The 57,671-nt window shown below is 35.8% G+C and carries 47 protein-coding genes and 2 tRNA genes (2 of these 49 running past the window's edge); 20 read left to right on the top strand and 29 right to left on the bottom strand.

All coding sequences use genetic code 11. From position 1 onward, the window contains the following. The 9 genes from UH1x_RS11840 to UH1x_RS11800 form a co-directional block, all read right to left on the bottom strand. On the bottom strand, window positions 1-389 hold the 5' end (the start) of the coding sequence (locus UH1x_RS11840) for a GIN domain-containing protein (RefSeq protein ID WP_036151892.1). Its footprint begins 439 nt before the window's first position; only the first 389 of its 828 coding nucleotides appear in the window; it begins with the start codon at window positions 387-389; its stop codon lies beyond the left edge, outside the window. A 134-nt stretch (window positions 390-523) separates the two neighbouring features. Next, the gene (locus UH1x_RS11835; RefSeq protein WP_482621862.1) at window positions 524-2,353 is read right to left on the bottom strand and encodes a cytochrome c oxidase subunit I; all 1,830 of its coding nucleotides are present in this window, start codon (window positions 2,351-2,353) and stop codon (window positions 524-526) included. Window positions 2,354-2,413: 60 nt separating this feature from the next. Continuing rightward, window positions 2,414-3,517 carry a cytochrome c oxidase subunit II gene (locus tag UH1x_RS11830; protein ID WP_482621861.1) on the bottom strand — a complete coding sequence of 368 codons (1,104 nt, stop codon included), beginning with the start codon at window positions 3,515-3,517 and terminating at the stop codon, window positions 2,414-2,416. Between the two features lie 32 nt (window positions 3,518-3,549). Then, window positions 3,550-4,884 carry a quinol:cytochrome C oxidoreductase gene (locus tag UH1x_RS11825; protein ID WP_482621860.1) on the bottom strand — a complete coding sequence of 445 codons (1,335 nt, stop codon included), beginning with the start codon at window positions 4,882-4,884 and terminating at the stop codon, window positions 3,550-3,552. A 15-nt stretch (window positions 4,885-4,899) separates the two neighbouring features. Further along, entirely contained in the window at window positions 4,900-5,460 is a 561-nt protein-coding gene (locus UH1x_RS11820) for a c-type cytochrome (protein ID WP_405410615.1), read from the bottom strand. A 2-nt stretch (window positions 5,461-5,462) separates the two neighbouring features. Next, a complete protein-coding gene (locus UH1x_RS11815; RefSeq protein ID WP_076547283.1) occupies window positions 5,463-5,993 on the bottom strand; it encodes a DUF3341 domain-containing protein in 531 nt (176 codons plus the stop codon). Between the two features lie 2 nt (window positions 5,994-5,995). After that, complete coding sequence (gene nrfD, locus UH1x_RS11810) at window positions 5,996-7,741, bottom strand: NrfD/PsrC family molybdoenzyme membrane anchor subunit (RefSeq protein ID WP_276491962.1); 1,746 nt, start codon at window positions 7,739-7,741, stop codon at window positions 5,996-5,998. 32 nt (window positions 7,742-7,773) lie between these two features. Next, the gene (locus tag UH1x_RS11805; RefSeq protein ID WP_482621859.1) at window positions 7,774-10,893 is read right to left on the bottom strand and encodes a TAT-variant-translocated molybdopterin oxidoreductase; all 3,120 of its coding nucleotides are present in this window, start codon (window positions 10,891-10,893) and stop codon (window positions 7,774-7,776) included. A 35-nt stretch (window positions 10,894-10,928) separates the two neighbouring features. After that, a complete protein-coding gene (locus UH1x_RS11800; protein ID WP_482621858.1) occupies window positions 10,929-12,302 on the bottom strand; it encodes a c-type cytochrome in 1,374 nt (457 codons plus the stop codon). 231 nt (window positions 12,303-12,533) lie between these two features. Here UH1x_RS11800 and UH1x_RS11795 point away from each other — a divergent pair, with 231 nt between their 5' ends. Further along, the gene (locus tag UH1x_RS11795) at window positions 12,534-12,905 is read left to right on the top strand and encodes an SPOR domain-containing protein (RefSeq protein WP_405410621.1); all 372 of its coding nucleotides are present in this window, start codon (window positions 12,534-12,536) and stop codon (window positions 12,903-12,905) included. Window positions 12,906-12,960: 55 nt separating this feature from the next. On the opposite strand, the gene infB is transcribed toward UH1x_RS11795, so the two are convergent. From infB to rimP, 3 genes are read right to left on the bottom strand one after another with little or no spacing between them, the layout of a single operon-like run. Then, window positions 12,961-15,801, bottom strand: coding sequence for a translation initiation factor IF-2 (infB, locus tag UH1x_RS11790; RefSeq protein ID WP_482621857.1), 2,841 nt, complete (start codon window positions 15,799-15,801; stop codon window positions 12,961-12,963). A gap of 42 nt (window positions 15,802-15,843) precedes the next feature. Continuing rightward, entirely contained in the window at window positions 15,844-17,076 is a 1,233-nt protein-coding gene (gene nusA, locus UH1x_RS11785; RefSeq protein WP_276491957.1) for a transcription termination factor NusA, read from the bottom strand. 12 nt (window positions 17,077-17,088) lie between these two features. Continuing rightward, on the bottom strand, window positions 17,089-17,550 hold the full coding sequence (rimP, locus tag UH1x_RS11780) for a ribosome assembly cofactor RimP (RefSeq protein ID WP_405410625.1): 462 nt from the start codon (window positions 17,548-17,550) through the stop codon (window positions 17,089-17,091). Between the two features lie 222 nt (window positions 17,551-17,772). On the opposite strand from rimP, the gene UH1x_RS11775 reads away from it, so the two are divergent. Then, complete coding sequence (locus UH1x_RS11775; RefSeq protein ID WP_482621856.1) at window positions 17,773-19,098, top strand: cation:proton antiporter domain-containing protein; 1,326 nt, start codon at window positions 17,773-17,775, stop codon at window positions 19,096-19,098. Window positions 19,099-19,132: 34 nt separating this feature from the next. On the opposite strand, the gene UH1x_RS11770 is transcribed toward UH1x_RS11775, so the two are convergent. Further along, window positions 19,133-19,465: a hypothetical protein gene (locus tag UH1x_RS11770; RefSeq protein ID WP_051941699.1), complete on the bottom strand. Its 333-nt coding sequence runs from the start codon at window positions 19,463-19,465 to the stop codon at window positions 19,133-19,135. A gap of 253 nt (window positions 19,466-19,718) precedes the next feature. After that, window positions 19,719-19,789, bottom strand: a tRNA-Gln gene (locus UH1x_RS11765). Window positions 19,790-19,957: 168 nt separating this feature from the next. Between UH1x_RS11765 and UH1x_RS11760 the strand changes: the two genes are divergently transcribed. After that, entirely contained in the window at window positions 19,958-23,281 is a 3,324-nt protein-coding gene (locus UH1x_RS11760) for a glycosyltransferase family 117 protein (protein WP_482621855.1), read from the top strand. A gap of 80 nt (window positions 23,282-23,361) precedes the next feature. Here the strand turns inward: UH1x_RS11760 and UH1x_RS11755 are convergent, their stop codons facing one another. The 3 genes from UH1x_RS11755 to UH1x_RS11745 all read right to left on the bottom strand — a co-directional run bounded on the left by UH1x_RS11755 (window position 23,362) and on the right by UH1x_RS11745 (window position 25,760). Continuing rightward, entirely contained in the window at window positions 23,362-23,658 is a 297-nt protein-coding gene (locus UH1x_RS11755; RefSeq protein ID WP_036151869.1) for a thioredoxin family protein, read from the bottom strand. A 92-nt stretch (window positions 23,659-23,750) separates the two neighbouring features. Then, window positions 23,751-24,980, bottom strand: a complete 1,230-nt coding sequence (locus UH1x_RS11750) for a metallophosphoesterase (RefSeq protein WP_482621854.1) — start codon at window positions 24,978-24,980, stop codon at window positions 23,751-23,753. Window positions 24,981-25,037: 57 nt separating this feature from the next. Next, window positions 25,038-25,760, bottom strand: a complete 723-nt coding sequence (locus UH1x_RS11745) for a copper homeostasis protein CutC (RefSeq protein ID WP_482621853.1) — start codon at window positions 25,758-25,760, stop codon at window positions 25,038-25,040. Window positions 25,761-25,801: 41 nt separating this feature from the next. Here UH1x_RS11745 and UH1x_RS11740 point away from each other — a divergent pair, with 41 nt between their 5' ends. The 7 genes from UH1x_RS11740 to UH1x_RS11710 all read left to right on the top strand — a co-directional run bounded on the left by UH1x_RS11740 (window position 25,802) and on the right by UH1x_RS11710 (window position 34,727). Further along, window positions 25,802-26,788 (top strand): isoaspartyl peptidase/L-asparaginase family protein, encoded by a 987-nt coding sequence (locus UH1x_RS11740; protein WP_482621852.1) that lies wholly within the window; start codon window positions 25,802-25,804, stop codon window positions 26,786-26,788. A 65-nt stretch (window positions 26,789-26,853) separates the two neighbouring features. Continuing rightward, on the top strand, window positions 26,854-27,711 hold the full coding sequence (locus UH1x_RS11735) for a hypothetical protein (protein ID WP_482621851.1): 858 nt from the start codon (window positions 26,854-26,856) through the stop codon (window positions 27,709-27,711). Then, a complete protein-coding gene (locus UH1x_RS11730) occupies window positions 27,712-28,230 on the top strand; it encodes a hypothetical protein (protein ID WP_482621850.1) in 519 nt (172 codons plus the stop codon). An 88-nt stretch (window positions 28,231-28,318) separates the two neighbouring features. Further along, window positions 28,319-31,153 (top strand): DNA polymerase I, encoded by a 2,835-nt coding sequence (gene polA / locus UH1x_RS11725; RefSeq protein WP_482621849.1) that lies wholly within the window; start codon window positions 28,319-28,321, stop codon window positions 31,151-31,153. Between the two features lie 120 nt (window positions 31,154-31,273). Continuing rightward, window positions 31,274-33,667: a T9SS type A sorting domain-containing protein gene (locus UH1x_RS11720; RefSeq protein ID WP_482621848.1), complete on the top strand. Its 2,394-nt coding sequence runs from the start codon at window positions 31,274-31,276 to the stop codon at window positions 33,665-33,667. Further along, the gene (locus UH1x_RS11715) at window positions 33,664-34,338 is read left to right on the top strand and encodes a hypothetical protein (RefSeq protein ID WP_482621847.1); all 675 of its coding nucleotides are present in this window, start codon (window positions 33,664-33,666) and stop codon (window positions 34,336-34,338) included. The genes UH1x_RS11720 and UH1x_RS11715 overlap by 4 nt, the downstream gene beginning before the upstream one ends. Before the next feature lie 89 nt (window positions 34,339-34,427). Further along, complete coding sequence (locus tag UH1x_RS11710) at window positions 34,428-34,727, top strand: T9SS type A sorting domain-containing protein (RefSeq protein ID WP_482621846.1); 300 nt, start codon at window positions 34,428-34,430, stop codon at window positions 34,725-34,727. A gap of 52 nt (window positions 34,728-34,779) precedes the next feature. Here UH1x_RS11710 and UH1x_RS11705 read toward each other — a convergent pair whose 3' ends face one another. Together UH1x_RS11705 and UH1x_RS11700 are read right to left on the bottom strand one after the other, a co-directional pair. Next, the gene (locus UH1x_RS11705; RefSeq protein ID WP_482621845.1) at window positions 34,780-35,286 is read right to left on the bottom strand and encodes a hypothetical protein; all 507 of its coding nucleotides are present in this window, start codon (window positions 35,284-35,286) and stop codon (window positions 34,780-34,782) included. Window positions 35,287-35,381: 95 nt separating this feature from the next. Beyond that, complete coding sequence (locus UH1x_RS11700; protein ID WP_482621844.1) at window positions 35,382-38,012, bottom strand: DUF5916 domain-containing protein; 2,631 nt, start codon at window positions 38,010-38,012, stop codon at window positions 35,382-35,384. 245 nt (window positions 38,013-38,257) lie between these two features. Between UH1x_RS11700 and rplM the strand changes: the two genes are divergently transcribed. The 4 genes from rplM (at window position 38,258) to tsf (ending at window position 41,497) form a co-directional block, all read left to right on the top strand. Beyond that, a complete protein-coding gene (gene rplM, locus UH1x_RS11695; protein WP_036151839.1) occupies window positions 38,258-38,713 on the top strand; it encodes a 50S ribosomal protein L13 in 456 nt (151 codons plus the stop codon). A 1-nt stretch (window position 38,714) separates the two neighbouring features. After that, on the top strand, window positions 38,715-39,101 hold the full coding sequence (gene rpsI / locus UH1x_RS11690; protein ID WP_036151836.1) for a 30S ribosomal protein S9: 387 nt from the start codon (window positions 38,715-38,717) through the stop codon (window positions 39,099-39,101). Window positions 39,102-39,342: 241 nt separating this feature from the next. Then, on the top strand, window positions 39,343-40,461 hold the full coding sequence (gene rpsB / locus UH1x_RS11685; protein ID WP_482621843.1) for a 30S ribosomal protein S2: 1,119 nt from the start codon (window positions 39,343-39,345) through the stop codon (window positions 40,459-40,461). Window positions 40,462-40,531: 70 nt separating this feature from the next. Further along, window positions 40,532-41,497, top strand: a complete 966-nt coding sequence (tsf, locus tag UH1x_RS11680; RefSeq protein ID WP_036151832.1) for a translation elongation factor Ts — start codon at window positions 40,532-40,534, stop codon at window positions 41,495-41,497. 82 nt (window positions 41,498-41,579) lie between these two features. On the opposite strand, the gene UH1x_RS11675 is transcribed toward tsf, so the two are convergent. Continuing rightward, a complete protein-coding gene (locus tag UH1x_RS11675; RefSeq protein ID WP_482626506.1) occupies window positions 41,580-43,451 on the bottom strand; it encodes a M61 family metallopeptidase in 1,872 nt (623 codons plus the stop codon). Window positions 43,452-43,605: 154 nt separating this feature from the next. Between UH1x_RS11675 and pyrH the strand changes: the two genes are divergently transcribed. The 5 genes from pyrH (at window position 43,606) to rpoN (ending at window position 50,455) form a co-directional block, all read left to right on the top strand. Beyond that, window positions 43,606-44,313 (top strand): UMP kinase, encoded by a 708-nt coding sequence (gene pyrH / locus UH1x_RS11670; protein ID WP_036151830.1) that lies wholly within the window; start codon window positions 43,606-43,608, stop codon window positions 44,311-44,313. Between the two features lie 45 nt (window positions 44,314-44,358). Next, a complete protein-coding gene (gene frr / locus UH1x_RS11665) occupies window positions 44,359-44,913 on the top strand; it encodes a ribosome recycling factor (RefSeq protein ID WP_036151827.1) in 555 nt (184 codons plus the stop codon). A gap of 131 nt (window positions 44,914-45,044) precedes the next feature. Next, window positions 45,045-47,435 carry an efflux RND transporter permease subunit gene (locus UH1x_RS11660; RefSeq protein ID WP_482621842.1) on the top strand — a complete coding sequence of 797 codons (2,391 nt, stop codon included), beginning with the start codon at window positions 45,045-45,047 and terminating at the stop codon, window positions 47,433-47,435. A 90-nt stretch (window positions 47,436-47,525) separates the two neighbouring features. Beyond that, window positions 47,526-48,959, top strand: a complete 1,434-nt coding sequence (gene asnS / locus UH1x_RS11655) for an asparagine--tRNA ligase (protein WP_482621841.1) — start codon at window positions 47,526-47,528, stop codon at window positions 48,957-48,959. 38 nt (window positions 48,960-48,997) lie between these two features. Then, a complete protein-coding gene (gene rpoN / locus UH1x_RS11650; RefSeq protein ID WP_036151821.1) occupies window positions 48,998-50,455 on the top strand; it encodes an RNA polymerase factor sigma-54 in 1,458 nt (485 codons plus the stop codon). Window positions 50,456-51,054: 599 nt separating this feature from the next. Here the strand turns inward: rpoN and UH1x_RS11645 are convergent. The 8 genes from UH1x_RS11645 to UH1x_RS11610 form a co-directional block, all read right to left on the bottom strand. Continuing rightward, window positions 51,055-51,723: a porin family protein gene (locus UH1x_RS11645; protein WP_482621840.1), complete on the bottom strand. Its 669-nt coding sequence runs from the start codon at window positions 51,721-51,723 to the stop codon at window positions 51,055-51,057. A gap of 77 nt (window positions 51,724-51,800) precedes the next feature. Continuing rightward, the gene (locus UH1x_RS11640; protein WP_036151815.1) at window positions 51,801-52,283 is read right to left on the bottom strand and encodes an ExbD/TolR family protein; all 483 of its coding nucleotides are present in this window, start codon (window positions 52,281-52,283) and stop codon (window positions 51,801-51,803) included. Window positions 52,284-52,305: 22 nt separating this feature from the next. After that, window positions 52,306-52,929: an ExbD/TolR family protein gene (locus UH1x_RS11635; protein WP_036151812.1), complete on the bottom strand. Its 624-nt coding sequence runs from the start codon at window positions 52,927-52,929 to the stop codon at window positions 52,306-52,308. Window positions 52,930-52,944: 15 nt separating this feature from the next. Continuing rightward, window positions 52,945-53,376 carry a hypothetical protein gene (locus UH1x_RS11630; protein WP_036151810.1) on the bottom strand — a complete coding sequence of 144 codons (432 nt, stop codon included), beginning with the start codon at window positions 53,374-53,376 and terminating at the stop codon, window positions 52,945-52,947. 25 nt (window positions 53,377-53,401) lie between these two features. Continuing rightward, window positions 53,402-54,151: a MotA/TolQ/ExbB proton channel family protein gene (locus UH1x_RS11625; protein ID WP_036151807.1), complete on the bottom strand. Its 750-nt coding sequence runs from the start codon at window positions 54,149-54,151 to the stop codon at window positions 53,402-53,404. Between the two features lie 77 nt (window positions 54,152-54,228). Further along, window positions 54,229-54,316: transfer RNA gene (locus UH1x_RS11620), tRNA-Ser, on the bottom strand. A 71-nt stretch (window positions 54,317-54,387) separates the two neighbouring features. Continuing rightward, entirely contained in the window at window positions 54,388-55,419 is a 1,032-nt protein-coding gene (locus UH1x_RS11615) for an asparaginase (protein WP_482621839.1), read from the bottom strand. Window positions 55,420-55,440: 21 nt separating this feature from the next. Beyond that, window positions 55,441-56,208 carry a TatD family hydrolase gene (locus UH1x_RS11610; protein ID WP_482621838.1) on the bottom strand — a complete coding sequence of 256 codons (768 nt, stop codon included), beginning with the start codon at window positions 56,206-56,208 and terminating at the stop codon, window positions 55,441-55,443. Window positions 56,209-56,245: 37 nt separating this feature from the next. On the opposite strand from UH1x_RS11610, the gene UH1x_RS11605 reads away from it, so the two are divergent. Next, a complete protein-coding gene (locus tag UH1x_RS11605) occupies window positions 56,246-56,695 on the top strand; it encodes a retropepsin-like aspartic protease (RefSeq protein ID WP_482621837.1) in 450 nt (149 codons plus the stop codon). 44 nt (window positions 56,696-56,739) lie between these two features. On the opposite strand, the gene odhB is transcribed toward UH1x_RS11605, so the two are convergent. Then, window positions 56,740-57,671: the 3' portion of a 2-oxoglutarate dehydrogenase complex dihydrolipoyllysine-residue succinyltransferase gene (gene odhB, locus UH1x_RS11600; RefSeq protein WP_482621836.1), read on the bottom strand. Its footprint extends 289 nt past the window's final position; the window shows 932 of its 1,221 coding nt (coding positions 290-1,221); its start codon lies off the right edge, out of view; the stop codon is at window positions 56,740-56,742.

Genomic DNA, 57,671 nt, shown 5'->3' with positions numbered 1-57,671 from the left:
TCCACCCTTAACCTATCGGTAGAAATAACATCCTTCATGCTAATTTTACCATTCATCATTCTAATACTATTCAGCTCTTGAAAGAAAATGGTAATCTCCAATTTCTTCTTTCCCGTAATATTATAGAACGAAGATATCTTTAGTGTACCATTGTCCACTTTAAATTTTAGTACATCTACCAAATTATCATCTAACTCCAAAGCATAACCTTCTGTAGTTGCTTTTTGAATAACGATGTCTAGATCATCAACCAATTCAATAGCATTAAAAGGCTCTAGATCCTCGCGTACTTCAATAACATTTTTATTCCCTTTTATCTTGGGTTTACGTTGCGAATAACCGTTAGCAGAGATAACCAATAGAATAATCAATAGGGCGAACTTTTTCATAGTGTTTACTTATGTTTAATAATTGAAGATATCCAATTTTAAGTAAAATTAGAACAACTTAGTAATATCTTAGGATTATTACCAAAAAAAAGCCCAACTATTACTAGTTGGGCTCTATATAAAAATAATATTTTCTAATGATTCATTTCCTCTTCATTCTCCTGTAAAGGAATATGTTGAGGCACATAATCTTGACCTGTAATAATATACTCACCATTCTCATAGACTTTACTATAGTCATAAGCCCATCTATGAACTTCAGGAATAGGACCAGCCCAGTTTCCGTGAATATGCTCTTGTTCAGCAGTCCATTCCAAGGTATTTGACTTCCATGGATTCTTAGGTCCAACCTTACCGTAGAATATACTATAGAAGAAGTTAGCAACAAATACTAGCTGTGCCGCAGCCGCTATAATAGCAAAAACAGTCATTAATACTTGAATATCTGTTAACTCATCAAACATTGGGAAAGCTGTATTTTCATAGTATCTTCTTGGAACACCAGCCATACCTACAAAGTGCATTGGAAAGAATACTCCATAAGCACAAATTGCAGTAACCCAAAAGTGAACATAACCTAAGTTCTTATTCATTAATCTACCTCCGTACATTTTAGGGAACCAGTGGTAAACACCTGCGAACAATCCGTACAATGCAGATATACCCATTACCAAGTGGAAGTGAGCAACCACAAAGTAAGTATCATGAACGTTAATATCTAATGTACTATCACCTAAAACTATACCAGTTAAACCACCAGTAATAAATGTTGACACCAAACCAATTGAGAATAGCATAGCCGGATTCAATTGTAGGTTACCTTTCCAAAGTGTAGTTATATAATTAAATGCTTTTACCGCTGATGGTATTGCAATCAATAAGGTTGTAAATGTAAATACAGATCCTAAAAATGGATTCATACCAGAAATAAACATATGGTGACCCCAAACGATTGTCGATAAAAATGCGATTGCTAAAATAGAAGCAATCATTGCACGATATCCAAAAATAGGCTTACGAGCATTTGTAGACATTACTTCAGAAGTAATACCTAATGCAGGTAATAATACAATATATACCTCAGGGTGACCTAAGAACCAGAATAGGTGCTCATATAATACTGGAGAACCACCTTGGTAATGTAAAACTTCACCTTGAATAAAGATATCCGACAAGAAGAAAGAAGTACCAAAACTTCTATCCATTATTAATAATAAAGCTGCAGATAATAATACAGGGAATGAAATAACACCAATTATAGCTGTTACAAAGAAAGCCCAAATCGTCAAAGGCAATCTTGTCATTGACATCCCTTTGGTTCTTAAGTTAATCACAGTTACAATATAGTTTAATGATCCCAAAAGAGACGAAGCAATAAATATTGCCATTGAGCTCAACCATAATGTCATACCCATACCTGAACCAGGCTGAGCCATTGGCAAAGCACTTAATGGTGGATAAATTGTCCAACCTGCTGCTGCTGGTCCTGCTTCAACAAATAATGAAACAATCATTATACCTGAAGCAATAGCAAACAACCAAAAAGAAACCATGTTCAAGAAACCAGATGCCATATCTCTTGCACCTATCTGTAATGGAATCAATAAATTACTAAACGTACCACTTAAACCAGCGGTAAGTACAAAGAATACCATAATGGTACCGTGCATGGTAACCAACGCTAAATAAACATCGGCATCCATAACACCACCTGGTGCCCACTTACCTAAAAGAGCTTCAAAAATTGGAAAAGACTCTCCTGGCCAAGCCAATTGCATTCTAAACAATAATGACATTGCAATACCAATAAAACCCATAACAAATACCCCCAAAATAAGGTATTGTTTACCAATCATTTTATGGTCTTGACTAAAGATATACTTTGTTACAAAAGTTTCTTTATGATGATGTCCATGATCGTCATGTGCGTGATCATCTACATGTGCATGTGCTGTTGCTGACATAATCGTAATCTTATTTATATTAATTTTCTAATTATAGCTATATTAATCTGAGAGTAAAAATTACTCCGCTACTGAAACTGCACTAACCGTATTAAAAGCAGGGTTAGTATCATCTTTCATAACCGTTTCAGCGAAAGTGGATTGACTCTTCATCCATTCATTGTATTCCTCCTCAGTCTCAACAATAATCTTCATTTGCATGTTATAATGAGACTTACCACAAATCTTATTACAAAGAAGAATATAATCAAACTCCCAAGGATCAATAGCCTCACCCGTACTTACAGCTTTCTCTGCTCTAATTTTATTGGTTCTTTTCACCTTATCCATTACATCTGGGTTAGTTCTCATCTCTTCTGTGGTATAAATAGGAGTAAATGAAAACTCAGTGATCATACCAGGTACACAGTTCATCTGTGCTCTAAAGTGTGGCATATAAGCTGAGTGCAATACATCTTGAGAACGCATTTTAAAATTAACTTTTCTACCTACCGGTAAATGCAATTCTTTTACAATAATATCATCATGAGCATAGGTATCAGCTTCATCCAAACCTAATACATTCGCTTTATCGATATCTATCATTCTAACATTAGCACCACCTAATACATTATCTCCACCACCATATCTAGCGGTCCAATTAAATTGTTGTGCATAAAGCTCTACAATTAAAGGATCATCCTCATCATTAACATCCATAATGGTTGTCCATGTGTATAATCCCCATAGAATAAGACCTGCCAATACGATTACAGGAATAATTGTCCAGATAAACTCTAAACGATCATTATCTGCATAAAACAAAGCCTTTTGTCCCTTTTTACCAGCGTATTTATATCCAAAATAATGTAATAAAGCCTGAGTAAGAGTCTGTACTATAAAGATGATAATAAAAGATACCAACATTAAGCTATCATACTCCTCACCGTGAGCAGATCCTGCTTCAGGCAATAAGAACTTACCATATTTCCAAAAACTGAATATGGTAATTCCGTAAATGAATACCAAAAATCCAAATAACATATAACCGTTATTCTTATTATCGCTATCCGTTGCAATCTGGTGCTGTTCAGTTTTAAGCTGAGATAATTCAAATATTTTAGTCAACTGCCAAATGGCAATGGCTACAAGAACAAGTACAGCTAAAGTTAATAATGTCGTCATTGTATATATAAATGTTATACTTTACTTAATTACTAGTAATGAAAGTGTCTACTTTCTTCAATAAAAGGATTTCTTTTTGGTTGAAGAGGCTGAGTTGATAGCGCTCTAAAAATCCAGAATATAAACAAGCCTGCAAAAAACAATACAGAACCAATTTCAGGAATACCTATATACCAATTCTTACCAACAGTAGAAGGCATAATAGCGTTAAAGATATCCATATAGTGACCTCCAAGTATTACAATACCTGTTAAAATTACAAACCAGTTAATTCTCTTATAATCACTATTCATCAACAAAAGAACAGGAAACAAGAAGTTCATAGCTACCATACCAAAGAATGGTAATCTATAGTCTGCAATTCTAGTTACGTAATACGTTACTTCTTCAGGTATGTTAGAATACCAGATAAGCATGAATTGAGAGAACCATAAATAGGTCCAGAAGATACTGATACCGAACATGAATTTTGCTAAATCATGTATATGACTATCGTTAACATCTGGTAAATGACCTTTAGATTTTAAATAAACGGTAACCATAGCGATTACTGTAATACCTGATACGAACATACTAGCAAATATGTACCAACCGAATAGTGTACTAAACCAGTGTGGCTCAACACTCATTATCCAATCCCAAGACATAATAGATTCTGAAATCAAATAAAACACTAAGAAACCAGCCGAAATTCTAAAGTTCAATTTAAAGTTAGAATTATCATCAGACTCATCTTGAGCTATTGATAATTTTCTAGAATATTCTCTGTACCCAATCCAACCAGCTAAGAATATTGCCGCTCTTATCAAAAAGAAAGTAGGGTTTAAATATCCAGACTTACCTTGAAGTAATGCATCGTGAGCAACTACAGTTTCATCCATCCAAATAAATAAATGATTCATGTGGAGTACTGAAAGAAGTAATATTACGAATACAATGATTCCACCAGGAACCAAGTAAGCGGTAATACCTTCCATAACTCTAAACAATAACGGTGACCAACCTGCCTGTGCAGCACGTTGTATAGCGTAGAACGCTAACACACCTAAGGATATCATAAAAAAGAAGAATGCCGCAACATACAATGCCGCCCAAGGTCTATTCTTTAATTGATCTAATAAATGCTGATCATGAGAAGAATCATGTTCTTCACCATGAGATTCGGCAACAGCGTGATCACTTTCTTTAGTTGCATGTTCAGCTTCAGCTGCATGGGCATCACCATGACCTCCGTCATGACTTGCTACCATTTCTTTTGCCTCTGCTATAGTTCCAGGAGCCATAACAAATCCACCAATGATTCCTAATGCACCTACTATCATTAGAACGATGGAAGCTATTTTGAGTCTATTTGAAAACGTATACATAGTATTGTTTACCTATTATTTGGTTAAATCTTGTTTCAGTGTCATAACATATTCAGATACTTGCCACATCTCTTCAGTATTCATTTGAGATGCATAAGATCCCATTGAATTCAATCCGTAATGAATTGTATAATATGTAGATCCTACTGTCAAGTTTCTTACTGGGTCAGCATAACTAGGCACACCTAGTATCTTTTCTCTTTTCACAAGAGTTCCCTTACCATCACCTTTATCTCCATGGCAAATGGCACAATAAATAGTATACAATTGACCACCTTTAGCTAAATTAGTTTCAACATTCATTGAATCCAGTGGACTAGATTGTAATCTTGCAAGCTCTTTACCTTCAGGAGAATTTTCAAACTCATAAGGCAACCAACCTCTATTAATTGTATTTGCAGGTGGCAACATAGCCTCTGATTCATTTGGCAAAAAATCTACCTCTTGGTATGTTTCATAACCTACAGCCTCATACATATTTGGCATGTACTGATAATTAGGAACACTATCATCTTGACAAGATGTTGCCATGATAGCCAAACCGAATATTATTGCTATTTTCTTAAAACTGTTCATATTTAATGACTGTTTTTTTCTGAAATATTAATTTCTACTGCACCAGTATTCATTAATAAATCTCTTAATTCTTGCTCGTTGTCGTGGATTTCAATCTCCATTAAAAAATGATCATCCGTAGTTCTTACATCAGGATTTTCAGCTTCTTTAAAAGGCCATAATCTACTTCTCAAATAGAAAGTGATAACCATTAAGTGAGCCGCAAAGAAAACCGTTAACTCGAACATAATTGGAACGAAAGCCGGTAGGTTCTCTAAATAACTAAAACTTGGCTTACCACCAATATCCTGTGGCCAATCTTCAATCATGATATAGTTCATCATAAGTGTTGCCACTGTAAGACCAACCAAACCATATAGGAAAGCTGTTATAGCCAATCTAGTTGGAGCTAAGCCCATAGCTTTATCTAACCCGTGAACAGGAAAAGGACAATATACCTCTTCTATATGAAGCTTTGCTGCTTTCACCTTTTTAACGGCAAGCATTAGCACATCATCATCATCGTAAAAAGCGTGTATAACTTTAGATGCCATATTTATCTTTTGTTATTTAATAAAATTGCTGCTTGTCCCGCCCAGTCGTCACGTTGTGCTCTACCTGGAAAAGAACCTGTAATAGAATCTAACAAATTATATTCACCCTCTGTCATTCTAGCAACCTGAGCAAATGTGTAAATTCCTATTTCATTTAAAGTAGCTTCCATTTGTGGACCAATACCTTTAACCTTCTTTAGGTCATCAGCCTCTTGTGTAGTGGCATCAAAAGTACCAACAGCACTTAACAGATCAGAAACACCTACTTTATCACCTACCGTAGGAACAACTTCACCCATCAAAACATCATCGGTAATCGGTTCTTTAACCTCTACTTTAGTTTCTTTAATTTCATAAAGTGGCTTTCCAGCATCTCTCAACACTTTATATTTCTCTCCTGAAGCTTTCAATATAGATTTAACCTCTGCCTGCGCAATTACAGGGAACGTTCTAGAATACAACAAGAACAAAACAAAGAAGAAACCAATTGTACCAACAAAGATACCTATATCAACAAATGTTGGTGAAAACATTGTCCAAGATGATGGAAGATAATCTCTATGCAAAGAAGTTACGATAATCACGAATCTTTCAAACCACATACCTATGTTTACCACTATAGAGATGAAGAAAGAGAACATGATACTAGTTCTTAATTTTTTGAACCACATAAACTGTGGAGAGAATACATTACAAGTCATCATTGACCAGTATGCCCACCAGTAAGGACCGGTTGCTCTGTTCAAGAAAGCGTACTGCTCATATTCTACACCTGAATACCATGCCATAAACAACTCTGTAATGTAGGCACAACCTACAATAGAACCTGTTAACATGATTACGATATTCATCAATTCAATATGCTGAATAGTAATGTAATTTTCCAAATGACACACTTTCCTCATTATAATCAATAACGTATTTACCATAGCGAAACCAGAGAAGATTGCCCCAGCAACGAAATATGGTGGAAAGATTGTTGTATGCCAACCCGGTATAACCGATGTAGCAAAGTCAAAAGATACAATGGTGTGTACAGATAATACCAAAGGTGTTGCAAGACCTGCAAGTACCAATGAAACTTCTTCAAATCGTTGCCAATCTTTAGCACGACCACTCCAACCAAAACTTAATAAACTATATATTTTCTTTTGGAAAGGCAATACAGCTCTATCACGAATCATAGCAAAATCAGGAAGTAAACCTGTCCACCAGAATACTAAAGAAACTGATAAGTATGTTGATATTGCAAATACATCCCAAAGAAGTGGAGAGTTAAAGTTAACCCACAATGAACCAAACTGGTTTGGAATTGGTAATACCCAATATGCCAACCATGGACGACCCATGTGAATAATAGGAAACAAACCTGCTTGAACTACAGAGAAAATTGTCATTGCCTCTGCAGAACGGTTAATTGCCATTCTCCATTTTTGACGGAATAACAATAATACTGCCGAGATCAGTGTACCGGCATGACCGATACCTACCCACCAAACGAAGTTGGTAATATCCCAAGCCCAGTTTACAGTTTTGTTAAGACCCCAAGTACCGATACCGGTTGAGACCGTATAAATAATACAACCTACTCCCCAAAGAAATGCTACTAGAGCAATGGAAAATACTATCCACCAGTGCTTATTAGCTCTACCTTCTACTGGAGCGGCAATATCCACAGTTACATCGTGGTAGCCTTTGTCTCCAATTACTAGGGGTTTACGTATAGGTGCTTCGTAATGCGACGCCATAGACTTTTGTTATAATTACTTTCTACTATTGTTTATGCTTCGTTGGTGTTTCTAACCTTAACGTGGTAGAAAACATTTGGTTGAGTACCTACATGCTCCAATAAATGGTACATACGGTCACTCGCTTTTAATTCTGATACCTTACTCTTCTCATCATTAACATCACCAAATACAATGGCACCGTTACTACATGCAGAAGAACAAGCTGTTTGGAACTCGCCATCTTCAATAACACGACCGTCTCTTTTAGCATCAAGAATAGTCTTTTGTGTTTTTTGAATACACATAGAACACTTCTCAATAACACCTCTAGAACGAACGTTTACATCTGGGTTCAATACCATTTTACCCAAATCGTTATTCATATGGAAATCGAACTCGTCATTGTTGTTATACAAGAACCAGTTGAATCTACGCACTTTATATGGACAGTTGTTTGCACAATATCTTGTACCAACACATCTGTTATAAGCCATTTGATTTTGACCTTGTCTACCATGTGAAGTTGCCGCTACTGGACAAACAGTTTCACAAGGCGCATGGTTACAGTGCTGACACATTACAGGCTGAAAGGCAACTTGCGGATTCGCAGAAGGATCTTCTAACTCTCCAAAACCACCTAATGAACCATTATCGCCAGACAATCCTTCAAAACCATCTTTCTTAGCGTTATCACCTTCAAAAGTTTCTTCTGAAGAATAATATCTATCGATACGCAACCAGTGCATATCTCTTGATTTTCTTACTTCGGCTTTACCAACTACTGGTACATTATTCTCAGCATGACAAGCGATAACACAAGAACCACAACCGGTACAAGCATTCAAGTCGATTGACATATTGAAATGATGCCCAATGGTACGATCAAAGCTATCCCATAAATCAACAGAAGTTGCAGGAACTTCTTGGTGATCTAAAGAAACCATAGGAACCTCATTCCACTCAGAATGATTTTTAGTATTGAATATCTCTAAAGTTGTTTCCTTTATGATATCACCTCTACCCATAAGGGTTTTATGCAATTGAATACAAGCAAACTCATGGTTACCTGCTACTTTTTCCACACTTACAGATTGATTGGCATTAAAACCTTCGTACAATTCAAAGGCATTAACCCCTGTCTGCATATCTTCTTTCAAGCCTACTTTCTTACCGTAACCAAAAGAAAGACCTACTGTACCCTTAGCTTGCCCAGGCTGAACAACTACAGGGACTTGCTCCAAACTAACACCATTAACGGTAAGCTTTACATAGCTACCGTCCATACCGCCATTGGCTACATTAACGTTCTCTACACCTAATTCAGCAGCATCTGCTTTAGAAATAGTCACATAGTTATCCCAAGATACTCTAGTAATTGGATCAGGAAACTCTTGCAACCAAGGATTACTTGCTTGCTGACCATCACCCATACCTACTTTAGAATACAAAGTAAGTTCCATTCCATCACTAGTGGTATTTGCCAAAGTACGCACAGCAGAAGCTAAAGAAGTATTGGTTACAACCTCAGTTGCATCTTCTGTTGCCACAATATTTAGTGCAGCACCCTCAGCGTTTACCACCATTGTTTCGGCACTGAAAACACCATCTTGCAATGCTTGATTCCAACTTGCACCATTAAGCACAGATGAAGACCAAGTTTCTTTTATATAATCATAATACGTTTGCTCGCTTCCAAGTAGCTCTAAAACTACAGTCTGAAACTGCTTTGTATCAAACAATTCTTTAATAGTAGGCTGCATTAAACTGTAATGCCCCTTTTTGATCTGAATATCCCCCCAAGACTCTAAGTAGTGATTTGTAGCACCTACATATTGCACAGCCTCAGTAGTTTCATTCCAGTTAGTAGAGAAAGCAACCGAAAGATCAACCTTTTCCAAACCTTCTTTAAAATCTGCAGCATTAGGCAAAGAATAAACAGGATTTACACCGTCCATTAACAAAGCACCAACTCTACCAGCCTTCATATCGGCTATAAGAGCATTCACCGCTTTTACACTACCTTTTCTAATATACTTAGGCGCCGCAGCATCATAAGCTTTACTTGATAGCATTTCATTAATTGCCAAAACAACCGCTTGCGCATTAACATCGTCCAAACCAGTTACAACAACTGCATTAGAACCCGCCTTCTTTATTTCAGTAGCAATGGAATCAACCAATGCATCATACTCTGAAGTGTTACCACCAACAGAAGTACCATTTAATTTTCCGTATAATTTAGCTAAAACCACTTTTTGCGCACTTGGCTTCATAGCCACACGCTTATCTGCGTTAGCACCAGTTAATGACATATTAGCCTCTAACTGCACGTGTCTTGACATTTTACCATTCTTAGGTACACGACCTCTAGAATAACCAGCATCATAACCCCCACCTTGCCAATCAGCAATAAAATCAGCACCGAAAGAAACAATCAGTCCCGCTTTTTCAAAATCATAATCAGCTAAAGCACGCTCACCATATTTATTTTCAAATGCAGTCAAAGCCGCATCCTCAGAAATAGCATCATAAGTAACATGAACAACATTCTCGTTCGCAGCTACTAAATCAGACATTAAACGGTCAGTTGACGGACTTGCATATGTCTGCGTAAGTATAGCTATTTTTTTAGCTGAACCTTTAAGTCCACCCATTTTAGCTTTTACCGTTGCCTTCAAAACATCCCAATCAACAGGCTCACCATTTGCCATTGGTCCCTGTAATCTTGTACTGTCGTACAATGAAAGAACAGAACCCTGCACTCTAGCATTGGCAGAACCACCAATTTTAGCCAAAGTATTATTCTCAACCTTGATAGGACGACCCTCACGGGTCTTAATTAATATGCTAGCAAAATCAAAACCGTTAGCAATTGTTGTCGCATAATAGTTAGCAACACCAGGAACTATATTTTCCGGCAATACAACATAAGGAATAGATTTTACAACCGGTCCTTCACATGCTGCCAAAGAAGCAGCTGCAGTACTAAACCCAACATACTTCAAGAAATCTCTACGATTTGTATTTGTAGAAGACAAAGTTTCCTTGTCACCCAAGAAATCATCCACAGGAATCTGCTCTACAAATTCGTTCTGCTTTAGCGCCTCAACAATGGAATCGTTAGGATTTAACTCCGCCTCGTTCTTCCAATATTTTTTGTTTGATGCCATACGTATTATCTGTAATTAGCTTCTTTAAATTATTATTAATAGTGACATTTACCACATTCCAGTCCACCCAATTGAGCAGCTGTTAAATTATCTACACCGTATTTCTTTGAAAGCTCAGCATGAATTTTCTCGTAATACTCATTACCCTCAACCTTAACATTGGTCTCTCTATGACAATCTATACACCAACCCATTGTTAATGGAGAATACTGATACATAATTTCCATTTCCTCTACCGGACCGTGACAAGTTTGACACTCAACCCCAGCAACAGAAACATGCTGTGAGTGATTGAAATATGCGAAATCTGGCAGGTTATGAATTCTAACCCATTCTACAGGCTGACTCTCACCAGTGTATTTTTGATTTTCTTCATCCCAACCAACTGCTTTGTATAATTTCTTTATCTCACCAGTGTAGAATTCGTTTGTATACCCGTTTTCCAAATCTTCCTGAGAAGGACCTTCTGGATTTCCAGTGTACTCATAAACAGATTTATGACAATTCATACATACATTTAACGAAGGAATACCAGAATGCTTAGAGACTCTAGCAGAAGAATGACAATATTTACACTCTATCTTATTATCACCAGCATGAATTTTGTGCGAATAGTGAATTGGCTGAATAGGCGCATAACCTTGATCAACACCAACTTGCATCATCCATCCGTATGCAAAGTAAGCACTACCCAACAATAAAAATATTGCAGTAACCAAAACCAAAAATTGATTTTGAGCAAACGCTTTCCAAATCGGTGTTCTTTTCTGTGCATTCTCTTTTTCAAGAACAACACCATTTGCCTGAGCTATACGTTGAAGCGTCTTGTTCACCAACAACAACATAACCACCAACAAACCGAACACAAGCACCAAGGCTCCTAATATAATTTCATTAGAAACACCTGAAGAATCACCAGACCCACCAGCAGCAACTTCAGCACCCCCCGCAGCAGCTGCAGGTGCGGCAGCCGGAGCGGCAGCAGTATATGCTAAAATATCATCAATATCAGTATTAGATAATGTTGGGAAAGCAGTCATCGCCGCTTGATTGTACTCAGCGTACAATTTGTTAGCATAAGCATCTCCTGATTTAATAACACCTGGACTATTCTTAATCCAAGCATACAACCATTCTCTGTCTAAGCCTTCTTCTTCACTCAATCTAGCTTCCACATTCTCCAATGCAGGACCGGTCATCTTACGATTCAATGCATGACAAGCAGCACAGTTCTGATTGAACAGTGACTTACCATTTTTAGCATCTCCTGCACCAGCAGCAGCCTCAGTAGCTGTTGCATCTGCAGCAGCTTCATCTTGCGCTGTTAACGGGCTTACAAAAAGCAAAAATACAATTAGGGATAATCCTAAAATTTTAGAAAACTGATTTCGGTTTGGAACCTTTTTCATATATCGAATATTTCTATCGGAATCTTGGCATGATTTTGGTCATAGATGAAACCAATTACAATCCACCAAATGCCTAAATCGAAGACAAAAATACGACATAGACTTTATTTGCAAAATGTTAATGTATCTATAATTTACAATTTAGAAATATTCTAAATAGATCAAGATTTATTTGTTTGACCCTTAATAAATTACTTTTGCCCTGAATGAAAATAAAATTGAAAATAGGTTATGAAAATTCTTAGTACCCTCCTAGTTTTTGCTTGTTTTAGTCACTTTAGCTATGCCCAAAGTGCAAATGTAGACATACAGCAAGACCCAAAGATTGATCAATTGCTAGAGATTTACAAATCATCTTTAAGCAACAACGAATACTACAGAATACAAGTTGGCTTTGGCAACTATGCAAAAGCACAAAAAATAAAAGCAAACGTAGAAGAAGATTTTCCTGAACTTGCTTCTAAAATTGATTTTGATTCTCCAACATATCGTGTAAGAGTTGGAAGATTCACTTCTAGGTTAGACGCCGAAAGAAAGTTTAACGAGGTAAGAATAAAATATCCCGATGCAATGTTATTAAAACCAAAAAAATCGACCAAATAGGTCGATTTTTTTTGCTTTATTTTTAAAGAGATTTAGAAACTCTTTTATGAAAATACTACTTAGATTTTAACTTTTTCTTCACCGCAACCTCTTGGAACGCTTCAACGATATCACCTTCATTGATATCATTATAGTTCTTAATTTGAAGTCCACAGTCATAACCTTTAGCCACCTCTCTAACATCATCTTTAAATCGTTTTAATGAAGATAATGTACCGGTATAAATAACTACGCCATCTCGTATTAATCTAATATTAGAGTTTCTAAAGATTTTACCGCTCGTTACCATACAACCTGCAATAGTACCAATTTTAGAAATCTTGAATGTTTCTCTAATTTCAGCAGTACCAGAAATCTCTTCTTTCATTTCTGGGGACAACATACCTTCCATTGCATCTTTAAGATCGTTGATCGCAGCATATATAATAGAATACATACGGATATCAATTTCTTCTTTCTCAGCAATAGCTTTAGCATTACCCATAGGTCTTACATTAAATCCGATAATTACCGCATCTGATGCAGAAGCCAATAACACATCTGATTCTGTAATAGGACCAACTGCTTTATGAATAATATTTACTTGAATTTCATCTGTAGATAGTTTTTGGAAAGAATCTGTAAGTGCTTCAACAGAACCATCAACATCACCTTTAAGGATAATATTAAGCTCTTTGAAATCACCTAATGCAATTCTACGTCCAATTTCATCAAGAGTTATATGACGCTGTGTTCTTACAGACTGTTCACGTTGTAGCTGAGATCTTCTTGAAGCTATTTGTTTTGCCTCACGCTCATCTTCCAATACATAAAACTTATCACCTGCTTGTGAAGCACCATCAAGTCCTAAAATAGATATTGGAGTAGACGGCCCAACTTCTTTTACATTGTTCCCTCTCTCATCTTGCATTGCCTTGATTTTACCACTAGTGGTTCCAGCCAATACATAATCACCTATCTTAAGTGTACCCGACTGAACTAAAACAGTAGATACATAACCTTTTCCTTTATCTAAGAAAGCTTCTACCACAGTACCGGTAGCATGCTTATCTGGATTAGCTTTCAACTCTAACAATTCAGCTTCAAGTAAAACCTTCTCCAATAATTCTTTAACACCTAAACCAGTTTTGGCAGAGATATCATGAGATTGTATTTTACCACCCCAATCTTCTACTAATAAATTCATCTGTGCTAAACCTTCTTTTATCTTATCAGGGTTAGATGTAGACTTATCAACTTTGTTTATTGCAAAAACGATTGGCACACCTGCAGCTTGTGCATGGCTAATTGCTTCCTTCGTCTGTGGCATAATGTCATCATCTGCCGCAATTACAATAATTGCGATATCGGTAACCTGAGCACCCCTTGCACGCATCGCGGTAAACGCTTCGTGACCCGGTGTATCCAAGAAAGCAATTCGCTCTCCATTCTCAAGTGTTACCCCATATGCACCAATATGCTGTGTAATACCACCACTTTCACCGGCAATTACATTTTCTTTACGGATGTAATCCAATAAAGAAGTTTTACCGTGATCTACGTGACCCATTACGGTTACAATAGGAGCTCTATGTTTTAAATCTTCAGGAGCATCTTCCTCCTCTACGATACTTTCTTCAATATCTGCAGTAACGAAATCAACTTCATAACCAAATTCTTCAGCTACAATAGATAACGTTTCAGCATCTAAACGCTGATTCATAGTTACCATTATACCCAAAGACATACAAGCAGAAATAATCTCAGTTGTAGAAACACCCATCATAGTAGCAACCTCGGTTGCAGTAACGAACTCGGTTACCTTAAGTACCTTGTTCTCTAATTCCTGTTGTTCTAAATCTTTTTCAGTCTGCTCGCGATGCTGATCTCTTTTACTTCTTCTATACTTCGCCCCTTTACCCTTCTTAGATTTACCTTGAAGTTTTTCTAGGGTTTCACGTACTTGCTTTTGAACATCTTCTTCAGTAGGCTCTACTTTTGCAACTGGCGCAAATCTTCCTCTACCTTTATTTCTATCACCTGAGTTACCAGTGTTTCTATTTTGACCTGGACCAGAAGGATTCTTAGTAACAATTCTTCTACGTCTCTTTTTACGGTCTGCACCTGCAGCAGGTTTTTTATCTTCTTTCTTTTTCTTAGGCTTCTCAAATTTGCTAAGATCAATTTTCTCTCCAGCAATTTTAGGACCAGACAATTTCTGATACTGTGTCTCTATAGTCTTAGGAGCTTCAGGTTCCGGAGCGGCATCAGCAGTTGGCTCTACTTTCGCAGATTCCTTTTTTACTTCTGATTTTGGAGTCTCTTCAGCTTTTGGCGCCGCCGCCTTTGGAGCTTCTACTTTAGGCTCCTCTTTCTTAACCTCTGATTTTTTCTCAGGCTGGGAAACTATTTTAGGTCCTTGTAATACAACCTTTCTAGTTTCTTTCACCTCAACCTTAGGCACAGCTTTTTCTTCAACCCTGGGAGCTGCCTTTTCCTCAGCTTTTGGAGTTTCCTTTACAGGCTCCTCTTCAACTTTTTTCTTTGGGTTAAGATCTATCTTACCAACCATTTTAGGTCCGGCAAGCTCAACTTTACCCACTAAAGCATTCTCTTCAGATTCAGCGTTTCTTCGCTCACGGGCCAAGCGACGATCTTCTTGCTCTTTTTCTAATCGAACTCGAATTGCCTCCTTCTCCTTACGCTTTTCCTCACCAACCTCTTTTGAAGCTACCTTTTTGCTTTTATCCGTCTGGAACTCGTCAAGCAAAACTTGATAAACATCATCGGAAATTTTTGTGGTAGGCCTCGCTTCCACATCATGTCCTTTTCCGTTAAGAAAGTCCACTGCCCTATCCAAGGAAATATTAAGTTCACGAAGAACTTTATTAAGCCTTATTTTTGCATTGTCTGCCATAAATACTGATTCCCGTTCTTTTATTTAAGTGCTAATATATAGCTAATCTTCTAATTCTTCTTTTAGGATACGCACAACTTCTAAAATTGTTTCCTCTTCTAAATCTGTACGTTTCACTAAATCGTTAACATCTTGCTCCAAGACGCTACGTGCTGTATCAAAACCGATCTTCTTGAATTCTTCAATAATCCAAGCATCGATTTCATCAGAGAACTCTGTTAATTCAACATCTTCCTCAACCCCTTCACGGAATACATCTATCTCATAACCAGTTAATTGACCAGCTAATCTAATGTTGTGACCACCTCTACCAATTGCCTTAGAAACCTCTTCTGGCTTCAGGTAAACTTGAGCCGTCATCTTCTCATCGTTCAACTTAACAGAAGAAACTCTAGCCGGACTCAATGCTCTTGTCACCAACAATTGTGGGTTGGCTGTCCAATTGATAACATCAATGTTTTCATTACCCAACTCACGAACAATTCCATGAATTCTAGACCCCTTCATACCTACACAGGCACCAACAGGATCAATACGATCATCATAAGAGTCAACAGCCACTTTCGCTTTTTCCCCTGGTATTCTAACCGCTTTTTTCACAGTAATCAATCCGTCGAACACCTCTGGTATTTCTTGGAAAAATAATTGCTCCAAGAATTTAGGTGAACTTCTAGACATTATAATAGTAGGTTTTGCACCTTTTAATTCTACACTTTCAATAACACCTCTTACATTATCGCCCTTGCGGAAGAAATCAGAAGGTATTTGTCTATCTTTTGGCAAAATAATCTCATTACCCTCATCATCTAACAAAATAATTGCTTTATGACGAATGTGATGAACCTCTGCCGTATAGATTTCGCCCTCTAAATCTTTAAAGTGCTTATAAATAGTTGTATTATCATGCTCATGAATTTTAGAAATAAGATTTTGACGTAATGCCAAAATTGCCCTTCTTCCTAAATCTATCAACTTAACTTCTTCAGACACATCTTCACCAACCTCAAAATCTGGCTCAATTTTACGAGCTGCAGACAATGAAATTTCCTCATTTGGTTCTTCAACCTCACCATCGTTAACAACGATACGGTTTCTCCAAATTTCTAAATCACCTTTATCTGGGTTGATAATGATATCAAAGTTATCATCTGAACCAAACTTCTTTTTAAGCGCATTTCTAAAAACATCTTCCAAAATGGCCATCAATGTTACCCTGTCTATGAACTTATCGTCCTTAAACTCTGAGAAAGATTCAATTAACGCAATATTTTCCATTGGTAATTACAATTAAAATTTTAATACAACTTTTGCTTTAATAATATCTGAAAAATTTACTTCTTCTTTTTTCTGAACGGTCACCTTTCCCTTACCTACAGGCTTAGGCTCCCTAGCTTTCCATTCCAGAACAATAGAATCATCGTTCACAGCGGTTAAATTTCCTTCAAACTTATCGTCATTTGTACGAACTTCAAGTTTTCTACCAACATTTTTTACATATTGACGCGGCATAACCAACGGAGCCGCTGCACCAGCAGAGGCAACTTCAAGGGAAAAATCGTGTTCATCACGATCTATATTATTTTCAATAGCCCTGCTTATTTTAATACAATCGCTAACCGTAACCCCATGGTCACCGTCTATTACAACATGAATGCTATTATCAGCACCCATAGTGAAATCGATTAAAAATAGGGAGGGATCTTCTTGAAGACCTTGTTCCAATAATTCTTTTACTTTTTCCTTTAGCATAAATAATAAGTAATAAAAGAGGGGACTAATTGTCCCCTCATGAATACTTTTATATCCTTTCAGCTTTGCAAATATACAATAAATTTAATTTCCTACAATAGACTATTCACACCTAATTCATTCACTATGAAAACAATCTAAATAAATAATTAATACCTCAAAAAATATGATCTTTTAGAAATTATCTTATTTTTAGCGAAACACCAACCAAAATAATACTTAATGGAAATTCTTTCATCTTATAACCTTATCATAGGGGCTTCTTTAATTGTAGTTTTATCATTCTTTTTTAACGGCATTTCTAAAAAAACGAATATACCAGCAGTTCTTATGCTCATTGTTCTGGGGATTCTTATTAAAATAGGATTAGAATTCTTTATACCAGAGATTCCAGACTTTAAAGGTTCTTTAGAAATTTTAGGTACTGTTGGCCTTATAATGATTGTTTTAGAAGCTGCTTTAGAACTAGAATTAAAAAAAGAAAAATTATGGCCCATTCTTAAATCAATGGCCATTGCATTAATTGGTTTGGTAGGCTCCGCATATGTTGCCGCTTTAATTCTATATCAATTTATCCCTAATATGACTATGCAATCTGCATGGTTATATGCCACACCGTTGTCTATTCTTTCTAGCGCTATAATTATACCAAGCGTTGGCGGACTAAGTGAAGCTAAAAAAGAATTCCATATTTATGAGAGTACTTTTTCTGATATCATGGGTATTATGATGTTCTACTTTCTAACAGGAAAACTAAACCCCGCTGAAGACTCGGGAGTTGTTGGTTTCAGTATAAATTTCGCCGTAACAATAGTAATAGCATTGGTTGCTAGCTATGCAATTATATTAGTCTTTCAACGCATAAAAAGCCAAGCAAAACTATTTTTATTGATTTCTGTTCTGTTACTTCTTTATGCCATAGGAAAGAAAATGCACTTATCATCTTTAATTATCATTCTTGTATTTGGTTTAATTGTAAAAAATGTCAATTTATTTTTCCCAGGTAAGACCAAAATCTTTCTTGAAAAGGAAAGAATGCAACAAATTTATCATGAGTTGCACATCGTCACCCTAGAAACTGCATTTGTAGTCAGAACTTTCTTCTTTGTAATATTTGGTATCACCATAGTACTTTCATCATTACTGAGCATTAATGTTGCTATAGTCAGTTTATTGATAATAGCATCTATTTATGCCATACGGTTTTTGATACTTATAGTTTTCGTTGGTAAAGATATGTTACCGCAGTTATTCATTGCTCCAAGGGGGTTAATTACCGTACTTCTTTTCTATGCTATACCTATGGAAGCACAAATTGAAGGTTTTGAATCTGGCATACTTTTATTCGTAATAATAGCTACTAGCTTAGTAATGACATGGGCTATGATACGTGATAAACGAAAAATGGGTACCATGCTAGATGAAATTGACGAAGAAATAACCGAAAGAAATTTAGCCGAAGACGCAATTAAACAATCAGAAGACGAAGAACTTTTAGAGATAGAAGATGACACTCCAGAACAAATTGACCCGGAGACCTCGCACTAAAAAGAAATCTATAAAATTAGGAAGTTTGATTAAACTATTGAGGCATGAAAGATGCATGTACCTCAACTTGATCACTATATGCTTGTGGCTCAGAATCCTCTAAACTATCTACTTCTTTACGAAAACGAAGTATCATTAGTGTATCTAGCTGTTGATCAATACTATCTTTAAGCACTCTCCAGTTAGAAGAGTTCATTTTATTATTGTACTCCATGATTTTGTTGAAGCGATCTAAATTATAACGATTCGCTTTCCAAGCATGGGCAGTACTTTCTTCATGTTTCACATCTTGCAAGTAGAATCCAATTCCAAATCCAAGTAAAACAACAATCAATAAAATCTTTAAAACTTTTGGAGAGAGTTTCATAGGGTTAAGTTCTTTAGGGTACCAAAGTATATAATAACATTGTCGAAATGGTTTCTTTTCCGATGTATTTGTAACGTTATCGGTTTAAATGTACAAAAATACTGACACACAGTTAACCATTTCTTCACATTCAGCAATTAAACATGTATATACAGCGAAGGTCTTACAGTTGAAATTAAAATAAAATGATATAAATCATAAAAACAAAAAATCCTGATATCAATTGATATCAGGATTTACCTTGTTCTCTTAGTTGGCCCACAAGGACTCGAACCTTGAATGACGGTACCAAAAACCGAAGTGTTACCATTACACCATGGGCCAATACCTTTTTAAGAGGCTGCAAATTTAAAACAAAGTTTTGTTTCACCAAACATTTTTTTAAGTAAAAATGAAAAAAATATACTTTACCCATGTTAAAGGTTTATAAAAATAGTTCATTCCTTTCTATATTAATTAGTAAATTCGCCACTTAGGTTTAACCCAAGCTTCATGTTTTCAAAGAACTACCACAAGTGGGACACTATATTAGGATGGTCCGTATTTTTTATAGCCCTTATTACATACTACATTACCGTTGAACCCACCAATAGTTTTTGGGATGCGGGAGAGTATATAGCAACAGCAGCCAAGCTTCAAGTGGGTCACCCACCAGGAGCACCTTTACTACAAATGATAGGCGCATTTTTTGCAATGTTCGCTTTAGAACCAAGTCAAGTTGCTATGATGGTAAACCTGGTTTCCGGCGTATCAAGTGCATTTACCATTTTATTCATGTTCTGGACAATTACCAATATCACCAGAAAATTAATAGATAACGATGGTCCTTTCACCAATAGCAAAGCAATTGCAGTATTTGGTAGTGCCTTAGTAGGTTCATTGGCATTTACATATTCAGATAGTTTTTGGTTCAATGCCGTAGAAACAGAAGTATATTCTATGGCAAGTTTTATCATGGCCTTATTGTTGTGGCTAGGATTAAAATGGACAGATAATCTTGATGACCCTCGTGGAAACAAGTGGCTTGTATTAATATCCTTTGTTGTCGGGTTAACTTTTGGAGTTCAGTTTATGGGCTTCTTGGCAATACCATCAATTGGTTTACTTTATTATTTTAAAACCTACAAAGAGACCACAGTAAAGAACTTTTTATTAGCTAACATTATTGTTATAGCGATCTTAATGTTAGTATATAAATTTTCACTAACCTATGTACTTCAACTTTTTGGTTGGGGAGAGGTATTCTTTATTAACAGTATAGGTCTACCATTTAATTCAGGTTCTATTATTATCGGTCTTTTATTTATAGCTGCTTTTTACTTCGGCTTAAACTATACTCGTAAAAACAATTATAAGACAGGCAATACCATTGTTCTGTGTATGATGTTTTTATTTCTAGGTTTTTCTTCCTGGTTAATGTTGCCTATTAGAGCAAATGCCAAAGTTGTTATCAATGAGAACAACCCAGAAGATGCAAGAGCACTTTTAGCATATTACAATAGAGAGCAATACCCAGGTGTTGATAGTCCCGTTTACGGTACCTATTATTCAGATATGTTTGCACCAGCAGGCGAAGATCAAGATGGTAAACCTAAATATGAGAAAGATTACACATTAGGGAAATACATTATTGTAAATAAATACAAAGATGCCATTCAAGGTCCCAACCCTAAACACCAAGGTTTGTTACCTAGAATGTGGAGTTCGCAAAATGCCGAAAACTACATGCGTTATTTTGGAGCCTTAGATTTTAGGATTACACAACCAAACCAAGAATTAAGACAAGCTGCAGAACAAGTTAAAATTGGTTTTGCAAATGGCGAAATTGGCGCCGACCAGTATATCAGCTTCTTAAAACGTTTTGATGAATATATAGAAGTACAGCCGCCAACATTATGGGATAATATTGAATACATGTTCGAATTTCAATTCAACTACATGTATCTGCGTTATTTTATGTGGAACTTCGTCGGAAAACAGAATGATGTTCAGGGTCGCTATAATGACAACGGAAACTGGTTAAGTGGTATTAATGCTATTGATAGCATGAGATTAGGCAGTCAAGACAACTTACCAAGCGATATCCAAAATAATCCAGGTAGAAACACCTATTTCTTTTTACCATTAATTTTGGGAATCATTGGTATAGTTTTTCAACTCTCAAAAGACAAAAAGCAATTTTGGGTATTATTGATGTTCTTTCTGTTTACCGGACTAGCTATACAGTTTTATACAAACCCAGGTATTTTTCAACCTCGTGAACGAGATTATTCACTTGTAGGTTCATTCTATGTATTTGCTCTTTGGATCGGTTTAGGGGTTTACGGATTATATGATAGTTTTAAAGAATGGATCACTCCTAAAATATTAGCCCCTGCAGTAGTTGTTGTAACATTACTTGCCGTACCAACGGTAATGGCGGTACAAAATTGGGATGACCATGATAGATCTGGCAAATTCACGGCAAATTCGTCTGCAAAAGCATATTTAGATTCTTGCCAGGAAGATGCGGGAGCTATTTTATTCACCATTGGTGATAATGACACCTTCCCAATTTGGTACGCACAAGAGATTGAACATTACAGAACAGACGTTCGTATAGTTTGCACCAGTCTTTTTGAAACAGATTGGTATGTGGATCAAATGAAGGCTGCCGCTTATGAAAGTGCACCTATACCTTCTCAGATTACACATGAAAAATACAGATGGGGATCAAGAGATGTGCTATACCACCAAGGTATTACAGAGAATAGATGGCCAATTAAGGACTTCATCAATTGGATCGACAGTGATAAACCTAGAACAAAGCTTAAGTATTTATTTGAGCAAAATGGTGCAGATTTAAGTCAGTATCCTGAAGAAACTCAAAACATGGTCTACTATCCTACTAATAAGATTAGGGTTCCTGTAAACAAACAAAATGTATTAAACAGCGGCTTGGTCAAAGAAAAAGACGCAGACCTTATTGTTGAGTACATTGATATTGACTTACCAGGTGCTATTACAAAGAAGAGCATGATGATGCTTGATATCTTAGCCAACAATGATTGGAAACGTCCTTTATACTTTTCTGGAGGTAGTTTTGACGATGCTGAGTACTTATGGATGAAAGATTATCTTCAACTAGATGGTTTAGCATATAAGCTCGTACCTATTCGTACAGAAAGACCTAACGCATTTGAATTAGGACGAATTGATACCGAATTAATGTATGATATCGTTACCGGATGGGATTGGGGTAATGCAGGTGGCGACATTTACCACGATACACAAACCCGTATTCAGAGCGTATCTTTTAGAGGTAATTTAGCTCGTTTAACGGAAACTTTGATCAAGGAGAACAAAATGGACAAGGCTAAAGATATCATTGAGATTTCATTGACCAACATGCCTGTAGATAAATTTGGATACTACACTTTAGTGGAACCTTTTGTAGACGGCTATTATAAAGTTGGAGAAAACCAGAAAGCACGTGCTCTCTTTGAAAAGTTGAAAGGCAAATACCAAGAAAGATTAGAGTATTACGCTTCTACAAGTTTAGACGAGCAATACAGCAATATTGATGACATCATTGCAGATATGGAGGCATATAGACGTAATATAGATATGATCATAACTAATGATAGCGAGGATGTTGCTGAAAAAGAAACCTTAATATTCAATGAGTATATAGATAAGTTCCAACACTTCTATAAAGACGAGGACGATATAGACATGCGTGAAGAAATGCAGCAGACCAATCCAGATATGATGGATACCATGCCAGTTTCTGACACCATTTTACCTGACAATACTAAAACAGAAATTGTAGAATAGATATTCTGTCAAAATAGCGCATAAAAAAAAGCTTTGAGTTTACACTCAAAGCTTTTTTTAGTTTTAAACAATATTAAATTTTAAACGTATTCTTTAAGAATACCCATTAACGTAGTAGCATCTTGTTCGCCACTTTGTCGCCATACCATTTCACCTTTCTTATAAATCATAAGCGTAGGTAGACCCTTAACACGTAAAGCCTGAGAAAGCTCTTTGTTCTTATCTACATCTATCTTTATAACCTTACCTCTGCTACCTAAAGCAGCGGCTACATCCCTTAATACAGGATGCATTGCAGTTGACTGCTCATTCCACTCTGCATAAAAATCAAGAAGAACAGGTACCTTTAAATCTATTAATTCACCAAATTTGGACATATAAAATGCTTTTCTTTGTTAGCCAAATGTAATAAAAATTGTTAAAATACTACTCTTAGCATCCTAATAGTAGTACTGTAATAGGGTTAAAATCATGTTAATGCCTTTTTCTTCAAAGTTATCACGGTAATTTCTGGCCATATACCTACCCTACCAGGATAACCTAAAAAGCCAAAACCTCTATTTACATTAATGAATTGCCCCATTTCTTTGTAAATACCCGCCCAATAAGGGTATCTCCATTTTACAGGACTCCACTTGATCCATCCGGGTATTTCAATACCAAATTGCATTCCGTGAGTGTGTCCGCTCAATGTCAAGTGGTAATGGTAAGCATCTTTAATTACTTCCATTTCCCAGTGTGATGGATCGTGACTCATTAATATTTTAAAATCGTCGGCATTTATCTGTGAGGCAGCCTTTTTAAGGTCCCCGGCTTTTTTGAATCCGCCTTTTCCCCAATTCTCTACACCCACCAAAGCAATCTTATCATCCCCTTTTTGTAAATATCTATGCTCGTTAAGCAAAAGATCAAAACCCATTTCTTTTTGCAATGTTTTTAGGTCTTCTAAATTCTGTTGTTTCAGCTCTTCGGTATCCCAAGGAATATAATCACCGTAATCATGATTACCTAAAACTGAAAACTTACCATCTTTTGCATCAAGGGTACTAAAAAGATCTGCCCACGGCTCCATTTCAGAAGTCATATTATTAACCATATCACCCGTAAACAAGAGTACATCGCTTTTCTGCTGATTAATAAGGTTTACAGCGTATTCAATCTTTTTTCTATCATCGAAACTACCACTATGTATATCTGAAATTTGGGTAATCTGGTACCCGTCAAAACTATCGGGAAGATCTTCGAATTCCAAATCGTATTTTAACACCTTAAAATTGTACTTCCCTTTGTACATACCATATAGCAGCGCCCCAAATGGTACGGCAGCTACTCCCAGTGCTAGTAAACTAAGAAAACGTCTACGTGCCGGAAGTCCGAATTGCTTTTCCTCACCATAAATTTTTTGATATGCACCTGCTATAAAACGATATATATCTTCAGAAAACAAGAATAAGATAGTGATGATATTGAACGTTAACATGGTCAACAAAAAACCAAAAGCATAACTTTTAGGTATACTTAAAACACGACCTGTCTCTTCACCTATAGAAAATTGGTAGATAAAATTTAACATGACCGCTAATGATATTGCAATATAAATCCATGACCACCACGGTTGTTTAGTTATGGTTTTTAATGCCTGAAGCACATAAAAACTTAAAGCAACATAAGCTAAGACAAAAACAAACCAACGAATCATGACTAAAATTTTTACAAAGATATCTGTATCACAGCGGTATATAAGCTCATTTGCATTTTATTTAACCTTGTTAACTACCGCTTTAATATTTTCCAATTGCGTAATTGCTATATAATCATCACTTAAAAAGCGCTCTGAATTCATAGTTATAGCGGGTTCCTTAGCCAGTGTTTGAATCATAGCCGTACCCGACAAATGAACCGCATTAAAGCCATTGCTCTTAAAAACATCAATATTACCAGCATTTACACCAGACCCAGGAATAATCTGTATGGTCTTACTTTTCTTTTTTAATTCCGACAATAAGTCGATACCCAATGGTGCCGACTTTTGTTGACCTGATGAAAGTACATAATCAATTTGCATAGCATCAAGTTGTTCTAATGCTTCCAACGGATTTTTCACCCAATCAAATGCCCTATGAAAGGTGAATTTCAAATTACCTGCTGCTGATTTCAATTTTTGAGTTTGTGCGACATCCAACGAAAAATCATTTAAGAGCACTCCCGATACAATTCCGTCAAAACCTAATTCAACACATAATTCAATATCGGTCATCATCATATTCAATTCATTAGCTGAATAGGTAAAATCTCCACTACGTGGACGGATCAGAACATGCACAGGAATAGAAACTTGTTCCTTTACCGCTTTTAACAAACCGTAAGAAGGTGTTAATCCGCCCACCGCTAATTCTGAACACAACTCAATTCGGTCTGCTCCGGCACGTTCGGCAACTAAAGCAGATTCCAATGAATTAGCACAAACTTCTACTATCATATTCCTATATTTAAGGTCACTAAAAGTAAAGAACCCATCCCATGAAAAGAAGAAAGTTTCTAAGAAATTCTACTACTGTGGCTGCAGGAATAGTATCGGCACCCGTATTAGCCACATACAAAGAAATACCTGTAGTTAAAGAGGCAGAAGTAGTACCTGTTCTACCTATTGCAATCTGCACATGGAATTTTGGCAATGCAACAGCCAAAGCATGGGAGGTTTTAGAAAAAGGAGGCAATGCATTAGATGCCGTTCACCAAGGGGTCATGGTAGAAGAAAATGATTTAAGCAATAGTACTGTAGGAAATGGCGGCAGGCCCGATAGAGATGGCAATGTTACATTAGACGCCTGTATTATGGACAAAGATGGCAATTGTGGTGCTGTTTTAGCAATGCAGAATATTACAAACCCCATATCAGTAGCAAGAAAAGTAATGGAAGAGACGCCGCATGTAATGCTAGCCGGCAAAGGAGCCGAACAGTTTGCTTACGAACAAGGTTTTGAGAAAACAGATTTGCTAACCGAAGAATCAAAACAAGCTTGGGAAGAATGGAAAAAAACATCACAATACAAACCTATCATAAATATAGAAAATCATGATACCATTGGTATGTTAGCAATTGATGCCGATGGCGATATTGCCGGTGCATGTACCACAAGTGGCATGGCATATAAAATGGCAGGCAGGGTTGGTGACTCGCCTATTATAGGCGCCGGACTTTTTGTTGACAATGAAGTTGGTGGCGCTACGGCAACTGGTGTTGGTGAAGAAGTTGTAAGAACGGTTGGTAGTTTTCTAATCGTAGAATTAATGCGACAAGGCAAATCGCCACAAGAGGAATGCGAAGAAGGTGTAAAACGCATTATCGCTAAAAACAAGGACAAACAAGATTTTCAAATTGGGTTTATCGCTATTAATAAAAAAGGAGAAACCGGTGGTTACTGTATTCACCCAGGATTCAGTTATAGAACTTATTCCAAAGAAGGTCATGTAAACAATCCTTCAGATAGTTATTTAAAGAAATAAGATTATTTCTGAAAAATCTTACAAATGGCGTAGTTTTTGATTTCTAATTTTCCTCAAAACCAACCATGAGGATAATTCTAATTTTATTGATTTCAGGATATTTACATCCACAAAGAAACGATTCACAAGCAGCTTTCTACAATGTAGGATCCAAAGCTATCATAGGCGGCGTTGGAGCATTGATTAATAAGAAACCTAATGAAAAGGGTTCCAAGGTTTTTCTCAAAGGTATGTATCAAGGTGCTTTAGGAGGTTATTTAACCTTTGAAAGCAAAAGGTTGGTAAGGCAATTTCATAGAACTGATAACTATGCTTACTTATGGCCCTCTAAAATTTTGAATTCTGCAGGCAACTCCATTATATATAACGCCGCCGCTAACCGAAACTTTTGGGAACGATGGCACATGGATTTCGGCTTTAATTATCTGGAATATGATTTTAAACGTAAGAAAAAACTTCGCTATCGAATTTTACCCTTTGCACTTTACGGTAATGCATATGGATTTGCAACCTCAAAATTTGATTTTAAAAGAACATTATACTCTGGTCATTTTATTTTCAAAAACAAAAAATTACCTAAAACAAGAGATATTGAACCAGATGGAGCGGCTTTATACAATACAATTCAATTTAAACGCAATATTAATATTGATATAGAAGCGGTTATTGCACATGAAATTATTCATGTTTATCAATATACCAGTGCATTTTTTATCAATGCCTATCTTAAAGAACCTATTGAAAGATTAGAAGAAAACAGTAATTTTTTCAAACACTACAATAAAGTCTTTTATACAGACTTGAATGCCCCTTTAAAAGTAGGCTTATATAATGTACAGTATTTATTCGGTGTCGATTATTACGACATACTTCAGGAAAAAGAAGCTGATTATTATTCCGCAAACGATTTTAATATACCATAAATGAAAACAATCTTATATCTAGCCGGCATGTTAATTATATTCTCCGGCTGTACTATAGACGAGGAATATACCTTTAAAGAACTGATTGCTGGTAAATGGGTTGGAACTAAAAGAATTGTTTTTTTCAAAGATGGCTCTTCAGCAGATAATTTATCTACAGGAATATGCGAACAACAAACAGAATTTATTCTTTTTGAAGATGGTAGTCTTTACTTTGAAGATTATGTTGAAACCGAAAATCATGCAGGCGGAAACGATATGTGTGCACTTGACTTAACAACTAGCGATAATGGAGAATGGAAAGTAATGCCAGGCAACAAGGTTATTTTTAAACTCACAAATACTTCTGACAATTCTGAATTGATTATGGAACTTTTTGAAGTAAACCTGATAGATAGAGGCAATCTCGAAATAAGGTATAAGGAATTTGAAAATGATGAGAATGAAAACATTGATTATTACGTTTATAAATATTTTAGAATTTATGGCGATTACGAATCACCTGAAAATAACAATTGAATAATAAAACACATAAGCAATAGGGCAATCTCCCTTAATGTTTCCCTATCAATTTGTACTTTTAACGTTTTACAATCAATACTCAAAAATGGCAGATCAAAAAAGACTCTTTTTGCTAGATGCATACGCACTAATTTTTCGTGGTTACTACGCACTTATAAAAAACCCAAGAATCAACTCACAAGGCATGGATACTTCTGCCATTATGGGATTCATGAATTCTTTATTCGATGTTATTCGTCGTGAAAAGCCAGATCATTTGGCCGTTTGTTTTGATAAAGGTGGAAGTGCGGAGCGTACAGAGTTGTTCCCCGAGTATAAAGCAAACAGATCAGAAACTCCCGATGCTATCCGTATTGCTGTGCCTTATATACAAGATATCTTGAATGCAATGCAGATTCCTGTAGTAGTAAAAGAAGGATGGGAAGCAGATGACATTATTGGAACGTTGGCAAAGCAAGCAGAAAAAGAAGATTACAAAGTTTTTATGGTAACGCCAGATAAAGATTTTGGACAACTGGTATCTGAAAACATATTTATGTACCGCCCTGCTAGAATGGGTAACGGCATAGAAATTTGGGGTATTCCAGAAATTCAAAAACGTTTTGGAGTTCAAAGACCAGAACAGGTTATTGATTATTTAGGTATGATGGGTGACGCCAGTGACAACATACCTGGCTTACCAGGTGTTGGCGATAAAACTGCCAAGAAATTTATAGAGCAGTTTGATTCAATGGAAGGGCTTTTGGCTAATACCGATAAGCTTAAAGGTAAAATGAAAGAGAAAGTAGAAGCCAATGGTGAACTTGGTTTACTTTCTAAAAAATTAGCTACTATTTGCTTAGATGTCGATGTCACTTTTAACGCTAGTGATTATGAGATGTCTGAACCAAATGCCGAAGAAGTTCAGAAAATTTTCGAAGAGCTTGAGTTTAGAAGATTAAAAGATCAGTTTATAAAATTATTTTCTGCGGAAGCCGAAGAGGCGAACACAGAAGTTACAAACAAACCAGTCGCTAAAAAAGAGATACAAGATGCTGGATCAGGACAGTTCTCGCTATTTGGAAGTCCTGCAGATTCTGGCGCAACTGTAAAAGATTTTTCAAGTAGAAAGACCATTGCAGATGTTGCGCATTCTTACCAAAGTGTTGCCCCAGGTATGGCGATGAAGTTATTTCTAAAAAACTTAATGCAGCAAACTTCGGTTTGTTTTGATACGGAAACCACAGGTTTAAATCCATTAACAGCAGAATTAGTTGGTATTGCTTTTTCTTGGGAAGCAACAAAAGGATATTACATCCCCTTTACGGATAATAAAGTAGAAGTACAGGCACTTTTAGAAGAGCTACGCCCATTCTTTGAAGCTGAAACAATCGAAAAAATAGGTCAGAATCTTAAGTATGACATTAAGGTTTTAGATAAATATAATATAGATGTAAAAGGACCTCTGTTCGATACTATGTTGGCACATTATCTAATTAATCCGGATATGCGCCATAATATGGATGTACTGGCAGAGACGTATTTAAATTACACCCCGGTTTCCATCACAGAACTAATTGGTAAAAAAGGGAAAAATCAATTGAGCATGCGCGATGTTCCACTAGAAAAACAAACGGAATACGCTGTTGAAGATGCAGATATCACTTATCAACTTGCACAACATTTTAGACCAGAATTAAAGGAAGCCAATACAGAAAAGTTATTTCAAGACATTGAGATTCCGTTATTACGCGTTTTGGCAGACATGGAATTAGAAGGCATCAATTTAGATGAAAAATTCTTGAATTCACTTTCAGAAGACTTGAACAATGACATCAGCAATCTAGAAAAGAAAATTTACGAAGTTGCCGATGAAGAATTCAATATTGGCTCACCCAAACAACTAGGCGAAATTCTATTTGACAAACTAAAACTAGTCGACAAGCCTAAAAAGACCAAAACAGGTCAGTATTCTACCGCAGAAGATGTATTGTCTAATTTGGCAAAAGACCATGAAATTATTCAGAATGTATTGGATTATAGAGGTCTTGCTAAATTGAAAAGCACGTATGTAGATGCACTTCCAGAACAAGTAGAACCATCTACTGGTAGAGTCCATACAGACTATATGCAGACCGTTGCGGCAACAGGTCGTTTAAGCAGTAATAATCCAAATTTACAGAACATACCAATTAGAACAGAACGCGGTAGACAAGTAAGAAAAGCGTTTGTACCAAGAGATGAGAATTATACTTTATTAGCAGCCGATTACTCTCAAATAGAGCTACGTATTATTGCTGCGTTAAGTGAAGAAACTACCATGATAGAAGCTTTTAAGAATGGTGAAGATATTCACGCCTCTACGGCTTCAAAAGTATTTAATGTGCCTTTGGAAGAAGTGACTAGAGAACAGCGTAGCAATGCGAAAACAGTTAACTTCGGAATCATCTATGGTGTTTCTGCATTCGGACTAAGCAACCAAACGGACTTATCAAGAAAAGAAGCAAAAGAATTAATAGACACGTACTACAAGACCTACCCAAAGTTGCGAAATTACATGAGCGAGCAAGTAGATTTTGCACGTGACAATGGTTATGTTTCAACTGTGTTGGGCAGAAGACGCTATTTAAAAGATATTAATGGTAGTAATGCCATAGTTCGTGGTGCTGCAGAGCGAAATGCCGTAAACGCACCTATTCAAGGCAGTGCTGCAGATATCATAAAGATTGCCATGATCAATATTCACAACAAACTAGAAAAAGGCAATTATAAGTCTAAAATGCTTTTACAAGTACATGATGAATTAGTGTTCGATATTTACAAACCAGAATTGGAAGAATTACAAACACTCATTAAATCTGAAATGGAAAATGCGTACAAAATAGCAGTTCCTTTAGATGTAGAAGTTGGCTTGGGTGAGAATTGGTTGGTAGCGCATTGATGCTAATATTTATAATAGAAGAACCACCCTTTGTAAGAAAAAATTGTAGTATTTCGACGAAAATATTCTGTTAACAAAACGCTAATATTTATATTAGTGTTTTGCTAACCATATTTTACTATGATTAAAAACTACACTAGGCTGCTATTAGCAGTTTTCTTTTTGTCTTCAATTTCAGGGTTTTCACAGACAAATTTTTTAGCGAATTCCAATTTTGAAAATTGGTCAGGAAACCCAGAATCACCAGATAGCTGGACGGTACAAAGACCAGACGCTCTAATTAAATCAACAGATGCTACTCATGGTGATTTTTCATTAGAAATTGAACTTAATGACGCTTCGGCTTCATTTCAACAAACGGGTTTAACAACTCGTGATGTTAATGTAGCAACACTACAAACAAATTCTACATACACACTCTCATTTGACTACAAAGTGGTAGAAGGAACGAATATAAGAGGATTATTATATGTGCTCAAACAAGCTTCTTACGGAATAGTGCAACATGAAGCTCAAAGCACTACATTTATTGATGATGGCAATTGGCACACATTCACATTTGAATTTGACACAAGTGCTAATGAAACAGACTATGTTGCAGAACTATCTTTTCGCGCACAGTCGGCACCCACCAACATAATCAGAATTGATAATTATAGAATTTTAGGCGATTCATTGCCTGATGCTGACAACGATGGGGTATTAGATAGTAATGATCAATGCCCGAATACTTCACCAAATGCACTAGCAGTTGACAATGTTGGCTGTGAAGTTACTATAGATAGTTCAAATTTATTAGAAGACCCCAGTTTTGAAGATTGGTCTTTTGGAGGAGGCGCTAATCTAGCGAAATGGGGAATATGGTTCCAATTAGGCAGCTGGGAAAAAAATACAGACATTAGTGATAATCTGCAATATAGTGTTGAGCTAACCACAGGAGATACTTCATCAAATACAATTTTTCAAAATGATATTCAAATCTACAAAGGAGTAGAATATATTATTTCAATAGACTATAAAGTTGTAGAGGGTTCTTTTGATACTGTAGAATTAGAGCTAAGAAATCAAGTAGGCGCGTTTGGGGAAACACTTGAAAATTTCATTATAAGCCCAACCGGTTCTGGCTGGAATACCTTTTCCACAACCTATACACCTCTTAAAACTGAAATCGTAGATTTAAATATTAGAGTCAACTCTAATCAACCACAAGAACGCATATTATTAGACAATACCGTAATTAGAGCAAATGTAAATACTGTTGGAGATGATGATAATGATGGAATTAGTAATACTGATGACAACTGCCCTAACACTCCAGCAGGAGAAACCGTTGATACTAATGGTTGCTCACAAAGCCAACTGGATGATGACAATGACGGTGTTAACAATGATATAGACAATTGCCCTAATACACCAGCAAATTCAACAGTTGATGAAAATGGCTGTACAGTGACCACAGTAACAGATTCTGACAATGACGGTGTAACAGATGCTAATGACGATTGTCCGAATACTCCAACAGGAGATACAGTTGATGAAAATGGCTGTACAGTGACCACAGTAGCAGATTCAGACAACGATGGTGTAGCAGATGCCGATGACGATTGCCCGAATACTCCAACAGGAGATACAGTTGATGAGAATGGCTGTGCAGTGACCACAGTATCAGATTCTGACAATGACGGGGTTACAGATGCTATTGACGATTGCCCTAACACCCCTGCGGGTGAGACTGTAGATTCGAGCGGGTGTACTATTGTCGAAAATACGCTCCCAGATATTTCAAATGACGGCATTCAAGTAAAAGCAACAAGCACCAGTTGTCCAGATACTGCAAATGGTGAAATCTCTGTTTCCTTTAATGAAGATTACAACTACACAGTTCAAATTACAGGACTCTTATTGGACAATACTTTTGATAATATTAACGTTACAAATGGTCTAGTAAGATCTGATCTTTCTTCTGGTTCGTATTCGGTATGTGTAACCATACCTGAGTATCCAAGTTATGAGCAATGCTACTCAGTAACAATTGAAACCCCCGAAGAATTTATTTCTGGTAAAACCGTTATAGACTACACCGCTAAAAAAGCAAGTGTTGTGGTTTCTGGAAGCAAGAATTACCAAGTTTTAGTTAATGAGAAAGTATATTCCTTTGAAGTTGATAATATTGATAATCAGCAATTATCATTTCCAATAGATAAAGGCTCAAATATCATTACGATAGAAACCGATAAAATTTGCCAAGGTGTTTTTAATGATAAGGTGGTTATCAGTAATGCTATTTTAACTCCAAACCCAGTGACTGATATGTTACGAGTTGAAGGTCTGGACATTATGACTAATGCTCAAGTTATCTTATCAAACATAAGCGGAGTAACAACTCTACAAGAGCGCAAACAGATAAGTAACGGCACATTAGAAATGAATATTTCGAATCTTTCTCCTGGCGTCTATATGTTAACAATTATAGATGGAGATAAAGAAATCAACTTAAAATTTGTAAAAAAATGAAGTTAGCTATAAAATTAATTTTAGTAGGATTACTAGTTGCGTCATGCGGTGGAAGCGATGACAGCAACAACAATCAGCCAGGGGAAACAGAAAAAGAACTGGGTGCATTTAATCTTATATTTCCTGAAAACAATTTAATATGTACAGAAGGAGAAGATAATGGTACAGACGGCGTGAGCATAGAGCTTAAATGGTCTGCCTCAGCCAATGCAACTTCCTATGAACTTGAAATTACTAATCAAGAAACTAATTCTACCGACACAAGAACTGTAACCACAACATCACTTACTGTAGGACTACCTAAAGGCACACAATTTTCATGGGGTGTAACTGCAATTTTGGGTTCAAAAACACTGGCGAGCGACTCATGGAATTTCTATTCCGAAGGTACCAGCACTGAAAATTTCGCTCCTTTCCCAGCAGAAATTAGTGTTTCGGATAATGGTGACGGTTCAGTAAGCGTATCTTGGACAGGTGAAGACCTAGATGACGACCTATCAACCTACGATGCTTACATTGGCACCTCAGGTAACTTAGAATTGATTCTTGAGAATACAACTAACGAAAGCACCAACTACAATATTACAGCCGGAGAGCAATATATTGCCCGTGTAGTTTCTAAAGACAGCAACAACAATACATCTACTAGCGAAACCTATTTCACATTTTAGAAAGTTAAAGTTTCTTTAAAGGAAGACGAAAATGTATTTTCAAAACGTTAGCATATAGCGTACTTCTACAATGAGGTACGCTATTTTTCATGAAAAGACTTCTAATCATAGTATTATTTATAAGCCTTGGAGCAGGTAAACTAGCTGCGCAAGACATAAAAGTCTTTCCTAACCCTGCAACGAATGTCATTAATGTCTTAGGACTCAAAAATGATTCGAATGCGGCTATAAGCATCAGAGATAGTTACGGAACCCAAATTATCTTTCACCAATGGGATATTAAAAGAAATTCCTTGAATATTCCTGTTTTCAATCTTGAAAAAGGTTTGTACATGATTACCATACAATCTGAACATCAAAACGTAAAAACTAAATTTTACAAGCAATAAAAAACCCTCACAAGAAGTGCAAGGGTCATTTATTACTATAATTGAATATAGTTTATCGCTTCACGAAAATCAATTGCCCGTCTTCTGAAAAGTTAGGAATATCAAGATCGCTGGCATCTAATGTCATTACATTACCTTCAATAGTAACACCTATTGCCACTTCCTCACCATTTTCATCTATGGTAGTTACAGTTTCTCCGTCAAAAGTATAAGTACTTTCATTGACATCAGATTCTGTTGGGCAAGGAATATCTAAACCTGTAGCAGTTGCGTTAACTTCAATATAATTTGCGGAATTAGAAGCGCTAGCCGTTAAGTCTTCATTAAACTGCAAAGTAATAATGAAGCAATTTTCTTCTGTAAGAAAATCTAGAATCTGTTTTCCAAATTTAACATCGTCACTTGCCGTTTCATTGTCAATTTCAAGTTCTGTAGCATCCCAAGTGCCAACAATAGCCGCACTATTCAGTTCTGCTTCATTTTGGGTCTCATCTTTGTCAGAACTACAGGATACCAATGTTAATACTACTCCTGCAATTAGTAAAATATGCTTATACATCTTTTTAGTTTTTTTTGGTTGTACAAGCATAAAAACGAAAAAATCAACTTATTATTTCATATCCAAACAAACAGCTGCCTAATAAGGACGGGGACTTAGAGTATAAATCTATACGTTGCCTTTAACAAAATGGTATTATCTTTTTTCTGCCCTAGTATTTGACGATCTAAATTCCTACCCAAAGTTTCACCAGGATTCCCTGCCCCTACAACCCCTTGTGACCAGACCAAAAAAATTTCCGACCCAGGCACATATTCCCATCTCAATACTAAATTCGATCGAAACTGGACATATGAAAAATCTGGATTCTCAATCTGATAATCTGTAATTCCGTCAAAATTCTCATCAATCAAATAATTACCAGTGTTATTAGATTGCGAAATTTGATTTTCAGAAAATAAAGTTACTCGCTCATTGAGACTTTCTGCAATAGGATTATTCACGTAATTGAAATTGGTATACGTTCCTCTAGATATAAATGGCTCGCCATAATACTGAATAGATAGATTAGGATTTATGCTATAATTAAAACGGATGGAAGTACTAAACGTTTTTTGATCAATATTACCGGTAATATATCTAGCATCTCCATTAAAATTGGTTTCGGTAACATATTGCGTTTTATTAGGATTCTCTTCAAATTCAGAAGAGATAGACAGGTTAAAAGCATCAAAAGGTTGATAATATAATCTAAACACATAACGCGCTAACGAAAAGTTTTTTTCGGCTGCCTGACTATTTACATAACCCAAGGTAAAACTTAGTTTCTTTCTACTATCAGAACCGAAAAATAGATATGCAAAATTTTCATCTGACCAACGCCAACGTGGTCCGCCACGTAATACGGTATTAGAAAATATACGGGGTTTATGCGCCGCCCCAACTTCTGTCCACCAATTATTTTTATAATTTATAAATCCCTCAAACTGATATTGAATTCTATTATAATTACCCTCAAAATCGTAGGTTGAATACTGACTTAATTCCATATTTGCCCTTCTATAGAAATTAGTGGGTTTAATAAACAACCTACTAACAGATGCAGTTTGTTTAATTTCATCTGCTTGTCTTAGAAATCCAATGTCATTAAGTTCCAATTCTGGTGATCGCCAAATGATGCCACCGTCATATCTCCAATTACCGCCACCTGCTTTACCTACCTCTATTTTACCACCAGTACCTGTAAGCGAGGTTCTATTAGGATCTACAGAAACATGGTCTGCATCAACTCTTTGAAAAAGGTGCGTTATACTAGTTTGCGTTCTTGCAATGGCATCTTCACTTCCTGTAACATGACTACCAACAATGTTGCCTTCCACATAATAATTTCTATCCTTCCAATTGTGTTTAAAATCAAAACCACCGGTGTATGCACCACTTCTTAAAAAATCTAGATTATCTGGTATATTTCTATTCGTAGCAGTAAAAATTCCACCAATAAAAGAATTACGCTCATTAAAATCTTTTTGCACCCTACCTACCAGATAATTGGTTAGTGGTTCTACAAGTTCTGAACGTTTATTACCTACAACATCTTCAATCTCTGCATACATTTTACCGGTAACACTTTCTAAAAGACCCAATGACCACCCGTTTTTGGTCTTACCAGAGAACTTAGCAGCACCCAAAATTGTACTATTTGTTGGCTGATCAATGAATTCATCTGGTGTTGTCGTTGCAAAACCCTGCGGACTTCTTCCTATTCTTCTACTATAAAAAATATTGTCATTATCATCGGCAAACTCATAATCGAAAATATTCTTGTTCTCGATAAAAAAAGGTCGTCGCTCTTCAAAAAAGATTTGAAATCCGTCTAAAGCAATAGCTCCCGGATCAGCATCTACTTGACCAAAATCCGGATTTACGGTCAAGTCTAAGGTCAAATCATTTGTCAAACCAATTTTAGCATCTAACCCAGCATTTAACCTGTAATCATTACCATCACGAAATGGATCACCATCTTGCGAAGGATATGAATCATATTGATTTACCAAAAAAGGTTGAATTTCTAATTGCTTTTGTGGTTGAATATCAATAAGCCCCCTAAGTACACCAAACTCACTTACCCAGCCCGGGGCATCTAACGAAACAGGTTGCCAAAGAGAACGTTCCTCTGCCCTAAAAAATCTTCTGTTCAATTGTAAACCCCAAATCTGTTCTTTTTGTTCTCCAAATTTTAATTGACTGAAAGGTATTTTCATTTCCGCAGTCCATCCATCCACATCAATTTGGGAAGCAGTATACCAAATTGGATTCCAGCTAGCATCCCAAAAATCTCCATTTTGAGATATAAACTCATCCCCCTTTACGCCTGCGGCAGAAATATTGAAAGAGAAACCGGTTCTTTTATCGTTATAACTATCTATATTAATCTCGATCCAATCACCAGAAAAATTATCTCGCCTAGCAAGTCTTTTTTCTATTTTAGAAGGAATACTATCATAACAACGGATGCCAACATAAAGAAATTTGGCATCGTAGGTAATCTTAAATTTTGTGGATTGACTTGGTTTTTCTCCATTATTAGGATCAAAAACAGTAAAATCGTCATCCCAAGATACAGTATCCCAAGCCTTATCAGACAATTTTCCGTCAATTGTAATTTCTTCTCCTACCGTAAGTTGCTTGGTAATATATTCCCTTTGTACCTTTGCAACATCTTTTTGAGCTACTACTGTCGTTAGAAATAGTAGAAATAAGATACTTAGGGATAAACATTTATTCATAACTGTGCGTTCTTTGGTTGATTGATGTGATAATGAAGAGACACAAAAGAATTGTAATTGTTACAGAAACAGTAATAAAACCTATAAGTTTAACAGTATCTCAATACAGACAAAGTAGTTAGATATTACATTTATTTAAAAAATGTAAAAAAATAAGAAACAAGTATTTGCAATTCAAGTTAATAATTGTAGATTTGCAGCCCCTTTCTAGGGATTGATTAAAATAATAGTTAAAAATAGCAGTAGTGGATACATTAAGTTATAAGACCGTTTCGGCCAACAGAACAACTGTAAACAAAGAGTGGTTATTGGTAGATGCCGAAGGAGAAACATTAGGACGCATGGCTTCAAAAGTCGCCTATTTGTTAAGAGGAAAGCACAAGCCAAGTTTCACCCCTCATGTTGATTGTGGTGATAATGTTGTTATTATCAACGCAGAGAAAATTGTTCTTACAGGAAACAAGTGGTCTGATAAATCATATATGAGATACACTGGCTACCCAGGTGGTCAACGTACTACTAGTGTAAAACAATTATTGGATAAAAATCCAGAAGGTATACTTGAAAAAGCAATAAAAGGAATGTTACCTAAGAACAGATTAGGTGCAGAACTTTTTAGAAACCTTAAAGTTTACGCAGGTACAGAGCACGGTCAAGAAGCTCAAAAGCCAACTGTTGTTAATTTAAAAGACATTAAATAAGATGGAAGTAATTCATAAAATTGGTCGTAGAAAGACCGCTGTAGCTAGAGTATATCTTTCTGATGGTAATGGTGATATCACTATTAACAACAAAGATTTAAGCGTATACTTCCCAACTGCAACACTTCAATACAAAGTAAAACAACCTTTCACATTAACTGAAAGCTTAGATACTTATGATGTAAAAGTAAATGTTTACGGTGGTGGTATCACCGGTCAAGCAGAAGCTATTCGTCTTGCTTTATCTAGAGCAATGTGTGAGATTGATGCTGAGAACAGAACAGTATTAAAACCAGAAGGTCTATTAACTAGAGACCCAAGAATGGTTGAACGTAAGAAATTCGGTCAGAAGAAAGCACGTAAAAAATTCCAATTCTCGAAACGTTAATTCGGAATTACAAGATTACCAGGCACCCTTTTTGGGTGCCTATTTTTATATTTTATCATACTGGAAAATCCAGATTATTAACAAGTTCATTGAAAGTCCTTTTAGGACAATTAAAAATCCTTTAATCACTTAATATTAAAGGTAAGATTAGTTTAGCATCTAAATGATGAAGGCTTTTCGGTTGCAAATCGAAATACCACTTTATCATTGCTAATTCATAAGAACGTAAACTAAATTTAAAATGGCGAGAGTCGAAGTAAAACAATTATTAGAAGCAGGTGTACATTTTGGTCACCTAACAAGAAAGTGGAATCCTAACATGGCTCCTTACATCTACATGGAGCGTAATGGTATTCACGTAATCAACCTTTACAAAACAGTTGCAAAATTAGACGAGACCAATGAGGCTCTTAGCAAGATTGCAGCATCAGGTAGAAAAATACTTTTCGTAGCTACCAAAAAACAAGCAAAAGATATCGTTGCTGAAAAAGCAGCAGCAGTAAACATGCCTTACATCACAGAAAGATGGCCAGGTGGTATGCTGACCAACTTTGTTACTATCCGTAAAGCTGTTAAGAAAATGGCTTCTATTGATCGTATGAAGAAAGATGGTACTTTCCTTACATTATCTAAGAAAGAAAGATTGCAAGTTGATCGTTTACGTGCAAAATTAGAAAAGAACTTAGGTTCTATTTCTGAAATGACTCGTTTACCAGGTGCTTTGTTCATTGTTGATACAATGAGAGAACACATTGCAGTAAAAGAAGCTCAAAAATTGAACATTCCTATTTTCGCAATGGTAGATACCAACTGTGACCCTAGAGATGTAGATTACCTTATACCTTCTAACGATGATGCATCAAAGTCTATTGACATCATTATGACAGAAGTTACCAACGCAGTAGCTGAAGGTCTTGCAGAACGTAAGGCTGAAAAAGGTAACTCAGAAGAGAAAAAAGAAAAAGCTCCTAAGAAAAAAGTAGCAGCTGAAAAGCCAGCTCCAACTCCAGCCAAGGTTGATACTAAACCTGCACCAGTGGTTGCTAACGTACCAGACGTTGAGGTAAATGTTGAGGCTACAAAAGAAGCAGTAGCTAAAGATGTGAAGGCTGATGATTTAACAAAAGTTGAAGGTATTGGACCAAAAGCTGCTGAAGCATTAGTTGCTGCAGGTATCGCTACATTCGCAGACCTTTCTAAAGGTGAAGCTGAAAAGATCAAAGAAATCTTAACAGAAGCAAGTTCTAGAATGGCTCATTTAGATCCTACCTCTTGGCCAAAGCAAGCTAAAATGGCTGCTGATGGTAAATGGGACGAACTTAAAGAATGGCAAGACAACACTAAAGGTGGTGTAGAATAAGTTTTTCTATTTTTGATATAAATAAATCTAAGAACAACCCTTTAAAACGGGTATCCTAAAAGAAAATAAAATGGCAAAAATTACCGCCGCAGAAGTAAATAAATTAAGAAAGGCGACTGGCGCTGGAATGATGGATTGTAAAAACGCTTTGGTCGAGGCCGAAGGTGATTTTGACAAAGCCATTGAAGTGCTTCGTAAAAAAGGGCAAAAAGTAGCAGCAAAAAGAGCAGACAGAGATTCATCTGAAGGTGCTGCGATTGCTAAGTTAAATTCTGACCAAACTGTTGGTGTTGCTATAGTACTTGGTTGTGAAACTGATTTCGTTGGTAAAAACGAGAACTTTATTTCTCTTGCCAACCAATTAGCTGAAATAGCACTTAGCTGTAACTCTAAAGAAGAGCTTTTAGCTGCTGATTTTGGAGGTATGACAGTTGCTGACAAATTAGTTGAGCAAACTGGTGTTATTGGTGAAAAATTAGAAATCACGGCTTTTGAAAAATTAGAAGCACCATATGTTGGTTCTTACGTTCACATCAACAAGATCGCTGCTTTAGTTGGTCTATCCGCTAAGGTTGAGACTGCTGATGTATTGGCTAAAGACGTTTCTATGCAAGTTGCTTCTATGGGTGCAACTACATTATCTTATAAAGATTTTGACCCTACATTCGTAGCTGCTGAAACAGAGGCTAGAATAGCTGTTATTGAAAAAGACAACGAAGAACTAGGTCGTTTAGGTAAAACACTTAAAAATGTACCTCAGTATATTTCTATGTCGCAGTTAACTCCTGAAGTTATGGCTAAAGCAGAAGAAGATGCTAAAGCGCAATTACAAGCTGAAGGTAAACCAGAGAAAATTTGGGATAAAATTCTACCAGGAAAAATGGAAAGATTTGTATCTGATAATACTACTTTGGACCAAGAACAGTGTTTATTAGACCAAAACTTCATTAAGGATGAGAAAATCAACGTAGCTAAATATGTTGAGTCTCATGGTGATGTTTCTGTTTTAGGTTTTAAACGTGTAACCGTAGGTTAATTACAATACAACTAACTCAATAAAAAACCGTCTTACTGTAAAAAGTAGACGGTTTTTTTATTTTCAATATTTTACTTATCTCCTAATTCTTCAACCACGCATTTCGCAACTTAACGGTTTCTTCAGTTACCTCTTCTAACGGAACAATTTTCCTGACCTTCTTTAAAGGTTGCCCTACTGGTCCTTCTACAGATATCATTTCCCCGTCTCTTTCTACAGTCATGCTTACTACGGTTTCTGGTGTCCAACCAAAGCTTTCACCTATTATCGGGCGTAGGGTTTCTAAATTAATATCTTGACCATTGATAACCCTAAAAATATCGCCACCCTTCAATTTTAAATCATCAAAGAAAGTATTCAAAGCTATATTCTTACGAATAAATACTACGCTGTCATTTTTAACATCAACATCCATATAAGGCACTTGACCATCAAAAAAGTAACCGGTAGGCTCCTCAACATTCTTTGTCACTAAACCAACCTTAGCAAAATACACATCATACTCTATAGGTGTTGTACCAATTACATGCTGCTTAAAGAAAATATCAACTTCAGGATATGTAATGGAAACAATTTCCCCAAACAAAGCTTCATCTTCAAAAGGAACGTCTGTACCATATTTTTTAGATAACTCTTTCATTAACCAAAGCATACTCTTCTCCCCTCCACTCTTCTCTCTCAATATAATATCTAGACACATATTTATTAAAGCTCCTTTCTCATATACGTTGGCATAATTAGGTTCATAAGGCTGTTCCAATATATTTTTACTCATAACAGTAAAAGACATACTATCATCATAAAATTTAGAATTAGTGATTTTAGCCAACATACGTTCGTAAAAATCATCTTCAGTAATAAGACCTTGCTGAATTTGAAATAAATTAGCAAAGTACTCTGTAGTGCCCTCATACATCCATAAATGTTCAGACATTTTTGGGTCGTTAAAATCAAAATACTGAATCTCTTTAGAGTGAACGGACAACGGTGTAACTATATGAAAAAACTCATGAGAAACCACATCTACCATAGCCTGTTCTAAACGTCCAATATCCATAGCTTCTGGTAACACAACCACAGTAGAGGTATGATGTTCTAGTGCTCCAAACCCATGAGCATCTGGCACAGTATTATCAGACATATATAATAAGATGTTATATTCCTTTGTACTATCAACATCTCCTAAAAATTTCTTTTGAGCACCCATCATAGCCACCATTCTATCTTTTAAATCAGACGCCTTGTAAACGTTATTAGGCGAAAAAAGACTTAAGGTTACCGTAATACCATTTATTTCAAAAGACTCTGTATTTGGTTTTGCATACATTATTGGGTTATCAATTACTTCAAAATAACGATTTGCCTTAAAAGCATCCCACAAAGGATCTGGCTTATTATTTACTTCTCTAGCAAGCGTAGTAGTACCTACTAAATCTGTTGGCTTTTTAATCTGAATAGCATAAGGTATTTCTTTGAACCCATCAAAATAACCTACAAATCCATGAAGATTAAGCATAAAATTGCTATCCTTTGAGATATTGGTACCTGCCGGTGAGAAAACAGCATCATCTACTTCATCCTCCGTATCATAAGTATCATTTACCCAATATTGAACTTTATCTAACTGAGCAGCATTTGAAATACTCCAAGAGTTTTCATCTAGTTTAGTGCTAGGCAGAACATTCCCTTTATAATCCAGCGCTTCAAAATCTTCAATATACTTACCGTAATTATCGGAACTATATGTTCCAGGCACAGTCTTAGGTATTCTAAATATGACCGTTGAAGTTGTAAACGCTCCAGGGTTGATACCTACCTGAACTTTATCATCAACAACATTTACCAAATCAATAGAGGTGACCACGGGACTATTCTCGACAGACAAAAGAGCCTTACCTGCCCCGCAAGCGTTTAATAGTAAAGCAGTGGCAATAATTAATACATTTTTCTTCATAAAAAACTTCATATGTGAATATTTAAAATCAATGATATCAAAGATAGATAATATGTAAAGACAACATCTCAACGATTTATGTTTTGCTTCAACCAAATATTGACTACACCCATCAAATATTTTCATTATTTTTGATGGCAAATAAAAAATTAAGATGCACTACAAAAGAATTCTTCTAAAACTAAGCGGTGAAGCCTTAATGGGCGAAAAGCAATACGGAATAGACTCTAATCGTCTAAATGAATATGCGGAAGAAATTAAAGAAGTAGTTGAAAAAGGTATTGAAGTTGCCATAGTTATTGGTGGCGGTAATATTTTTCGTGGCTTAGCAGGTGCCGCAACAGGAATGGACAGAGTACAAGGTGATCACATGGGAATGTTGGCTACCGTAATCAATGGCTTAGCATTACAAAGTGCATTAGAAATGAACGGCATACAAACTAGATTACAAAGTGCCATTAAAATCAATGAAGTTGCCGAGCCTTTCATTAGAAGACGTGCCATGAGGCATTTAGAAAAAGGAAGAGTTGTTATCTTTGGCGGAGGAACAGGTAACCCATATTTTACCACGGATTCTGCAGCTGTACTAAGGGCTATTGAAATAGAAGCCGATGTAATTTTAAAGGGAACCCGTGTAGATGGTATTTACACTGCCGATCCAGAAAAGGATAAAAGTGCGACGAAATTTGATAACATCTCTTTTTCAGAGGTACTTACAAAAGGACTAAAGGTGATGGATACTACAGCCTTCACACTAAGTCAAGAGAATGAACTACCAATTGTAGTTTTTGATATGAACAAAAAAGGAAACTTACTTAAAATTGTTGACGGCCAAACTATTGGTACAACGGTCAACCTATAATTTTCGGTATAGTTTATGTTATTGCGATAGTAATATAATTATTATATGAACGAAGAAGTACAATTTATATTAGACGCTACAAAGGAAGGCATGAATGCCGCCATAGCTCACCTAGAAAGAGAATTTTTGAAGATAAGAGCTGGGAAAGCCAGCCCAACAATGTTATCATCGGTAATGGTTGATTATTACGGATCACAAACTCCGTTAGCTCAGGTAGCCAATGTAAACACCCCAGATGGTAGAACCATTTCTGTTCAACCATGGGAAAAGAATATGCTTCAAGAAATTGAAAAAGCAATTATGAACGCCAACCTAGGTTTTAACCCTATGAACAATGGCGACATGATTATCATCAACGTTCCGCCATTAACAGAAGAACGAAGAATACAACTTACCAAGCAAGCCAAGGCAGAAGCCGAACATGCAAAAGTAGGTGTACGAAGCGCAAGGCAAGATGCAAACAAAGAAATAAAGGATTTAGATATTTCTGAAGATTTTCAAAAAAATGCCACTGCGGATGTTCAAGATTTAACTGATGCTTTCACAAAGAAAATCGAAGACTTCTTAGTTAAGAAAGAAGCTGAGATTATGAAAGTATAACCAAGAAATTTATAATTATAATTTAAAGCTACCTAGTTTAGGTAGCTTTATTTTTTTTGTAAAAAATTTAAACTTTTCAATTTAGGAACAGATGTAGCTAATAGTTACCTTTGCGACCTGCAAAAACAGTTATGGTAGCTAAACTTACGAAAGGATTTTGGCCTAAAACGGCAAACATAATTCTACGAAACAGAATCCTGATTTTACTCTTGATTGCCGGTTTTACCGTTTTTATGGGTTGGCAATGGCAATACATGCGATTCTCTAGCTCGCAAACGAATCTACTGCCAGATGATCACCCGGTAAATGTTCAATATCAAGATTTTCTAAGCAAATTTGGAGAAGAGGGTAATGCGGTTGTTTTCGCCATACGCGATAGTGCCTTGTTTACACCAGCCAATTTTAACCGTTGGAACAAACTTAGCAAACAACTTGCCGCTTTCCCTGAGGTAGAATTTGTTGTTTCAACAGACAATTTAAAGGAGCTTATAAAAGACAAAGAGAAGCAAGAATTTGTAATGCGCCCTTTAATAAATGGCGAACTAAAATCTAAAAAAGAAATAGATAGCATTACCGATCATCTTTTTAATGATATACCATTTTACGACAACCTACTGTACAATAAGGACAGCAAGACAATAAGAACCATTGTTAATCTAGATAAGGATATTGTAAATACCTCGGTTAGAAAAGACTTCATTTTACAGGACATAAACACTTTAGTCAAAAAATTTGAAGAAGAGACCAATTTGGACGTTCACATATCAGGTATGCCCTATGTGAGAACAATGAACTCCCAAAATATCATTGATGAAATTGGTAAATTTATTTTGGCGGCACTTGGTGTTACCTCGTTAATTTTCTTCTTTTTCTTCAGAAGTATCAGAGCTACGTTCATTTCTATGTGTGTGGTGATTATTGGTGTAATGTGGGCTTTTGGTTTACTTGGATTATTGCAATATGAAATAACCGTTCTTACCGCACTTATTCCACCATTAATTATTGTTATAGGTATACCTAATTGTATCTTTTTGATCAATAAATACCAGCAAGAAGTCAAGAAACACGGTAATCAAGCATTGTCACTACAACGAGTTATTTCTAAGATTGGAAATGCTACCTTGATGACCAACATTACGACCGCATCAGGCTTTGCTACTTTCATTGTAACAGACAGTACCTTATTAAAAGAATTCGGTATAGTTGCCTCTATTAATATCATAGGCATATTTGTTTTATCGCTATTGATTATACCCATTATTTATAGCTTTATGCCGCTTCCAAAAACAAAGCATTTAAAACATTTAAATAAAAAATGGATTGATGCCTTTGTTCAGTGGATGGAACGTATTGTAAGACATAGAAGAATTACGGTGTATATAGTTTCTATATCGTTATTGGTAATAAGTATTATAGGAATTTATCAAATAAGAATATCAGGAAGCCCTATTGAAGACATGCCCAAGAATGCTGAATTCTTTCATGACATTCGTTTTTTTGAAAAAGAGTTCAAAGGTATTATGCCTGTAGAAATAGTAGTAGACACTAAAACTCCTAAAGGCGTTTTAAAACCTGTTACTCTTAAGCGCATGAACCAACTTGGGGAGGTTATTGAAGAAATTCCAGAACTCTCTACACCTGTTTCTGTCGTGAATTTGGTAAAGTACTCTAAACAAGCTTTCTATAATGGTATTCCAAAATATTATCAATTACCTACCAGTCAAGAAAATACGTTCATTATGGATGTTGCCCGTAAATCTGGTGATAATGGCGATTTATTAAAAGCCTTTGTAGACAGTACGGGACAAACAGCCAGAATGACGACTTTCATGCGCGATGTCAATACAAGCCGTATGGAGGAAATAGAAGAGCGTTTATTAGAGAACATTACAAAGATATTCCCATCTGAGCGATATAATGTTTACATGACGGGTAGTGCATTATTGTTCTTAAAAGGAACTAAGTACTTGGTAAAAAACCTTATCATGTCACTTGCTTTGGCAATTGGGCTAATTGCCCTATTTATGGCTTACTTGTTTAGATCATTCAGAATGATCGTTATTTCATTGATTCCTAACTTATTGCCACTGGTGATAACCGCTGGTATCATGGGCTTTGTTGGCGTTCCAATAAAACCATCTACCATTTTGGTATTTAGTATTGCCTTTGGTATATCGGTAGATGACACCATACACTTTCTCGCAAAGTATAGACAAGAACTCACGGCTAACAATTGGCGCATCGAAAAATCGGTTTATAACGCATTAAGGGAAACAGGGGTTAGTATGTTCTACACTTCAATTGTATTATTTTTCGGTTTCTCTGTCTTTGTAATATCTAATTTCGGTGGCACAGTAGCACTAGGTTCGTTAGTTTCGGCAACATTGTTATTAGCCATGTTGGCCAATTTAATTTTATTGCCATCACTACTCTTGTCACTGGAAAAAAGTATCGCTAACAAACAAACACTTAAAAAACCACAAATAGATATTTTACCACAAGATGAAAATAATAACCAATAAAATTATTTAAACCTTGTATATATCGCTTTTTAAGCTCTCTATTTTTTAACAAAATCCTATCTTTGGGACTATAATTTTCAATTCAAGATCATGCGTTTAGCAACAATAAAAGAATTACTAGCAAGTAAGAACTTACTACAAGAAGTAACAATTAAAGGTTGGGTAAGAACCTTTAGAAGTAATAGATTTATAGCATTGAACGATGGCTCTACCTTGGGCACCATTCAGTGTGTTGTTGATTTTGAAAATTTTGATGAAGAGCTATTAAAAAAAGTAAATACTGGTGCTGCATTAAAAGTAACGGGGACTCTTGTTGAAAGTCAAGGTCGCGGACAATCTGTAGAGATTCAGGTTAGCGCTTTAGAGGTATTGGGTGTAGCTGACCCAGAAGAATATCCTATCCAACCTAAAAAACACTCTTTAGAATTTCTTAGAGAAAAAGCCCATTTAAGAATACGTACTAACACATTTGCAGCAATTATGCGTGTTAGATCTACCTTATCTTTTGCTATACACAACTACTTTAGAGAAAATGGTTTCAACTATTTTCATGCTCCTATTATTACGGGATCAGATGCAGAAGGTGCAGGTGAAATGTTCAGAGTAACCACACTTGATGAAAAAAACCCACCGTTAACGGAAGACGGCGAAGTTAATTATAAAGAAGACTTTTTTGGAAAAGAAACCAACTTAACGGTATCTGGTCAACTAGAAGCTGAAGCTTACGCTATGGCTTTAGGAAAAGTATATACATTTGGACCAACATTTAGAGCTGAAAATTCTAATACATCAAGGCATTTAGCTGAATTTTGGATGATAGAACCAGAAATGGCCTTTTTTGATTTAGATGCTAATATGGATCTGGCGGAGGACTTTATTAAGAATGTTATTTCTTATACTTTAGAACATTGTCAAGAAGATTTAGAGTTCTTAGAAAAGAGATTGTTAGACGAAGAAAAAAGCAAGCCGCAAGCTCAGCGTAGTGAAATGCCTTTAATTGAAAAATTAAAGTTCGTAGCAGATAACAACTTCAAAAGAGTTAGTTACACTGAAGCTATAGATATTCTTAAAAATTGCAAGCCCAATAAAAAGAAAAAATTCTCATATATAATAGAAGAATGGGGTGCCGATCTACAAAGTGAACATGAACGTTATTTAGTAGAAAAACATTTTAAATGTCCGGTAATATTGTTTGATTATCCTGCAAAAATCAAAGCTTTTTACATGCGTTTAAATGATGACGGAAAAACCGTAAGAGCCATGGATATTCTTTTCCCTGGTATTGGCGAAATAGTTGGTGGATCTCAAAGAGAAGAGCGTTTAGATGTATTAAAGGAGAAGGTTAAGGAACTGGGCATTGACGAAAAAGAACTTTGGTGGTATTTAGATTTGAGAAAATTTGGAACTGCAGAGCATAGTGGATTTGGACTTGGTTTTGAACGATTAGTTCTTTTCGCTACAGGTATGGGCAATATTAGAGATGTAATACCGTTTCCTAGAACACCGCAGAATGCTGAATTCTAAGCGGATTTAATTACTTTTACAAGTACTAGAATAAAGTAATGCTAAAACAACATTTATCTTTTAAACTTTCCCAAAAGTTATCTCCCCAGCAAATTCAATTGATGAAGCTGATACAATTGCCTACGCAGGCTTTTGAACAACGCCTTAAACAAGAATTAGAGGAGAATCCTGCTTTAGAAACCGGTAAAGAAGATGTTGAAAGCACTACCGATGATTATGATGATGTTTATGATGATGCATCGGACAATGAAACCATCAACACAGAAGACATCAATATAGATGATTATCTGAGTGATGATGAAATTCCTGATTATCGTACCAAAGCAAATAACTACAGTTCTGACGATGAGGAAAAAAGTGTTCCTTATGCAGCAGGTATTTCATTCAACCAACATTTATTAAATCAGCTAAATACCGTTTATCTAACAGATGATGAATGGAACATTGCCGAGTTTTTAGTAGGTAGTGTAGATGAAAGTGGATACATACGCAGACCAATAGCCGACATTATGGACGATTTGGCTTTTACGCAAAATGTATACACAGACGAAGAAACCATAACTAAAATACTGGGCATAGTTCAAGAGCTAGACCCGCCAGGTGTTGGTGCAAGGTCATTAGAAGAATGTTTGATCATACAACTGGAACGTAAAGAAATTACACCAAGTATTGAGCTTGCTACGGATATTCTTAGAAAATCATTTGAGCACTTTACCAAAAAACATTATCAAAAATTAATTCAAAAACATAATATAACCGAAGCTGAGCTAAAAGAGGCAATCGGAGAAATTGAAAAATTAAATCCTAAGCCAGGTGGTTCCTATTCTGGAAACAACAGAATTGTAGAGCACGTTGTACCTGATTTTGCAATAAGAATTACAGAAGGTGAATTAGAACTTACCCTCAATGGTAGAAATGCACCAGAATTACATGTATCTAGAGAGTATAGCAATATGCTTAAAGGTTATAAAGAAGCCAAGGAGAAGTCCAAATCCCAGAAAGACACAGTAATGTTCATTAAGCAGAAATTAGATGCTGCCAAATGGTTTATAGACGCTATTAGACAACGTCAACAGACATTGTTTATTACCATGAACTCTATCATGCAATATCAGAAAGAGTATTTCCTAACAGGAGATGAACGTAATTTAAGACCCATGATCTTAAAAGATATTGCAGATGAAATTGGAATGGACGTTTCTACCGTTTCAAGGGTAGCAAATAGCAAATATGTTGACACCCCTTATGGCACTAAACTTATTAAAGAGTACTTTTCCGAGTCAATGAAAAATGAACAAGGTGAAGATGTTTCTACTAAAGAGATAAAGAAAATTTTAGAAACAGTTATCCAAAATGAGCCTAAGAAAAAGCCATTAACAGATGACAAACTTGCAGCAATTCTAAAGGAAAAAGGATATCCGATTGCAAGAAGAACGGTTGCCAAATATAGAGAACAACTAAGTATTCCGGTAGCACGCATGAGAAAAGAAATCTAATGAAGGTTTTCTCTAACTTAATCTCATACATATTACATCCCCTCTTCATTCCCATAGGTGGTACTGTTGCCTATTTTCTTATAACTCCAAAATACACACCTTTAGAAATACAGAGTGCTAGCATTCTACCTATTTTTATATTGACAGTTATTATACCCATAATTACATTTTTAATATTGAAAAATTTGGGTCTAGTCCAATCAGTATCCCTAAACACTATACAAGAAAGAAAATACCCCCTTTATATTCATGCCTCAATTCTTCTTTTAATCCTCTACAAGGTCATTCCAAACAATTACGTGAGTGAGTTATACTTTTATTTTACGGGTTTATTAGGAGCCACTGTTGCCTGTATATTATTACTACTATTTAATTTTAAAACCAGTTTACATACCGTTGGCGTAAGTGGTCTTTTAATGTATTTGATCAATCTAAGTATACACTTTGAAATCAACTTAATAATAGCAATAAGTTTATTTATTCTGTTTACGGGAAGTATTATAACCGCCAGACTTTATCTAAAAGCTCACACAAGTATTGAAGTGATAGTTGGTCTGTTTATAGGGCTATTATCACAATTGTTAACCGTAAGGTTTTGGTTATAGAATATAAAAAATCAGTCCGATTCTAAGTGGACGATACTGCAATACCTCACCATTTACAGAAGCATTACCATCAAACAATTCGGTTAAAGAATAATAAGCATTTACATTAAAGGTATTATACCCAAAACTTAAAGTCAGTCCGTATTGAAATTTTGTCAGATCGGTATTCTTGAAACCCTCACTAATATCATCTAAATCATACTTTGATCGAGCACCTAGCACATATGCAGCCTTAATACCACCATATATACGCCAAAACTTATATTCCTCTGCTGTAGAATTCCGCCATCTAAACTCTAACGGAAACTCTAATAGGTGCGTTTCTAGCTTACTCCTGGTAATATCGTCATTGATACTATAAGATATCTCATCATCAGAAATATCCGCCACAAGATTTGAGTAATAACTGTTCAATGCCAAGCCTGCTCCTATACCTATAGCTTTAGTTCCTGCACGATTTAAAGGCAAATCTTTAATCACACCTGCTTGTAGACCATAAGATAGGTTACGTTGATTAGAACCCTCAGGATGATTTAAAATAAAATTGTAGGATAATCCTATGTAAAACTGATCTTCAAAATAACGTTCTTCCTCCACACTATCAGTTACTAACTGAGCATTGGAATAAAACGTGACCAAACAAAATAATAGGACAAAGCGCATGAACTAAATTTAATGAAATAAAAAACGCCTCAAATAAATTTGAAGCGTTTTAAAAATGTAATATTCTACTTAACTAACTATTGTAGATTATTGAAAGCGTCACCTTCATAGGTAGTATAATTTACCTTTAAAGCGTTAACCTTTCTTAACTCTTGTTTAATATCGGAAATTAACCCCATATTAGCGTTCTTATCAACCTTAAGTGCCGTGGTCAATACATTTTGAATTTCCTGAGGCTTTTTAGCTCTTTCCATTAAAATATAATCACCAACTTCTGAAGGACTAGCAAATTTATCGTTTAATTGAATCTTTGGTTCAGTACCAAATGTCTTCTCGTATTCTTTTGTTGGCTTACCAACATAAATATAGATTACACGATCTTTCTTTTCCAATTTCTTTACTTCACTAGCGTTCGGAAGTACGTTATCAACTTTCAAGGAACTATCCTTCATAACGGTTACCGTCATAAAGAAAAACAAAAGCATAAATACAATGTCAGGAAGGGAAGCTGTTGATACCGCTGGTACCTCTCCATCTTTTTTCTTTGCAAATTTTGACATAGTGTTACTTTTTATTTATTAATTATTCGCTTGAAGTTTCAGCTTCAGATAATTTCTGAGGAAACAAACCTTGTATTCTTTGTACCTTTTCCTTCAATTCTTCTTTAACAGAATCTTCAGTTTCAGGATTTAAATACTCCGCTTCCATTTCAACATAATCCTTGCCGAATAAACGTTTAGCTTCTCTATTTCTAAGATCGTTGTATGCACCTACCAATTCATTCTGAACTGTAATGTAAGTACTATACTTAGTTTCACGATCATTCTTTAAAGAGATAATTGCTTTTGTCGGGTTATCCGAAGATTCAGCATTACGTTTTCCTTTACAGTAGCTACAATAATCAGGACTTCCTGATGGTGCTCCACCGTTATCTAAAAACGCTACTGCTCTTTCACGCAATTTATCTATTGAAAGAATCTCATCTTCCACCAACAACTGACCATTTCGGTTAATGTTTACCGTAAAAATGTTCTTTTGCTTAATAATTGGTGGCGCTTCCGTAGGTGGCTCCATTGGCGGTAACATACGATCCAATCCCGCATCTGTCTCAATAGTAGTAGTTACCAAGAAAAAGATAAGTAAAAGGAAAGCTATGTCTGCCATTGAACCCGCACTAACTTCTGGTGCTCCTGCTCTTCTAGCCATAGTTTTCTTATTTTATTATTTACTAAACATGTTTTTAACTGACGGTATAACCAAAGATAATACAGCGATTATAGTAAGGATAAAAAACACGTTTAAACCCATTCCAATATTCTTTATAGTACCTTCATCTGACATAGCAGCAAACTCAGGATCTACATCCGTTCCGCTAGCTAATACATAAGAAACTCCAACTACTAATAAAAAACCACCTACAACGAACAAAGTTTTCTTAAGACCTTGTGGATTTGAAAATAAGTTTTTTAGAGTAAAAACTAAACTTACTACAACAGCAATACCTAATAATAGATAAGTTATAATAAACATAGTATTCATAGCTCCACTCTGAGCAGCTTCAGCTGCCGGCATATCTGAACTTGGTAATAAATACCATAGTATAGCACTTAATACACCTATAGCAATTAATGCTATTTTAATAATTTTTTGCATAATTTTTAGGTATTAAAAGTGATACTTATTTTTTGTGATCTACCAACATATCGATTAAAGTAATCGAAGAGTCTTCCATATCATTAACGATGCTATCAATTTTAGCGATAATGTAGTTATAGAAAATTTGAAGGATAATTGCCGTAATAAGACCGAATACCGTTGTTAATAATGCAACTTGAATATCACCTGCAATAAGAGATGCACTTAAGTTACCAACAGCTGCAATCTTTTGGAAGGCTTGAATCATACCGATTACCGTACCCATGAAACCAAGCATTGGTGCAATTGCGATAAATAAAGACAACCAAGAAACGTTTTTCTCTAATTGCCCCATTTGAACACCACCGTAAGAAACAACCGCTTTTTCAGCAGACTCAATGCTCTCACCAGCTCTATCTAAACCTTGATAGTAGATAGAAGCAACAGGTCCTTTTGTATTTCTACAAACCTCTTTTGCAGCCTCAACACCACCAGATGCCAATGCGTCTTCAACTTGTTGTTTCAACTTGGCAGAATTTGTACTAGCCATGTTCAAATAAATAATTCTTTCAATAGCAACTGCCAAACCAAGGATCAAACATAAAAGAACGATACCCATGAAACCGGCACCACCTGTAATAAACATTTCTTTTAAAACTTGAGTAAAGCCTTTTTCAGCTTCAGCTCCTCCTTCTTGAACTAGCAAAGCTACTGCTGCTACTTTTGCACTTACAATATTTGTACCTGCTACAAATGCCCCAGCGACTGCTAGGCTTGGGAATAATTTTTTCATTTTTTCAAACTTAAATTAGTTAGTTAATAGGGTTAAAGATAAAAAAAAAACAATATAAAAAAAGTAAAATTTACTTGCAGAGAGGAAGGGATTCGAACCCTCGATACCCTTTTGGGGCATACACACTTTCCAGGCGTGCGCCTTCGACCACTCGGCCACCTCTCTAAGATACCTTTTTTAAGGGTGGGCAAATAACAAAAAAAATATTGGTTTAAGAAATTAAAGCACTGTTAAATTTATAGCATCTCTCCACGCAGGGAAGTTTCAAAAACAGTTTTAAACAACTCATTAGAGATACCACTACCAAGTAAGTACATTGCCTTTGTAATGGCAGCCTCAGTTGTAATATCCTTACCATTAATAACTTGCATTTTTTTTAGCCTAGAACTAGTTTCATAATGCCCCATCATTACAGCGCCACCAGAACACTGTGTAACATTAATTATATGAATACCTTTATTTATTGCATTATTTAATTTCTCTAAAAACCATTCTTCCATAGGCGCATTTCCAGAACCATACGTCTCCAAAACCAGTGCTTTTAAATTTTCAGCTTGCAAAATTGCATCAATAACATTTTTGTTAATTCCCGGAAAAATTTTTAAAATCGCCACATTATCATCCATATTTCTATGAGATTTTAACGTTAATTTCTTTTTTTGAGGCAATAAATACTCATTAAAAACGGTCAAATGCACACCAGATTCAATTAAATGCGGATAATTTAACGACGCAAAAGCTTGAAATTGTTCTGCATTTATCTTCGTAGTTCTATTACCACGATACAATTTATACTCAAAATAAAGTCCGACTTCTTGAATAACAGGCTTACCCTTTTTATATAAAGCAGCAATTTGTATAGCCGTTATTAAATTCTCTTTAGCATCGGTTCTTAAATCACCAATAGGCAATTGAGATCCTGTCAATATTACAGGTTTTGAAAGATTCTCTAGCAAAAAACTCAGTGCCGATGCCGTGTAACTCATAGTATCACTACCATGAAGCAACACAAAACCATCATAATCTTGATATTTGCCAGAAATAATATCTGCAATTGCCACCCAATGAGCAGGGTTCATATTAGAAGAATCTATTGGATGCTCAAAAGAAAAACTAGATATGGTACAATCTAATTGATTAAGCTCAGGTATATTCTTAAGCAACTGCGAAAAATCAAAAGCTTTTAAGGCTCCAGAAGTATAATCTTTCATCATACCTATAGTACCTCCCGTATAAATCAATAATATATTTCTTTTATCTACACCCAAACCCATTTCTTATTTTAATTACTAAATACCAAAAACAACCTTAGAGTTCCCTGTTGTCAATAAAGCTACCTCTTCATTTGGAACACCGTGAATATCCGCTAATTTCTCAAGTACATTAATAATGTAGGCACTTTCATTTCTTTTACCTCTATAAGGTGTAGGCGCTAAGTAAGGCGAATCAGTTTCAAGTACAATATGCTTTAAATCTATTTTATTTAAAAAAGTATCTATTTTACCATTCTTAAAAGTAACCACTCCACCAATACCCAACTTCATATTATATGATATAGCCTTTTCCGCATGTTCATATGTTCCCGTAAAACAATGAAATATTCCTCTTAAATCATCACCTTTTTCCTCTTCTAATATCTCAAATACCTCATCAAAGGCATCGCGACAATGTATAACAATAGGCAATTTATGCTTTTTGGCTAGCTGTATTTGCTTTCTAAAAGCTATTTGCTGTTCTTTCAAATACTTCTTTTCCCAATATAGGTCTATTCCAATTTCACCTATTGCATAGTAAGTATGTTTACCCAACATTTCTTCTACATGAGACAACTCTTCCTCAAAATTTTCTTTCACATGCGTAGGATGCAAACCTGCCATTAAGAACATATGACCCGGAAATTCTTTCTCTAAAGCCAACATACTTTCTGTATAGGTAGAATCTATTGCAGGAATAAAAAATCGCTTCACTCCTAAATCAATTGCTTTCTGCACGGCTTCATTTCTATCTTCATCAAAAGCTTCGCTATATAAATGTGTATGCGTATCTGTTATTATCATGCCGCAAAAATAGGCTTATCTTTGAAAAAAATGAATTATGACTACCCTCAAAAACTTTTTGAAGGATAAAAATTACGTACGCATACCCTTAGTTTTGACCGCTACAGATCATTTTGAAATTAATGCAGAAATAAACGCTGTTGAAGGACGGTTTATTTTAGATACCGGAGCATCCAACACCTGTATTGGAATGAATCGTATGGAACATTTTAAATTAATTTCTGAAGAATCTATAATTAAAGCTGCAGGGGCAGGTGCCACTAATATGGAAACCTTAGTTTCTAAAGAGAATACAATTGACATCAACTCTTGGAAGTATAAAAAACTAGAGATCGTACTTTTCGACCTTAAGCACGTTAACGAAGCACTGACTGCCCACAATGCGGAACCTGTTGATGGAATTATTGGAGCCGACATTCTAAAAAAGTCGAAAGCAATTATAGACTACAACAAAAAGTGTATTTATCTAAAAAAGAAAAAGCGCTGAGTTTACCTCAACGCTTTTTCTATATCTTACTAGCTTTAGAATATTTACATTTCTAAAGCTTTTTTTACATTATTATCCATCAATAATTCTTCTGGATTTTCTAAAGCTTCTTTAATTGCAACTAAGAAACCTACAGATTCTTTACCATCAATAATTCTGTGGTCATAAGAAACCGCAACATACATTACAGGTGCAATTGCAATAGCTCCATCTCTAGCGATTGGTCTCTCTACAATATTATGCATACCTAAAATAGCACTTTGTGGCGGGTTGATAATTGGCGTAGACAACATAGAACCGAATACACCACCATTAGTAATAGTAAATGTACCACCCGTCATTTCATCAACAGTAATTGCTCCATCACGTGCTCTTAATGCCAACCTTTTTACTTCTGCCTCAACACCTCTAAATGTTAAGTTTTCAGCATTTCTTATTACAGGAACCATTAATCCTTTTGGTCCCGAAACTGCTATACTTATATCACAGAAATCATAAGAAACCATTTCTTTACCATCAATCATAGAATTAACGGCAGGATACATTTCCAAAGCTCTAACCACAGCTTTTGTGAAGAAGGACATAAACCCTAACCCCACACCATGTTTACTTTTAAAATCTTCTTTATACTTTTTTCTAAGCTCAAAAATAGCACTCATATCCACTTCGTTGAAAGTGGTCAGCATAGCTGTTTCATTCTTTGCAGAAACCAATCTCTCTGCAACTTTTCTTCTTAACATAGAAAGTTTAGATCGCGTCTCACCACGGTTACCACCTGTAGGTGTACCCATTGAAGGTACTGCATTTACAGCATCTTCTTTAGTAATTCTTCCATCACGACCTGAACCGGAAACAGATGTACTATCCACTCCTTTTTCGTCAAGTATTTTCTTTGCAGCCGGTGAAGGTACACCCGAAGCATAAGTTTCCTTAGCCTTAGCTGGCTGAGGAGCTTTTTCAGTTTTAGGCGCTTCTT

Source organism: Maribacter sp. UH1 (genome assembly GCF_056839145.1).
Note: the sequence above shows the minus strand (reverse complement) of the source record. Positions and strands in the feature narration are given on the sequence as shown.

Excerpts from the sequence above, each read along its gene's own strand:
- UH1x_RS11835 (WP_482621862.1), bottom strand. The coding sequence starts at position 2,353 with ATGTCAGCAACAGCACATGCACATGTAGATGATCACGCACATGACGAT.
- UH1x_RS11830 (WP_482621861.1), bottom strand. The coding sequence starts at position 3,517 with ATGACGACATTATTAACTTTAGCTGTACTTGTTCTTGTAGCCATTGCC.
- UH1x_RS11825 (WP_482621860.1), bottom strand. The coding sequence starts at position 4,884 with ATGTATACGTTTTCAAATAGACTCAAAATAGCTTCCATCGTTCTAATG.
- UH1x_RS11820 (WP_405410615.1), bottom strand. The coding sequence starts at position 5,460 with ATGAACAGTTTTAAGAAAATAGCAATAATATTCGGTTTGGCTATCATG.
- UH1x_RS11815 (WP_076547283.1), bottom strand. The coding sequence starts at position 5,993 with ATGGCATCTAAAGTTATACACGCTTTTTACGATGATGATGATGTGCTA.
- nrfD (WP_276491962.1), bottom strand. The coding sequence starts at position 7,741 with ATGGCGTCGCATTACGAAGCACCTATACGTAAACCCCTAGTAATTGGA.
- UH1x_RS11805 (WP_482621859.1), bottom strand. The coding sequence starts at position 10,893 with ATGGCATCAAACAAAAAATATTGGAAGAACGAGGCGGAGTTAAATCCT.
- UH1x_RS11800 (WP_482621858.1), bottom strand. The coding sequence starts at position 12,302 with ATGAAAAAGGTTCCAAACCGAAATCAGTTTTCTAAAATTTTAGGATTA.
- UH1x_RS11795 (WP_405410621.1), top strand. The coding sequence starts at position 12,534 with ATGAAAATTCTTAGTACCCTCCTAGTTTTTGCTTGTTTTAGTCACTTT.
- infB (WP_482621857.1), bottom strand. The coding sequence starts at position 15,801 with ATGGCAGACAATGCAAAAATAAGGCTTAATAAAGTTCTTCGTGAACTT.
- nusA (WP_276491957.1), bottom strand. The coding sequence starts at position 17,076 with ATGGAAAATATTGCGTTAATTGAATCTTTCTCAGAGTTTAAGGACGAT.
- rimP (WP_405410625.1), bottom strand. The coding sequence starts at position 17,550 with ATGCTAAAGGAAAAAGTAAAAGAATTATTGGAACAAGGTCTTCAAGAA.
- UH1x_RS11775 (WP_482621856.1), top strand. The coding sequence starts at position 17,773 with ATGGAAATTCTTTCATCTTATAACCTTATCATAGGGGCTTCTTTAATT.
- UH1x_RS11770 (WP_051941699.1), bottom strand. The coding sequence starts at position 19,465 with ATGAAACTCTCTCCAAAAGTTTTAAAGATTTTATTGATTGTTGTTTTA.
- UH1x_RS11760 (WP_482621855.1), top strand. The coding sequence starts at position 19,958 with ATGTTTTCAAAGAACTACCACAAGTGGGACACTATATTAGGATGGTCC.
- UH1x_RS11755 (WP_036151869.1), bottom strand. The coding sequence starts at position 23,658 with ATGTCCAAATTTGGTGAATTAATAGATTTAAAGGTACCTGTTCTTCTT.
- UH1x_RS11750 (WP_482621854.1), bottom strand. The coding sequence starts at position 24,980 with ATGATTCGTTGGTTTGTTTTTGTCTTAGCTTATGTTGCTTTAAGTTTT.
- UH1x_RS11745 (WP_482621853.1), bottom strand. The coding sequence starts at position 25,760 with ATGATAGTAGAAGTTTGTGCTAATTCATTGGAATCTGCTTTAGTTGCC.
- UH1x_RS11740 (WP_482621852.1), top strand. The coding sequence starts at position 25,802 with ATGAAAAGAAGAAAGTTTCTAAGAAATTCTACTACTGTGGCTGCAGGA.
- UH1x_RS11735 (WP_482621851.1), top strand. The coding sequence starts at position 26,854 with ATGAGGATAATTCTAATTTTATTGATTTCAGGATATTTACATCCACAA.
- UH1x_RS11730 (WP_482621850.1), top strand. The coding sequence starts at position 27,712 with ATGAAAACAATCTTATATCTAGCCGGCATGTTAATTATATTCTCCGGC.
- polA (WP_482621849.1), top strand. The coding sequence starts at position 28,319 with ATGGCAGATCAAAAAAGACTCTTTTTGCTAGATGCATACGCACTAATT.
- UH1x_RS11720 (WP_482621848.1), top strand. The coding sequence starts at position 31,274 with ATGATTAAAAACTACACTAGGCTGCTATTAGCAGTTTTCTTTTTGTCT.
- UH1x_RS11715 (WP_482621847.1), top strand. The coding sequence starts at position 33,664 with ATGAAGTTAGCTATAAAATTAATTTTAGTAGGATTACTAGTTGCGTCA.
- UH1x_RS11710 (WP_482621846.1), top strand. The coding sequence starts at position 34,428 with ATGAAAAGACTTCTAATCATAGTATTATTTATAAGCCTTGGAGCAGGT.
- UH1x_RS11705 (WP_482621845.1), bottom strand. The coding sequence starts at position 35,286 with ATGTATAAGCATATTTTACTAATTGCAGGAGTAGTATTAACATTGGTA.
- UH1x_RS11700 (WP_482621844.1), bottom strand. The coding sequence starts at position 38,012 with ATGAATAAATGTTTATCCCTAAGTATCTTATTTCTACTATTTCTAACG.
- rpsI (WP_036151836.1), top strand. The coding sequence starts at position 38,715 with ATGGAAGTAATTCATAAAATTGGTCGTAGAAAGACCGCTGTAGCTAGA.
- rpsB (WP_482621843.1), top strand. The coding sequence starts at position 39,343 with ATGGCGAGAGTCGAAGTAAAACAATTATTAGAAGCAGGTGTACATTTT.
- tsf (WP_036151832.1), top strand. The coding sequence starts at position 40,532 with ATGGCAAAAATTACCGCCGCAGAAGTAAATAAATTAAGAAAGGCGACT.
- UH1x_RS11675 (WP_482626506.1), bottom strand. The coding sequence starts at position 43,451 with ATGAAGAAAAATGTATTAATTATTGCCACTGCTTTACTATTAAACGCT.
- pyrH (WP_036151830.1), top strand. The coding sequence starts at position 43,606 with ATGCACTACAAAAGAATTCTTCTAAAACTAAGCGGTGAAGCCTTAATG.
- frr (WP_036151827.1), top strand. The coding sequence starts at position 44,359 with ATGAACGAAGAAGTACAATTTATATTAGACGCTACAAAGGAAGGCATG.
- UH1x_RS11660 (WP_482621842.1), top strand. The coding sequence starts at position 45,045 with ATGGTAGCTAAACTTACGAAAGGATTTTGGCCTAAAACGGCAAACATA.
- asnS (WP_482621841.1), top strand. The coding sequence starts at position 47,526 with ATGCGTTTAGCAACAATAAAAGAATTACTAGCAAGTAAGAACTTACTA.
- rpoN (WP_036151821.1), top strand. The coding sequence starts at position 48,998 with ATGCTAAAACAACATTTATCTTTTAAACTTTCCCAAAAGTTATCTCCC.
- UH1x_RS11645 (WP_482621840.1), bottom strand. The coding sequence starts at position 51,723 with ATGCGCTTTGTCCTATTATTTTGTTTGGTCACGTTTTATTCCAATGCT.
- UH1x_RS11640 (WP_036151815.1), bottom strand. The coding sequence starts at position 52,283 with ATGTCAAAATTTGCAAAGAAAAAAGATGGAGAGGTACCAGCGGTATCA.
- UH1x_RS11635 (WP_036151812.1), bottom strand. The coding sequence starts at position 52,929 with ATGGCTAGAAGAGCAGGAGCACCAGAAGTTAGTGCGGGTTCAATGGCA.
- UH1x_RS11630 (WP_036151810.1), bottom strand. The coding sequence starts at position 53,376 with ATGCAAAAAATTATTAAAATAGCATTAATTGCTATAGGTGTATTAAGT.
- UH1x_RS11625 (WP_036151807.1), bottom strand. The coding sequence starts at position 54,151 with ATGAAAAAATTATTCCCAAGCCTAGCAGTCGCTGGGGCATTTGTAGCA.
- UH1x_RS11610 (WP_482621838.1), bottom strand. The coding sequence starts at position 56,208 with ATGATAATAACAGATACGCATACACATTTATATAGCGAAGCTTTTGAT.
- UH1x_RS11605 (WP_482621837.1), top strand. The coding sequence starts at position 56,246 with ATGACTACCCTCAAAAACTTTTTGAAGGATAAAAATTACGTACGCATA.